Annotated in this window: 53 protein-coding genes and 3 riboswitches (1 of these 56 cut by a window edge); of the genes, 8 read left to right on the top strand and 45 right to left on the bottom strand. The window is 48.0% G+C overall.

Annotated elements, in window-relative coordinates; genetic code table 11:
• A protein-coding gene (locus tag Q0V21_RS29485) for a type 2 lanthipeptide synthetase LanM family protein (RefSeq protein ID WP_301881919.1) crosses the window boundary here: on the top strand, nucleotides 1-1,304 show its 3' end. It extends 1,966 nt beyond the left edge of the window; 1,304 of the gene's 3,270 nt are visible here — the last part of the coding sequence; its start codon lies beyond the left edge, outside the window; its stop codon occupies nucleotides 1,302-1,304.
• 148 nt (nucleotides 1,305-1,452) lie between these two features.
• On the opposite strand, the gene Q0V21_RS29490 is transcribed toward Q0V21_RS29485, so the two are convergent.
• A complete protein-coding gene (locus Q0V21_RS29490) occupies nucleotides 1,453-2,466 on the bottom strand; it encodes an NADP-dependent oxidoreductase (protein ID WP_301881922.1) in 1,014 nt (337 codons plus the stop codon).
• Between the two features lie 174 nt (nucleotides 2,467-2,640).
• Nucleotides 2,641-3,387, bottom strand: a complete 747-nt coding sequence (map, locus tag Q0V21_RS29495; protein ID WP_301881924.1) for a type I methionyl aminopeptidase — start codon at nucleotides 3,385-3,387, stop codon at nucleotides 2,641-2,643.
• Between the two features lie 210 nt (nucleotides 3,388-3,597).
• Here map and Q0V21_RS29500 point away from each other — a divergent pair, with 210 nt between their 5' ends.
• The gene (locus Q0V21_RS29500; RefSeq protein ID WP_301247370.1) at nucleotides 3,598-3,774 is read left to right on the top strand and encodes a hypothetical protein; all 177 of its coding nucleotides are present in this window, start codon (nucleotides 3,598-3,600) and stop codon (nucleotides 3,772-3,774) included.
• 128 nt (nucleotides 3,775-3,902) lie between these two features.
• Here the strand turns inward: Q0V21_RS29500 and Q0V21_RS29505 are convergent, their stop codons facing one another.
• Nucleotides 3,903-4,745 (bottom strand): serine/threonine protein kinase, encoded by an 843-nt coding sequence (locus tag Q0V21_RS29505; RefSeq protein WP_301881930.1) that lies wholly within the window; start codon nucleotides 4,743-4,745, stop codon nucleotides 3,903-3,905.
• Nucleotides 4,746-4,867: 122 nt separating this feature from the next.
• Complete coding sequence (locus Q0V21_RS29510; RefSeq protein WP_301881932.1) at nucleotides 4,868-5,521, bottom strand: MerR family transcriptional regulator; 654 nt, start codon at nucleotides 5,519-5,521, stop codon at nucleotides 4,868-4,870.
• A gap of 501 nt (nucleotides 5,522-6,022) precedes the next feature.
• On the opposite strand from Q0V21_RS29510, the gene Q0V21_RS29515 reads away from it, so the two are divergent.
• Nucleotides 6,023-6,976, top strand: coding sequence for an L-lactate dehydrogenase (locus Q0V21_RS29515; RefSeq protein ID WP_301881934.1), 954 nt, complete (start codon nucleotides 6,023-6,025; stop codon nucleotides 6,974-6,976).
• Nucleotides 6,977-7,106: 130 nt separating this feature from the next.
• Here the strand turns inward: Q0V21_RS29515 and Q0V21_RS29520 are convergent, their stop codons facing one another.
• The 6 genes from Q0V21_RS29520 to Q0V21_RS29545 form a co-directional block, all read right to left on the bottom strand.
• Nucleotides 7,107-9,821, bottom strand: a complete 2,715-nt coding sequence (locus Q0V21_RS29520; RefSeq protein ID WP_301881936.1) for a PAS domain S-box protein — start codon at nucleotides 9,819-9,821, stop codon at nucleotides 7,107-7,109.
• 282 nt (nucleotides 9,822-10,103) lie between these two features.
• Nucleotides 10,104-10,838: an ABC transporter permease gene (locus Q0V21_RS29525; protein WP_079348748.1), complete on the bottom strand. Its 735-nt coding sequence runs from the start codon at nucleotides 10,836-10,838 to the stop codon at nucleotides 10,104-10,106.
• Nucleotide 10,839: 1 nt separating this feature from the next.
• The gene (locus Q0V21_RS29530) at nucleotides 10,840-11,556 is read right to left on the bottom strand and encodes an ABC transporter permease (RefSeq protein WP_079348747.1); all 717 of its coding nucleotides are present in this window, start codon (nucleotides 11,554-11,556) and stop codon (nucleotides 10,840-10,842) included.
• The gene (locus tag Q0V21_RS29535) at nucleotides 11,553-12,467 is read right to left on the bottom strand and encodes an ABC transporter ATP-binding protein (RefSeq protein WP_079348746.1); all 915 of its coding nucleotides are present in this window, start codon (nucleotides 12,465-12,467) and stop codon (nucleotides 11,553-11,555) included. The genes Q0V21_RS29530 and Q0V21_RS29535 overlap by 4 nt, the downstream gene beginning before the upstream one ends.
• Before the next feature lie 82 nt (nucleotides 12,468-12,549).
• Nucleotides 12,550-14,079, bottom strand: a complete 1,530-nt coding sequence (locus Q0V21_RS29540) for a HAMP domain-containing sensor histidine kinase (RefSeq protein ID WP_143805460.1) — start codon at nucleotides 14,077-14,079, stop codon at nucleotides 12,550-12,552.
• Between the two features lie 14 nt (nucleotides 14,080-14,093).
• The gene (locus Q0V21_RS29545) at nucleotides 14,094-14,777 is read right to left on the bottom strand and encodes a response regulator transcription factor (RefSeq protein ID WP_079348744.1); all 684 of its coding nucleotides are present in this window, start codon (nucleotides 14,775-14,777) and stop codon (nucleotides 14,094-14,096) included.
• A 210-nt stretch (nucleotides 14,778-14,987) separates the two neighbouring features.
• Between Q0V21_RS29545 and Q0V21_RS29550 the strand changes: the two genes are divergently transcribed.
• Entirely contained in the window at nucleotides 14,988-16,742 is a 1,755-nt protein-coding gene (locus Q0V21_RS29550) for an alpha-glycosidase (RefSeq protein WP_301881939.1), read from the top strand.
• Between the two features lie 147 nt (nucleotides 16,743-16,889).
• On the opposite strand, the gene Q0V21_RS29555 is transcribed toward Q0V21_RS29550, so the two are convergent.
• The 32 genes from Q0V21_RS29555 to serS form a co-directional block, all read right to left on the bottom strand.
• The gene (locus Q0V21_RS29555; RefSeq protein ID WP_301881941.1) at nucleotides 16,890-17,402 is read right to left on the bottom strand and encodes a PadR family transcriptional regulator; all 513 of its coding nucleotides are present in this window, start codon (nucleotides 17,400-17,402) and stop codon (nucleotides 16,890-16,892) included.
• A 107-nt stretch (nucleotides 17,403-17,509) separates the two neighbouring features.
• On the bottom strand, nucleotides 17,510-18,727 hold the full coding sequence (locus Q0V21_RS29560) for a YhgE/Pip domain-containing protein (protein ID WP_179132760.1): 1,218 nt from the start codon (nucleotides 18,725-18,727) through the stop codon (nucleotides 17,510-17,512).
• 256 nt (nucleotides 18,728-18,983) lie between these two features.
• Nucleotides 18,984-19,934: an L-serine ammonia-lyase, iron-sulfur-dependent, subunit alpha gene (gene sdaAA / locus Q0V21_RS29565; protein ID WP_024632229.1), complete on the bottom strand. Its 951-nt coding sequence runs from the start codon at nucleotides 19,932-19,934 to the stop codon at nucleotides 18,984-18,986.
• Nucleotides 19,924-20,613, bottom strand: coding sequence for an L-serine ammonia-lyase, iron-sulfur-dependent subunit beta (gene sdaAB, locus Q0V21_RS29570; RefSeq protein WP_024632230.1), 690 nt, complete (start codon nucleotides 20,611-20,613; stop codon nucleotides 19,924-19,926). The genes sdaAA and sdaAB overlap by 11 nt, the downstream gene beginning before the upstream one ends.
• Nucleotides 20,614-20,725: 112 nt before the next feature.
• Nucleotides 20,726-20,867, bottom strand: a riboswitch (glycine riboswitch).
• A gap of 4 nt (nucleotides 20,868-20,871) precedes the next feature.
• Nucleotides 20,872-20,995, bottom strand: a riboswitch (glycine riboswitch).
• Between the two features lie 338 nt (nucleotides 20,996-21,333).
• A complete protein-coding gene (locus Q0V21_RS29575) occupies nucleotides 21,334-22,611 on the bottom strand; it encodes an MFS transporter (RefSeq protein ID WP_301881946.1) in 1,278 nt (425 codons plus the stop codon).
• A gap of 29 nt (nucleotides 22,612-22,640) precedes the next feature.
• On the bottom strand, nucleotides 22,641-23,732 hold the full coding sequence (locus tag Q0V21_RS29580) for a phosphotransferase enzyme family protein (RefSeq protein ID WP_301881948.1): 1,092 nt from the start codon (nucleotides 23,730-23,732) through the stop codon (nucleotides 22,641-22,643).
• Nucleotides 23,733-23,966: 234 nt separating this feature from the next.
• Complete coding sequence (pstB, locus tag Q0V21_RS29585) at nucleotides 23,967-24,722, bottom strand: phosphate ABC transporter ATP-binding protein PstB (protein WP_024632233.1); 756 nt, start codon at nucleotides 24,720-24,722, stop codon at nucleotides 23,967-23,969.
• A 12-nt stretch (nucleotides 24,723-24,734) separates the two neighbouring features.
• Nucleotides 24,735-25,622, bottom strand: coding sequence for a phosphate ABC transporter permease PstA (gene pstA / locus Q0V21_RS29590; RefSeq protein ID WP_024632234.1), 888 nt, complete (start codon nucleotides 25,620-25,622; stop codon nucleotides 24,735-24,737).
• 2 nt (nucleotides 25,623-25,624) lie between these two features.
• Nucleotides 25,625-26,533 carry a phosphate ABC transporter permease subunit PstC gene (pstC, locus tag Q0V21_RS29595; RefSeq protein WP_143805458.1) on the bottom strand — a complete coding sequence of 303 codons (909 nt, stop codon included), beginning with the start codon at nucleotides 26,531-26,533 and terminating at the stop codon, nucleotides 25,625-25,627.
• A gap of 142 nt (nucleotides 26,534-26,675) precedes the next feature.
• Complete coding sequence (locus tag Q0V21_RS29600; RefSeq protein ID WP_301881951.1) at nucleotides 26,676-27,602, bottom strand: phosphate ABC transporter substrate-binding protein PstS family protein; 927 nt, start codon at nucleotides 27,600-27,602, stop codon at nucleotides 26,676-26,678.
• 757 nt (nucleotides 27,603-28,359) lie between these two features.
• A complete protein-coding gene (locus Q0V21_RS29605; protein ID WP_301881952.1) occupies nucleotides 28,360-29,652 on the bottom strand; it encodes an arsenic transporter in 1,293 nt (430 codons plus the stop codon).
• A gap of 188 nt (nucleotides 29,653-29,840) precedes the next feature.
• The gene (locus Q0V21_RS29610) at nucleotides 29,841-31,937 is read right to left on the bottom strand and encodes a methyl-accepting chemotaxis protein (protein ID WP_301881953.1); all 2,097 of its coding nucleotides are present in this window, start codon (nucleotides 31,935-31,937) and stop codon (nucleotides 29,841-29,843) included.
• 226 nt (nucleotides 31,938-32,163) lie between these two features.
• Nucleotides 32,164-33,207 carry an EAL domain-containing protein gene (locus Q0V21_RS29615; RefSeq protein WP_079348734.1) on the bottom strand — a complete coding sequence of 348 codons (1,044 nt, stop codon included), beginning with the start codon at nucleotides 33,205-33,207 and terminating at the stop codon, nucleotides 32,164-32,166.
• Nucleotides 33,208-33,416: 209 nt separating this feature from the next.
• Nucleotides 33,417-35,675, bottom strand: coding sequence for a bifunctional 2',3'-cyclic-nucleotide 2'-phosphodiesterase/3'-nucleotidase (locus tag Q0V21_RS29620; RefSeq protein ID WP_443146279.1), 2,259 nt, complete (start codon nucleotides 35,673-35,675; stop codon nucleotides 33,417-33,419).
• A 436-nt stretch (nucleotides 35,676-36,111) separates the two neighbouring features.
• Entirely contained in the window at nucleotides 36,112-36,528 is a 417-nt protein-coding gene (locus Q0V21_RS29625) for a pyridoxamine 5'-phosphate oxidase family protein (RefSeq protein WP_024632241.1), read from the bottom strand.
• Nucleotides 36,529-36,930: 402 nt separating this feature from the next.
• On the bottom strand, nucleotides 36,931-37,389 hold the full coding sequence (locus Q0V21_RS29630) for an NUDIX domain-containing protein (RefSeq protein WP_079348732.1): 459 nt from the start codon (nucleotides 37,387-37,389) through the stop codon (nucleotides 36,931-36,933).
• 67 nt (nucleotides 37,390-37,456) lie between these two features.
• Complete coding sequence (locus Q0V21_RS29635; RefSeq protein ID WP_301881955.1) at nucleotides 37,457-38,227, bottom strand: LamB/YcsF family protein; 771 nt, start codon at nucleotides 38,225-38,227, stop codon at nucleotides 37,457-37,459.
• Complete coding sequence (locus Q0V21_RS29640) at nucleotides 38,224-39,252, bottom strand: 5-oxoprolinase subunit C family protein (protein ID WP_301881956.1); 1,029 nt, start codon at nucleotides 39,250-39,252, stop codon at nucleotides 38,224-38,226. The genes Q0V21_RS29635 and Q0V21_RS29640 overlap by 4 nt, the downstream gene beginning before the upstream one ends.
• Nucleotides 39,249-39,959 carry a 5-oxoprolinase subunit PxpB gene (gene pxpB, locus Q0V21_RS29645; protein ID WP_301881957.1) on the bottom strand — a complete coding sequence of 237 codons (711 nt, stop codon included), beginning with the start codon at nucleotides 39,957-39,959 and terminating at the stop codon, nucleotides 39,249-39,251. The genes Q0V21_RS29640 and pxpB overlap by 4 nt, the downstream gene beginning before the upstream one ends.
• A 39-nt stretch (nucleotides 39,960-39,998) precedes the next feature.
• Complete coding sequence (locus Q0V21_RS29650) at nucleotides 39,999-40,829, bottom strand: DUF2785 domain-containing protein (RefSeq protein ID WP_301881961.1); 831 nt, start codon at nucleotides 40,827-40,829, stop codon at nucleotides 39,999-40,001.
• Nucleotides 40,830-40,832: 3 nt separating this feature from the next.
• Complete coding sequence (locus tag Q0V21_RS29655; protein WP_079348727.1) at nucleotides 40,833-41,423, bottom strand: histidine phosphatase family protein; 591 nt, start codon at nucleotides 41,421-41,423, stop codon at nucleotides 40,833-40,835.
• Nucleotides 41,420-42,010, bottom strand: a complete 591-nt coding sequence (locus tag Q0V21_RS29660) for a DUF1572 family protein (RefSeq protein ID WP_143805471.1) — start codon at nucleotides 42,008-42,010, stop codon at nucleotides 41,420-41,422. The genes Q0V21_RS29655 and Q0V21_RS29660 overlap by 4 nt, the downstream gene beginning before the upstream one ends.
• 22 nt (nucleotides 42,011-42,032) lie before the next feature.
• On the bottom strand, nucleotides 42,033-42,362 hold the full coding sequence (locus tag Q0V21_RS29665) for a DUF952 domain-containing protein (protein ID WP_079348726.1): 330 nt from the start codon (nucleotides 42,360-42,362) through the stop codon (nucleotides 42,033-42,035).
• A gap of 51 nt (nucleotides 42,363-42,413) precedes the next feature.
• Nucleotides 42,414-42,971 carry a GNAT family N-acetyltransferase gene (locus Q0V21_RS29670; protein ID WP_301881965.1) on the bottom strand — a complete coding sequence of 186 codons (558 nt, stop codon included), beginning with the start codon at nucleotides 42,969-42,971 and terminating at the stop codon, nucleotides 42,414-42,416.
• A 20-nt stretch (nucleotides 42,972-42,991) separates the two neighbouring features.
• Nucleotides 42,992-43,390 (bottom strand): ribosomal maturation YjgA family protein, encoded by a 399-nt coding sequence (locus Q0V21_RS29675; RefSeq protein ID WP_301882115.1) that lies wholly within the window; start codon nucleotides 43,388-43,390, stop codon nucleotides 42,992-42,994.
• 6 nt (nucleotides 43,391-43,396) lie between these two features.
• On the bottom strand, nucleotides 43,397-43,948 hold the full coding sequence (locus Q0V21_RS29680) for a GrpB family protein (RefSeq protein ID WP_301881968.1): 552 nt from the start codon (nucleotides 43,946-43,948) through the stop codon (nucleotides 43,397-43,399).
• A gap of 132 nt (nucleotides 43,949-44,080) precedes the next feature.
• Nucleotides 44,081-45,187: an Ig-like domain-containing protein gene (locus tag Q0V21_RS29685; protein ID WP_079348722.1), complete on the bottom strand. Its 1,107-nt coding sequence runs from the start codon at nucleotides 45,185-45,187 to the stop codon at nucleotides 44,081-44,083.
• A 320-nt stretch (nucleotides 45,188-45,507) separates the two neighbouring features.
• The gene (locus Q0V21_RS29690; protein WP_301881971.1) at nucleotides 45,508-46,614 is read right to left on the bottom strand and encodes an undecaprenyldiphospho-muramoylpentapeptide beta-N-acetylglucosaminyltransferase; all 1,107 of its coding nucleotides are present in this window, start codon (nucleotides 46,612-46,614) and stop codon (nucleotides 45,508-45,510) included.
• Nucleotides 46,563-47,588 carry a polysaccharide biosynthesis protein gene (locus Q0V21_RS29695; protein WP_301881973.1) on the bottom strand — a complete coding sequence of 342 codons (1,026 nt, stop codon included), beginning with the start codon at nucleotides 47,586-47,588 and terminating at the stop codon, nucleotides 46,563-46,565. The genes Q0V21_RS29690 and Q0V21_RS29695 overlap by 52 nt, the downstream gene beginning before the upstream one ends.
• 169 nt (nucleotides 47,589-47,757) lie before the next feature.
• Entirely contained in the window at nucleotides 47,758-49,143 is a 1,386-nt protein-coding gene (locus Q0V21_RS29700; protein WP_301881974.1) for a sensor histidine kinase, read from the bottom strand.
• Nucleotides 49,136-49,783 (bottom strand): response regulator transcription factor, encoded by a 648-nt coding sequence (locus Q0V21_RS29705; protein WP_079348718.1) that lies wholly within the window; start codon nucleotides 49,781-49,783, stop codon nucleotides 49,136-49,138. The genes Q0V21_RS29700 and Q0V21_RS29705 overlap by 8 nt, the downstream gene beginning before the upstream one ends.
• A 216-nt stretch (nucleotides 49,784-49,999) precedes the next feature.
• Nucleotides 50,000-51,298 carry a serine--tRNA ligase gene (gene serS, locus Q0V21_RS29710; protein WP_301881976.1) on the bottom strand — a complete coding sequence of 433 codons (1,299 nt, stop codon included), beginning with the start codon at nucleotides 51,296-51,298 and terminating at the stop codon, nucleotides 50,000-50,002.
• Nucleotides 51,299-51,680: 382 nt separating this feature from the next.
• Here serS and Q0V21_RS29715 point away from each other — a divergent pair, with 382 nt between their 5' ends.
• Complete coding sequence (locus tag Q0V21_RS29715) at nucleotides 51,681-52,913, top strand: MFS transporter (RefSeq protein WP_079348715.1); 1,233 nt, start codon at nucleotides 51,681-51,683, stop codon at nucleotides 52,911-52,913.
• Between the two features lie 134 nt (nucleotides 52,914-53,047).
• Here the strand turns inward: Q0V21_RS29715 and Q0V21_RS29720 are convergent, their stop codons facing one another.
• Nucleotides 53,048-53,911: an NAD(P)-dependent oxidoreductase gene (locus Q0V21_RS29720; RefSeq protein ID WP_079348713.1), complete on the bottom strand. Its 864-nt coding sequence runs from the start codon at nucleotides 53,909-53,911 to the stop codon at nucleotides 53,048-53,050.
• Nucleotides 53,908-54,276 (bottom strand): hypothetical protein, encoded by a 369-nt coding sequence (locus tag Q0V21_RS29725; RefSeq protein WP_301881977.1) that lies wholly within the window; start codon nucleotides 54,274-54,276, stop codon nucleotides 53,908-53,910. The genes Q0V21_RS29720 and Q0V21_RS29725 overlap by 4 nt, the downstream gene beginning before the upstream one ends.
• 142 nt (nucleotides 54,277-54,418) lie before the next feature.
• On the opposite strand from Q0V21_RS29725, the gene Q0V21_RS29730 reads away from it, so the two are divergent.
• Entirely contained in the window at nucleotides 54,419-55,369 is a 951-nt protein-coding gene (locus Q0V21_RS29730; RefSeq protein WP_079348710.1) for a helix-turn-helix transcriptional regulator, read from the top strand.
• Between the two features lie 219 nt (nucleotides 55,370-55,588).
• Here Q0V21_RS29730 and Q0V21_RS29735 read toward each other — a convergent pair whose 3' ends face one another.
• The gene (locus Q0V21_RS29735; RefSeq protein ID WP_079348708.1) at nucleotides 55,589-56,083 is read right to left on the bottom strand and encodes a DUF2798 domain-containing protein; all 495 of its coding nucleotides are present in this window, start codon (nucleotides 56,081-56,083) and stop codon (nucleotides 55,589-55,591) included.
• A gap of 218 nt (nucleotides 56,084-56,301) precedes the next feature.
• On the opposite strand from Q0V21_RS29735, the gene Q0V21_RS29740 reads away from it, so the two are divergent.
• Both Q0V21_RS29740 and Q0V21_RS29745 read left to right on the top strand, forming a co-directional pair.
• Nucleotides 56,302-56,688: a VOC family protein gene (locus Q0V21_RS29740; protein ID WP_079348705.1), complete on the top strand. Its 387-nt coding sequence runs from the start codon at nucleotides 56,302-56,304 to the stop codon at nucleotides 56,686-56,688.
• A 17-nt stretch (nucleotides 56,689-56,705) separates the two neighbouring features.
• Complete coding sequence (locus Q0V21_RS29745; protein WP_079348702.1) at nucleotides 56,706-57,482, top strand: NAD-dependent epimerase/dehydratase family protein; 777 nt, start codon at nucleotides 56,706-56,708, stop codon at nucleotides 57,480-57,482.
• Between the two features lie 55 nt (nucleotides 57,483-57,537).
• Nucleotides 57,538-57,650, top strand: a riboswitch (TPP riboswitch).
• Nucleotides 57,651-57,671 lie beyond the last annotated feature (21 nt).

Consider the following 57,671-nt stretch of genomic DNA (forward strand, 5'->3'; position numbering starts at 1 on the left):
AAAAGGAATACTGCAACAAGGATAAAATCTTGGTAAATCTTGAAGAAACGGACGCATCCGACGACCAGCTAGTAGAATCCATTGATCAGAATTATAATTTTCTGGAACAGGCTTCGGAAATAGGCGACTACCTGCTTCGAGAAGCAATCTTTAGCGTTGGAAGACATGACGCCACATGGGTTGGAGTCGGTATGAACTATAGGGGGCAATGGAACGTAGCAGCGATGAAAGGTGGTCTATATGACGGAGCTGCGGGGCCATCTCTTTTTCTAGCGCAGCTAGGACGTCTCACAGGCCAACATAAATACAGTGACCTCGCTCAACGTTCTATGCGAACATCCATTGCATCACTGCCCTATAACACTAGCTTCGGATCGGCGTTCTATGGACAAGCTTCCGTGCTTTACAGCATGCTTCAATTGTCCAATTTAGGTTTAAGTGAAAAAAACTGGAGCGAAAAAACAGCGCTGATCCTGAATCATCTACGTATGGGTGTGCCATTCGACAACTGCTATGACGTGCTGGGTGGGGGTGCAGGTATCATACCGGTGCTATTAGATCTCTACCATGAGCAAGGAGTAGAAGAAGCACTGGACACGGCCATCCTCTATGGTGACCGACTGCTGGAATATGCGATACCTGTAGGAGACGGGCTCGGCTGGCCTTCTCCCTTGAAAAGTAAACAACCCTTGGGAGGCTTCGCACATGGCTCGGCTGGCATAGCTTGGTCGCTTAATCGACTCGCCAGAATTATTGGCGATCCACGTTATCTGGAAGCAGCCGAAGCTGCACTGAGGTATGACCGCTCGCTATACGATTCGGCGAAAAAAAACTGGACGGATCTGCGGAAATTGGAGGCTCCAGAAGCCCACTCGTCTAAGTTCTGGTGCCATGGTTCCACGGGAATCGGGCTGAGTCGTTTACTCCTGCTTCAAGATAGTGAGTCCTTTGGCGGCCGCACTGTGATGCTGGACGAAATCGAAACTGCCATCCACTCATCGCTGAATGGAGGCATCGGAGCAAGCCACTGTCTATGTCACGGTGATATGGGCATTCAGGAGTTTCTACTCCAATCCGGGCTGATCCTAGGACGTCAAGAAGACTTGAAAAAAGCCCGACTACTTGCTCAGCATGTGATCCGCGAGAAAAAATTGACTGGTCATTGGCAGACTGGCGTGCCCCGTGCAATAGCCACGCCGGGATTTTTCCTTGGCTATTCAGGGATAGGATACCAGCTTCTACGGACTGTCGATCCGACAGGCGTGCCTTCGGTCTTATCGCTTGCACGGCCTGCACTCTCTTAACATCACTATCAAATTAAATCCGCCTCAACTAACCGACACTTGTAACTTTTTGTTATAGTTGATAGGATAGCAAACGTTTGCACCGCACACAACTCTGTCGCGGTGCTTCGTTGTGTTACAGGAAGACTTATTGACTACACAGCCCGATTTACTCGGGGTCAGCAACCTTTACAAGCTGTTTGCCCAGGTTATCCCCGGAGAAAAGGCCCATAAAGGCTTCCGGCGTGCGCTCAAAACCATCCACGATGTTCTCTTCGTATTGAATATGGCCTTCCTTTACCCATTTCGCTAATTTGGCCCGGCCTTCCTTAAAGGATTTGGCATAGTCGCCTACCAAAAAGCCTTTCATCAGTGCTGTATTGGTTAACAGCACCGTCTGCGGGCGCATACCGATGTCCGGCTTCTCCAAATTATATGACGAAATCTGTCCACAAATTGGAATACGCGCATTCCGATTAATATGGCGCAATACCGCATCAGAGATTTCACCGCCAACGTTGTCGAAATACACGTCTACGCCAGCCGGGCAAGCCCGTTCAATGGCAGCAGACATATCTTCTTCACGCTTATAATTCAACACCACGTCGAATCCCAGTTTTTCTTTCAGATAAGCACATTTTTCGTCAGAACCCGCAATTCCGATGACTCGTGCACCTACAATCTTGGCGATCTGCCCCGCTATCATACCTACCGCTCCGGCTGCTCCCGATACCACCACCGTTTCGCCGTCCTTTGGCTTGCCGATATCTTCCATGCCAAAATAAGCGGTCAACCCGGTCATGCCAAGCGCACCCAGGTAAGCTGTAAGTGGAGCCTCTCCTGTATCAATCAGGGAAATGTCTCCCGTATTAACGGCTGCATACTGCTGCCAGCCCCACATTCCGGATACCAAATCCCCTTTGCGCAGATTGGGCTCCGAAGACTCCACCACCTGACCAATTGTTCCGCCCTTAATCACTTCATTCAATGCATAGGGGGGAGCATAAGATTTCGTATCTTTCATGCGGCCCCGCATGTACGGGTCTACAGACAAATATAGCGTACGTACCAGGACTTGTCCTGCATCCGGTTCAGGAAGCGGTGCATCAATGAATTTAAAGTCCTCTCTGGATGGGGCACCTTCGGGACGAGACGCAAGTACGATCTGTTTATTTTCAGACACCAAAATGACCTCCTTCTTGCCAGTGGACCAGGGTTAACCCTCAGTCAGCTGATATCATTCACCACTGGCTCTATGTGAATCGCCTCTAAATAGTTTAAACCGAAACAGGCGGATCACAAACGTGGGCCGCCTGGAAATATGCAAATATCATCCCATTGAAGACACCGGGAGCCATTATTGGGCAGTCAGAATCACAGGACCATCTGCTGTAATCGCAATCGTATGCTCATATTGGGCAGACAGACTTCCATCCTGGGTACGCGCTGTCCAGCCATCCGAGTCCAGCTTGCTGCGGTACGTACCAATGTTCAGCATGGGCTCGATCGTAATTACCATACCTTCCTTGAGACGTGGACCACGGTGTGGTGGGCCGTAGTGAGGCACCTGCGGTTCCTCATGCATCTTCTCACCGATGCCGTGACCGATAAATTCACGGACGACAGATAGACCTTCACCTTCCGCATATGTCTGAATCGCATTGGAGATATCCCCGATCCGGTTGCCGACCACGGCCAGTTCAATCCCTTTGTAGAGGGAGGTTTTGGTGACATCCAGCAGGTGCTGTGCTTCCGGAGTCACTTGACCCACCGCGTACGACCACGCGGAATCGGCCAACCAGCCGTTCAGATTCACGACCATATCAATCGTAACGATGTCGCCATCCTTCAGTACATATTTTCCCGGGAACCCGTGACAGATCACATCATTAACTGACGCACATGTCGCATATTGGTACCCGTTGTATCCTTTTTGTTCCGGCGTAGCGCCATTTTTCTTCATAAAAGCTTCTGCAAACTGATCGATTTCCTGTGTTGTGATCCCTGGATGGATCATTCCTGCGATTTCTCTATGGCATGCGGCAAGGATTTCTCCGGCCTTCTTCATATATTCTATTTGTTCTTTAGTCTTCAACGTAATCATTACAGATTCTCCTTGTCCGTTAAAATCTTATCCTGTCTTCTATTGTAACGCGAAATGCTCCAAATAAAAAATTCCGTGTAATCCTCAACATCCTATTATACGCCAAGCTCCTGTCCAATGAATACTATTCCCCTTTAAAAAATTCGAAACCCGCTTCGACGGAGCCCCGTATATGCTTAAAACGGCTGAAGTCGAAAGGAGGGAAACCTCATGCTCAGGAAAATGTTAGGCAAACTTCTGGATTCCAAATCTTCTTCGCACCGTAAGCGATATAGCAGTTCCTCCGGCAAACGCAACTACAGACGATATTCATCTTCAGATGCAAAACACCGGGATAGCCGCCACGGCTCCGGTTATTATAAAAGCAGAAAACATAGCTCCAGCTAAGTGGGTATTCATTTTTTGAACCAGAAGTTCATACCAGCCTAGACTGGCGCTTAATCCGCATATGTATTGAAAGGGGTGATCTGCAACCGTCCTCACGGTTAGCAGATCACCCCTTATTTTTGGATTGATCATCGCAATTTCATCAGCACACGCTCAATATCCGCCTGTAATTCCGGCGCCCCGCCTTCGTATCCTGGACGGAGTCCAAGAAGTCGTTCCAGCATATCGTGAACTTCTGGCGTGAGCCTGAGTTCTTCCTGCCAACTGGCTGGTTTTCGACCTTTCTCCGGCTCATAAGATGAATACAGCATGAACAAAAGAAAATGACCGAGATCCTGCAAATCCTGGTCAGGTGCAGCCAGTTCATCCTCTGGCTCGGGCAATTCACGCATCCGGCGTTTCAGCTCAGGCAACAACGGCTCCCCCATGCGCCGCGCCAGGCCAAAATCAATCAAATGCACCTGCCCGTTACGTAAAATGACGTTCGGAATACGCACATCCCCATGAATAAATCCCTGCTCATGAACATGCACAATGGGAGCCAGCAGTTGTCTTGCCAGCTCCAGGCATTGCCGTTCCGTATATTTGAGACCTTGATCGAATATGCACTGTTCTAGTGTCTCCCCAAGGATATACTCGGTGACGATGTAACTGCGGGCCCGGTATGTGAACACATCCAGCAACTCAGGGATGGCTGGATGATCCATCCGATTCATCACATCCGCCTCCCTGTCCAGCAGGCGTGCAGCGAGTCTGCCCTTGCTGGGTTTGGATTCTTTTAAAGCCACATCCTTACCAGTATGTTCATCTGTACACAAATATGTCAGTCCATAGCTTCCCATGCCGAGCAACCCATTTATCGTATATCGCCCGGCGATCTCCGTACATTCCCGCCGGGGACGATCAGTCCATAGGCCGAGCAGTCTTTGCCAGCTTCGTCGCAGTTCCACAGATCCTCCCACGCCAGCCATCTGATTTCTCCCTGTTCTCCGGTTGTGCAGAGCAGATCAGCAGCCAGTCTTCTTCTTGTTGTTGTATGGGCTCATTATATCAAGCGATCTGCGCAAAATCACGACGAGGTTGGACCTTGTCCTTAAGCTTCTTTATGCTTTTTCGGCAGCAGCCCGAACAACATTCGGAGCGACGTTCCTTTGGGTTTGCGTTTTCTTCCCTGGAAGCTGCGCAGATTGGTGACCAGTTCACGGTCCCGCTCCTCTTCCAGCTTCTCATTCATCCACAGGCGCTGCTTCTCCATCTGCTCCTGGAGAGCAAGATGGGTGTCCGCCAGATGCTGCAGCGTTAACTCCAGTTCGTCTACCCGGTGCTGCAGCAGCTGGACCTGGTCATCCTGCTGTTCTACAGCGCCGAACGTCACTTCACTCACCAGCTGCCCCAAACCTTCATAGGATCTCAGAGTACCTGTTGGTTCAGGTTCCTCAGGAAATATTGCGGGCATCACTGTTGCCGCACACTCCGCCCCCAAAGCCTCCTCCATTGCCATCACAGGCACGTTTGGAGTCAGTACGGTCACCACAGCGTCTGCAAGTGGCAGGTTATGCTCCCTAAGTTCTGTCATCAGGCGTTCAATGCACTCAATATCGTCTGATTTGAACAACCTCGATTTGTTGGCGGAACGTTCGAATCGGTATCCCTGTTCCTCAAGTGCTGCCGCATATTTACGAAGAGTACTGGCACCAATGCCCAGGCTCTTGGCCGTTTCCGTCGTTGCTCCTGCTTCTTCAATCATTATTATTCCCTCCCGGAATGAAGTCTTTTTGAATACAAGGTAGTGGCTTCAGCGTTCCCTTCTGGAACTGTCATCGGATCGGGTCAACCTGTCTCATGGATCAAGTACGCATGTTTCATTTGCTTGTCCGTATGTATTCGTCGGCCTCCTTGCGGATCCCTTTGACGCTTTTCTTCTGTTTCTGCGGATTCATAAGAACTTTTGTCAGATGGCTCATTCGTAAAAATAACCCTTCATCCGACAAGGATCACGAATGTTGTCATGTCGAAATTCGTTGGTGCAAACGCCGTCATTTTTTATGAAATGGAAATATTCATGTCAATTTTGTTAACTCCGTCGCTCCAATACGCTCCCGCGACAGAGGAAATCATTGCTGCGCAGCTTTTCCATGTGTTATCTTATGTAACGTAGAAGCAATAGTTGCCATAAAATAAAGGACTATACTTAACATAAGTACCATGAAGAACGGATAAATCAAATGTAAACGGGGGCTGAACGGCAGTGTTAGGCAAATCAGGTAAAGTAGCGGTGATCGGGGCGGGACTTGTCGGTTCAAGTTGTGCGTATTCCATGATTAATCAATCGATATGCAGAGAAATTATGATGGTTGACCGGACGTATGACCGTGCTGTTGCACAGGCGCTGGATTTTTCCCATTGCATGGACTTCACACATAATCGCACGAAGGTATATGCTGGAACTTATGCAGATTGCGGCAGCATGGACGTCATTGTGCTGACTGCCGGAGCGAATCCGAAGCCAGGACAGACTCGTCTTGACATTCTGGAGGAAGCTGAGTCCATTGCCAAGGATATCGTTGTTCCCATTATGGACAGCGGATTCCGGGGGATTTTTGTCATCGCGGCCAATCCGGTTGACATAGTAACTTATATGGTATGGAAGTTGTCTGGCCTTCCGCGTGAACGAGTGATCGGTACAGGTACATCTATTGATTCATCCCGCCTCAAAACACTGCTGTCAGAGGTCTTCTCCATCGATCCACGCAGCGTGCACGGATATGCTCTCGGAGAGCATGGGGAATCCCAGTTCGTGGCATGGTCGCATGTCACCATTGGAGGCAAACCGATTATGCACATTATGGAACAGCACAAGGAACGCTTTAAACATCTGGATCTGGAGGATATCGCCCGCAAAACGAAAGATGCCGGATGGGAAATTTTCACTCGCAAAGGGTCCACTCAATTCGGAATCGGTAACGCCCTCGCGCATATTACCCGTTCGATCCTCAATGATGAACACAAAATCATTGCAGTCTCGGCGATCCTTGAGGGAGAGTACGGACAGCGCAACGTCTGTGCAGGTGTCCCGGCCATTATTGGCGGGAATGGGATTCAGGAGATTATTGAATTGAATCTGGATGCATCTGAACGTGAGAAATTCGAGCGGTCCTGTGAGGTTTTGTCAGGCAGCATCAATCGCCTTACCCTGGTCTAACCCTTCCCTTCATTCGAAGACGTTTATAACCAGGTGACCATACAATATAAATACGCCAATGACGCTCCTTGATAGGATAGGAGGTTATTGGCGTATTTTGTGTTCGTCGTTGATTGGTTCAGACGACGGCTCAGCTTGGTGCAAGCTGAGGTTCATCTGCCGGCCCCCATTGCTGCAATACCCGCTTTAGTTCGCTCAGCATGATCGGTTTGCTTATAAAGTCACGCATGCCCAACTCCAGGCAAGCTTCCTTGTCTTCCCGTTTGGCATTTCCGGTTACCGCAATAATAGCCGGAATCCGCTCCTGCGGGATTAAGCGGTGTACAAGGTCTGTCGCTTTCAGTCCATCCATAACAGGCATCTGAAGATCCATCAGGACAATATCATAGGCATTTTGCGAAATGGCTTCAATAGCCTCGACTCCATTTGCGCATACATCCGCCTGATAGCCGAGCTTCTCCAGATACTCTGTTAAAATCTTTCGATTTACTGGATGATCCTCGGCAACCAGAATACGTATCGCCACTTTATCTCCCTGGCGTGTGCGGTCATGACTAAATTGACGTGCAGATTGCTCTGCCTCTGCGGTCGCATCTACACTTGTGGCAGGCACAGCGAAGCGGAAGGTTGATCCCTCTCCATCTTTACTCTCCACACTGATACTGCCTCCCATAATCTCCACAAGCCGCTTCGAAATCACCAATCCAAGGCCTGTCCCGCCATATTTGCGGTTAATCACAGGATGCAGTTGAGAGAAGGACTGGAACAGCTGATCCAGCTTATCTTCCGGAATGCCGATTCCCGTATCCTTCACCGCAAAATCCAGTACACTCGCTTCCGGTCTATTGCCGCGAATAATATCCACCGTAACATCGATGCTCCCATGATCCGTAAACTTCAAGGCATTACTCACCAGATTAACGAGTATTTGCTGAATACGCATTGCATCACCGACCATATATTCAGGAATATCGGGATTAAGTCGATATCGGATCTTCAGCTGCTTCTCTTTCGCTCTAGGGGAGAAAAGCTCCGCAACCTGTTCCAGCATGATGCGCAGCGAGAACGGTTCGTAGGCCAGAGCCATTTTCCCGGACTCCAATTTACTGAAATCAAGGATGTCATTCAAAATATTTAATAGGGCATCGCCGCTCTCACGAATGATCTCAGCGTATTCCCGCTGTTCGTCCGATAAATCCGTGCCGATCAGCAATTCAGTCATGCCTACAATTCCATTCATCGGTGTACGAATTTCATGACTGACCATGGACAGGAATTCCGACTTCGCCTGAGCCGCGAGTTCAGCCGTTTCCTTGGCGCGTACAATTTCGCGATCACCAGTCACATCATTGAACACGATAACGGCACCACGAATCTGACCCTCATCGATAATGGGTGTAACCTGGTATTCCACCAAAAAGCTGGTTCCGTCTTTGCGCCAGAACACATCCTCCTTTACTGTACGACACTTCCCGTCCATCACGGTCATATGAATCGGACATTCATTTTTTGGAAAATAGCTACCGTCTGCACGTGAATGATGAATAATGGGATGCGAGCTTTTGCCGACAAACTCTTCTGCTTCGTAGCCGAACATGGAAGCAGCAGCTGGATTCATAAACCTGGTGATGCCATCTGCGTCCAATCCATAGATGCCCTCTGTAACCGAGTTGAGGATCAGGGCATGCTGTTTGCTAAGCTCCTGAATCTGTTCCATATAGTCCTTACGTTCCGTAATATCCGACAGAATCCCGTAAACCCCCACGAGTTCCTGATCCACAATGATGGGGACATTAATGATGGATACATCCACCTTCCTACCACCGGAATTCACGATTCGAGATTCATAGTGTTGGGGTTTGCCCTGCTTCACCAGTTCAAAATAAGCCTGTCCGCTGTGTACCTCACATGGGTCCAAGTTCGAAAGAAAAGACTGCCCGATCAGCTTGCTTCGAGGAATATTCAGCATTTTGACCAAATTGCGATTTACGGCAGTATACTTACCTTCGAGACTCAACGAATACACCGCAGCCGGATTATGCTCGAACAGAGATTTGTAACGCTGACGACTCTCCCGCAGCCGTCTCTCCGCATCTTTATGCTGGGTAATATCCCGACTAATGCTCACAATCTGCGTACTCTCGCCCTCATCTCCAGCCACAGGCTTTGCCAGAGTCTCCATCCAGACATAATGCCCTTTCTTGTGCAACACTCGCATTTTGCAACCATTACCAATCATGGACAGTTCCATCGGGTCAGGATAATCTCCGGGGTAACAGTAATCCTTGAAGGATTTGCCTGTGACTTCCTCCGGTCTATACCCCAGTAACGTATACACGGAGGGCGAAACGTACAACAGCTTGCCATCTATTGAGCAGGTAGTGATCAGGTCCTGGGCATGATCAGCCAGCACCTGATATTTCTCCTGTGTCTCTTGCAGCTTCCGTTCAATTGCCACAACTTCAGTAACATCTTTGGCAATCCCGTATATTCCCACAACTTCTTCTCCCACAGTAATGGGAATATACGTAATCTCCGCATGTTTAACAGAACCATCTTTATGGTAAAAAGCCATTGAATCATTGACGGAACGTCCAGACAACACCTCGCCAATGTATTTATTCCTCAGGCGATCACTTTCCGGAGGACAGATCCGATCACGACTTATTCCGATCAGATCTTCAATTTTATATCCTGATATCCGCTCAAACGAGGGATTGGCGTCAATATGATTTCCATGGATGTCCATCACATATATGGCATCCGGGTGATTAAAAAACAGCGATTGATAATAACTTCCATCAGAAATAACACGCTTTAGGGTTTCCGTTTTATTAATATCCAAGGCTTACCCCTCTTTTCTCAGCCTATATCTTCATCTAACAACCAAAAAATATAATTTTCGGCGAAATGGGCCTACCCTCGAATAACCATGAAAGCCTCCCTAGAAACAGCTTTTTTTTATTTTACCAGATTCCAGTTCAAATTTGCTTACAATCTCATCATTTAAAAATTTGATATTTTAAAATTAAAATGAATAAATCCCCATCGACGCCATACGTTTTTTTCCGCGTACGGTGTTGATGGGGATCTTTATTTAACGACGATCTGCCTTGAAAAAGGTGGATCAAATTTCTTTTTTTCTAAAATACAAAACTCCGATTAAAATGAAGAGAACTGCACTGCCTCCAACGACCGCCAGCAACGTCCCAAGCGGAACATTGTATGCTCCGAAGCCTCCGCCTTCTATCGGTGTCATGAGGATCATGGGCTGCGCCCAAGGATAATACGGGCCGAAGGTCTTCGAGTTGATAATCAGAATATTAGGTACGGTCAACGCAAAATTCAATGCCAGCGGAGCGGCAAAACTGCTCCATACCAAGGAAACGAACATCTGGAGAGCTGCGAGTGGCACACAAGCAAATAGCCCCAGCAGCAGCTTGCCTGTAAGGAATCCCCATGGAACAGGGTCCGTCATACCCTGGATCGTACCTGCCAGCAGAATAGACCCCAGCAACAATAATTGTGTGCCTGCCAGAAGCAAAATCACGATGGTCAGCTTGCCTGCATATACACCTGTTCGGGTAAGTGGCAGCACCAGCATTTGCTTCCATCCTCCCCCCGCATGCTCAAAGCGACAGACGAAAGAGGTAAATACACCGGTCAGGATTGGCAGCAATAACAAACCATGCAGAAAGACCATCGTGCCCATAAGTACACTCCATTGACCGGAAGGAGTGGACAGCAGCCCAATAAGCAAAGCAATTAACGGACTCAGTAGAACTAGAAGCCAGACAGGAGATTTGCCCATTTTGAGGCGTTCAGAGGACAGGATTCGGAAATAGCTCGTCGCAAAACTCATCTTAAGCCACATCCTTCCGGCTAAAGTGCATCATACCCAGCAACATGATCAGGAGACCCGAACCCACACCCATACCTGCATACAGGAAAGGCTTCGAGCTGCTCCAAGCCATCTGTGCCCAAGCGAGCGGAAAGTTCGGTGAGATACTAAGTGCGAACATGCCCATTACAGCGAGTACAATACCAAGCGTGACAGGAAGAGCCTGATTTTTGTTTACCATGGTAAGCCACAGCTCCAGCGATAACACCGGAAGCGCACCAGCCAGTGGCAGCAACCCCAGCTTGATTGCCTGTGACCAGGGAATCGCTCCGGCATCGAATCCAAGCACCAGTCCCAGACCAATGATTCCCGCTGTTAATAACAAACAGGAGATGATAAGAAGCATACAAGCGAGCAGAAATTTGGCCAGGTATACCGCAGGTCTGGTAATCGGTATCGCCAGGAGCTGCTTCCACGAGCCCTGTTCATGTTCAACATTTGCGATCATCGAGCTGAGAATTGTCGCCCCCAGCATCAACGCAAGCGGTACAAACACAACTACATTCTCCAGCAAACTCTCCCACAGATTCCCTGCATACAGTTCTTTCAGGTAGTCCAAACGCAACCCGAAGTTCAGAGCCTGCATGACCGTGAGACCAATAGGCGCCAGAAAAACGAGAAACCAGATGCCTTTGCCACGAATTTTGAGCCAATCGGACGATAACGCACGGCCCGTCATACCTTTGCCCCCTCACCGATGACCCGCATGAACAAGTCCTCTAAGGATTGACGGTGCTCCTCCACACGATAGACCGCATGGTCCTGCTCGACCAATCGACGAACCAGCAGTGCAATCGCGCTATTATCCATATACGGAAACGTGAGCGCCGCGCCTTCACGTTGACCGAATTGTCCCTGCTCTCTTGCCAGCTTCATCGCCTCTTCCGGCTCGGAGACCGTCAGCCGAATAGAGCTGCCCGTCTGGCTGTGCAGATTGGCGATCGTATCCTGAAGGACCATCTTCCCCTCACGGATAATGCCGACCCGGCTCGCCATCTGTTCCACTTCACTCAGCAAATGGCTGGAAACCAGCACGGTGATGCCGTGTTCCAGCGGCATGCGTTTGATTAACTCCCGGATCTCCTGAATGCCTGCCGGATCGAGTCCGTTCGTCGGCTCGTCCAAAATCAGCAGATCCGGCTGGCCCAACAGGGCACTCGCAATACCCAGGCGCTGTTTCATGCCAAGCGAATAACCTTTTACGGAACGTTTGGCATCCCGGGTCAAGTCCACGATGGAGAGCACTTCGGCAATCCTCGATTTGGGTACATCCAATATCCGGCGCAAGGTTTCCAGATTCTCCACCGCGTTCAGATGTCCATAATAAGACGGATATTCAACCAATGACCCTACACGTCGCAGAATGTCCATGCGATCCTTGCGGATATCCTTGTCGAATATACGGATGACACCTTTGGTCGGCTTGATTAAGCCAAGGAGCATGCGAATGGTTGTTGTTTTGCCGGCGCCGTTGGGACCAAGGAAGCCGTAGATGTCTCCCTTTTTAATATGCAGATCAAGTTCACGGACCGCCGCACGGTCCCGGTATGTTTTCCATAAGTTAGCGGTTTGAATAATATTATCACTCACTGTTAATCACCTCGGATATCATCGTAACCTTCCAAGGTTAAAGCTGAAGTCGGCTGAAGTTTAAGTTTAGTTTAAAAAAATGTTATTTCAATTCACTTCCCGTAACCGTTCCATTGTAAATATACACCCGCACACCTGCCTCGGAGCTATCCACCTTCTTGCGCAGCCCCATCTCACGAACGAGCAGATCCACAATCGACAGGCCAAGTCCTGTTCCTTTCGTTTCCGATTCATACTGCATGCCCGGACCCTGATCCCGGATGACCAGAGCGGTTCGTCCCTGAATCTGCTCAGTGAATATACCAATGTATCTTCCTTCCGTCGCATAGCGGATCACGTTCTGGAACAGATTATCGAGAATCCGACGCATTCCCTGCTCATCTACCTGCCAGATCAGAGGTTCATCCGGCAAATCAATATCGATGTCGAATTGTTCTTTCTCCCAAACGGGATACCACGCTGCTGCCGCTTCCCTGACAATACGGAGTATATCCCTTTCTTCCAGTTTCAAGGTGTACTTCCCGCTAGTAAGCAAATTGTACGATAACATGTTGTCGATGAGTCCGCCCAGGTCTTCCATCTTTGCCTCCATGCGTCCCAATGAACTAACGCCCTTGTCACTCAGCGCTTCTTTATGCAGAGCATGCATATGTCCACGAATGACAGTCAGGGGTGTACGCAGATCATGGGAGAGCCCGGCAATGAGACGTTTGCGCAGCTGCTCTTCCTCCTGTTCCCGGTGACGGCTGTCCGTCAGTTGATGCACCATCTGGTTGAATGATTCTTCCAGCTGTCCAATCTCATCAAATCTGCGAATATCAACCGGAAGTGGGATGCCCTCCTTGCCCGGGGTCATCATCGCGGTCTGCAGCCGGATGAGCCGCTTGCGAATCCGCGCGAAGAACAGGATCGACATGACGATGAAGAACAAAAAGATGACCATCATCAATGCACCCAAATAAAGAAGCTCCATAGGCCAGTTATTCTGCGGTTTCTGCAATAGTGTACGGGGCACCTCAATCACCATGAAGCCTTGTCCCTTGTCCTTGCTGTTTCCTCCCACAAAAGCAACTACCGTCAGGGGATCGCGATAGGATGCGTCCTTCATAAATTGCAGCGTCTGGGACACATTCCATTGCGCAGGAATTTGCGTCTTTTCTGTTTTCAGATCGTCCAACGTCCATTTTAACGTCGTTATTGTCGTATTATTAGATGAAGACTCGGATACAACTACCCCTTCGCCAGGCAAAACAAAGACTGTTTTCCCGTTCTGATCCACACGGTACATGGAAGATAGAGGATACTTATGGTGCAGCTGCTCCATGCGTTTATCTATTGCTGCCGGAGTCGCCCCATCCAGCTTCTTCGCAGCCTGTGACCAGAGGTTACTAATATGGGTGGAGTCTCCATAAGGTGCTGCATTTCCTGTATTCGATTGGTTTACCACCACCACATAAATCACGGATACAATCGGAAGAACGACCGGAACAAACAAAACCGCACACAGAATGAGGATAATATAACGGGACATCAGGGACCGACCGAAACGAAGCTTGCGTTTTCCCGCGAAATGCCGTTCCTTTCCTCTTCCTTTCTCCTGTGTTCCTCGCATGCCGGACTTCCTCATCATGGCTTCTTCACGCGGTACCCTACACCACGAACGGTCTGGATGATCGTAGGGTTCGCCGGATCACGCTCCAGCTTCTCGCGCAGATGACGAATATGGACCATTAATGTCTTGTCCCCGTCCAGGTAAGGCTCGTTCCAAACAGCTTCGTAGATCTGCTCTTTGGTCCGAATCATGCCCATATGCCTGAGCAGATAAGCGAAGATATGAAACTGTTTCCCCGATAAAATAATTTCTTCTCCCGTCTCCTCATTCACGATTCGGTTATCCTTCTCGTAGATGGACAGGTGATCCAGCTTCACCACGGTATCGGCTGAGATCGCAGTCCCTGCCTTCCGAAGCTGGACTTCAATCCGCGCGGCGAGTTCATCCGGATGAAACGGCTTGGTTACATAATCATCAGCAAAATCAAGCCCATGCAGCTTGTCATCAATGGACGTTCTGGCTGAGAGCATCACAACGGGGACGGTAGGATGTTCCTTTTTGAGTCGCTGACCCACCGTAAATCCGTCCAATCCCGGCAGCATGACATCCAGAATAATCAACGAGCAGCCCCCGGCTGCTTCAGCCGCGCCTTCGCCACTTGCGAGCCATACCACTTCATAACCTCGCTCCTCCAGGTCATCCCTGACCCATGTGGCAATCTCGGTATCGTCTTCAATATATAACAACTTCGTTTTCATGCGCGTATTCGTTTCCTTTCTGCACCCTTTGGGTTAATAATATTTGAAACATAATCAAGTATATTGTTTGTATAAAATGTACGAGCTGATTAGCATACAACTTTGGATGTCCTTTATTTTAAATTATACCTTAATCAACCGCTTCGCATAATTCTGCATCGAATGCTGCGACTTGCTGACATACTACATATGTAACAGGAGGAGATTCAAATGCTGCTGGAAGCCATCTATCATCAACCGAAACGGAATTGGGCCTACGCCTACGATAAGGATACCATTCGTCTGCGTCTGCGTGCCAAAAAGAATGATCTCACCGAGGTGCATGCCCTGACCGGGGACAAATACGCTTGGGAACGTACCAAAGCGTTGATTCCTTTAACCAAATTCACATCCGATTCCATGTTCGATTACTATGAGGGGGAAGTAAAGCCTCCGTATCATCGGCTGAAGTATTCTTTTTTGCTGAAAAATGGTTCCGAACAGATTTGGATGACCGAAACGGATTTCCAGGAGCATGAACCCGACGATCCCAGTCACATGTTCCAGTTTCCGTACCTCCATCCCGGAGCTGTATTCACACCGCCTGCATGGGTAAAGGATGCGATTTTCTATCAGATCTTCCCTGAACGCTTTGCCAATGGCAACCCGGATCTCGATCCTGAACATGTGGAACCCTGGGGTGGCGAGCCAACCCCGTTTAACTTTTTTGGCGGTGATCTTCAGGGCGTTATCGACCATCTCGATTACCTTGAAGAGTTGGGCATTAACGCCATTTATTTCACACCCATCTTCGAGGCAACGACCAATCATAAGTACGATACCGAAGATTACCTGCGAGTAGATCGGCATTTTGGCGATGCAGATACGGTCAAACGGCTGGTTGAACTATGCCATAAACGCGGAATCCGGGTGTTGCTGGATGCGGTGTTCAATCATTCCGGGAAGATGTTTGCGCCGTTTGTCGATGTGCAAAAGTACGGGGAAAAGTCCAAATATAAGGACTGGTTCCATGTGCACGAATTCCCGCTGGATGTGAAGGATGGCATTCCTACCTATGAAACATTTGGCTTCGAGGCTCATATGCCGAAGCTGAATACGGAAAATCCTGAAGTGAAGGCATATCTGCTGGAGGTCGCCGAGTACTGGATCAAGGAAGTAGGCACGGATGGCTGGCGGCTGGATGTCGCGGATGAAGTGGATAATGCATTCTGGCAAGATTTCCGCAAGGTGGTTAAGGCTGCGAATCCGGATGCCTATATCTTGGGTGAGGTATGGAATGAGTCCTCCTCCTGGCTGCAAGGCGACCAGTTCGATGCCTCGATGAACTATCCGTTTACGGAAGCGGTAAATCGTTTTTTCGTAAAAGATGCCATGCACGCTGACGAATTCGCGAACTCCATCGGTCGACAGCTGTCCCGCTATCCGCTGCAGGCCAGTGAAGTGGCGTTCAATCTGCTGGACAGTCATGATACACCACGACTGCTCACCTTATGTGAGGGCGACCGGCGGAAGATGAAACTGGCTGCGCTGTTCCAATTCAGTTATATGGGTGCCCCGTGCATCTATTATGGGGACGAGATTGGACTGGACGGCGATCATGATCCCGGTTGTCGGAAATGCATGGAGTGGGATGAGGCAAAGCAGGATCGTGAGCTGTTCACCTTTTATCAGAAGCTGATTGCACTTCGCCATGCCCATCCTGCCCTGCGTGCGGAAGGCAGCATACGTTTCCTGCAAGCCCGTGAAGGTGGAAGCCAGCTTGTAATGGAACGACAGGATGATAAGGAACGAATTCTGATCCTGTTCAATCGTTCGGAAGAAACAGCTATCGTCGAGCTGGAGGCGGACACCGGGGATTGGACGGAGTTATTTGGGGAGAATTATCGTACAGCCAAGGAAAAGGGAATCCTGGCCGTTGAGCTGCCCGCATATGGATATGCTGTACTCAGCACAGATATCGTGTAGCAGCTTGATGTTGTTATGGCCTTGGAATTTGCTACATTGAAAGCAACGCAAATAAGCGCTCGCAGACCTGTGATGGTTCTGTAGAGCGCTTGTTCTGCGTTATGGATGGATGATCCGATCGATTCATTTCACGATTACGACTGAAATTTACTGTGGCGTGGATAACTGCTGCTTGAGCAATTGAATCGTGGCCTCATATTGCACAAGCCCTACTTGCATACATAAACGCTGTGAAGGCGATATTTGTTCGCCAAGTTGCTTCATCTGGCGCTGCAGCTCGGCATACAGCAATTCTTTACGATTCAGCTCCGCCCGGACCCACCCTGTGACGGTATCTTCATCTGCCAGCTCTCCGAAATACAGACGCATCAGAAAATCAGAACGGAACACTTCGGCTTCCAGGGGACTCATCAAATAGGTACTGAACTCCGCAGAACCTTCCGGTGTTAATGTATACACATTTTTGTCAGGTTTTCCTTTTTGTCTAACGGATTCCTTGGTCAATAACCCTGACTTTTCCATCTTGGCGAGTGTTGGATAAATGGTGCCGAAGCTCGCATCAAAGAAAAACGAAAAATATTGTTCAAAGTACTGCTTGATCTCATATCCGGAACATGGCTGATTGTGCAGTATTCCGAGGATGACATGCTGTGTGTTCATCGGTGTACCGCTCCTTTCCAATTCCTCTTAACGTATCACATCCTCCCTTATACGTTCAACATCAGCAGGCATCTGCGATTGAGTTCCCAAGGGATGAAAAATGTTTGTCATCCATGGTCAGGCGAAGTCAGGTTCCCAGCCAGAGCGGCAGGAGCAGCAGCAGCTTTGGATTCTAAAGGAATGCCGGATTGTGCAGGACTCGAGCGTTTGATCCACGTGCACACCACACCCAGAACCAACGTCGCCGCTCCAATCACCACCAGAAGCAGAACATCATGACTAATCCCGCTGCCGCCAAGCACCAGATTCATCATGCCCTCCACTGCATAGGTTGCCGGTAGATAATGACCGATCTGTTGATAGAAATCAGACATGACATCACGCGGAATGGTTGCGCCCGATGACAACATCAGCAGAGGCAGCAAAGCACTGTTTAACCAAGCCCCGGCATTTCCAAGCAGCAACAAGCTCAATTGCGCGACGAATAGAAAAGATAAGGTAATCAACAACTGAAATAGCCATAACATCCACCATCCATCCGCTGATGATACACCCATAACATGCATCATCCCGGCTCCAACGAGCGATACGATAAATGCAGCACCCAGGTTGATGATATTGCGTGCCCAGAAACGCTCCCATTTCCCCGCCTTGCTACTTAGTTCTCCAGACACTTTTTGCAGATTCATACCAAGCAGCATCGCACCTGTAAACGTAGCCGTCACAATCAGCATCGGCACCATCGAAAAGGCAAAGTTTTGAACTGGATTCAGCCGTTCCACTTCTGCCTCCACCCGGGAAGATAACCCCAGCGCCAGCGCATTTGCCTGATCGGAAGCCATACCCGATTGATCCAGCACTCCACGAATGCCATTTTGCTGTACTTCACGGTTCAACGTCGCTGTAACTTGTGCGGATACGTTCTGCATCACACTTTTCACGGTAGCTACGTTGGATTCATTCATCACATACTTCACCTTCACCGGTTGCGATAAATCTCCCGCCTGCTGCATGAAACCCGATGGAATCTCAATAATCATGTATACATCCCTGTCGGTTAACAGCTGTCTGGCTTCTTCCATCGATGCGGATGGTTTGATCACAAAGCCAAGTCCCGCTGCAAGAGACTTCGCTACAGGCTCAGCCGCGGCCCCATCTTCATTCACAATGGTCACCGCAAGCTGAGTCATCCGTGCATTAACCTGATCATACCCACTAAGCCAAATGGTATTAAAAAAAACCTGGAATAATACGGCCGTAATCAACCCGACAATCGTAGCTCCATTTTTCATAAACAGAAGACTCGTTTGAAAAACACGTTTCATCTTATTCATCTCCTTAGGTTGTATTACGTTATTTAGCTTTTCTATATATCATATTGATATATGTCAGTTAATAATATATCTAATCGATATATAAACGTCAATACCTATTTATTTTTTTCTTTGTTGGAACAGCAAAAAAGCCGATACGCCTCTTCATCAGGAAGAATTCGTATCGGCTTTCATATCAAGATGGGAGCAGCATCGACGTTTATGATCCAGACTCCGAGTTAATTCAGTTCATGTTCGTTCATGGTTGTCATGCCTTAGGTTCAGGTTTGTTTTCAGCAGGGGACTCAGACTCTGCTTCAACTTCAGGCTCTGCACGCTTCGCCTTCGGTTTGGCGAGCTTCTCCATCATTTTCCGTCCCGTTGGTGTTTGAGCCAGCCCACCTTGGGCCGTTTCACGGTGCCTGCTTGGCATGGCACTGCCTACTTCCAGCATGACATCAATGACTTCGTCAGACGGAATGGCACTTCGTACCCCGGCCAGCGCCATGTCGGCCGCAGCCAACGCGGTTACGGCACCCAGTCCGTTACGGATGATGCACGGAATTTCCACGAGGCCTGCGACGGGATCGCAGATAAGGCCCAATGTGTTTTTTAACGCAAGACCTACTGCATGAACCACTTGCTCCGGCGTCCCTCCACGCAGCTCCACCATCGCTCCAGCGGCCATGCCGATGGCAGAACCCACTTCAGCCTGACAGCCGCCCTCGGCACCGGAAATAAATGAATTGTTGGCAATGACATAACCGATCGCTCCCGCACAGAACAGACCGTTCACCAGATGCTCGTCACTCCAGCCAAAACGCTCCTGGGAGCTGATAAATACACCTGGAATGATACCACAGGAACCGGCTGTCGGTGTCGCTACGATTCGGCCCATGGATGCGTTCACTTCCGATACACAAAGGGCATACGCCATGGCTAGTGCAGATGCATCTCCAGAGCAAGTCTCGCCTTTACGAATGTACTCGGCCATTTTTTTGCCGTCTCCGCCAGTCAAGCCGCTGCGTGATGTCGTATCTTCTGTCAGCCCTTTGTGAACAGCTTCCTTCATCACCTGATAGTAATCCGACATCTGCCGCACAACATCCGCTTTCGGGATATTCGTCTCCTGAACCTGCTCTTCGATCATCAGCTCGGCAATGGTTTTGGACTCTGCTGTACAGATGGTATTCAGTTCATGTAGATGTTTAAACCGCATCCGGTTCGACCCCTCTCTTCAAATCAATCACGCGAATGTCCAGCATATGATCCAGCGACCGCAGACGGTTTAACATCTCAGGATTCGGCACACCATCCATCTCCATCGCCGTCAGTGCTTCACCATCCCGCGCTTTCCGATCCACTTGCATGTACCCGATGTTCACACCTGACGAACTGATTGTGGAGGTTACGGAGGCGAGCACCCCTGCTTTGTCCGAATGGCGCAGCACAAGTGTCGGAAACTCTCCGCTGATCTGTACACGAAAATCATTCAATGCATGTACCGATACACTACCACCACCAATGGAAGCACCGATTAGTGAACATTCGCGGTCTCCGTGCCATAACTCAATTTTGACCGTATTAGGATGAGGAGCAGGCAGACCACTTGTAAAAAACTCTACCTCCATACCCGCTTCCTCTGCATATTGCTCTGCATCCGGAATCCGTGGATCATCCGTCACATAATCAAGCAGGCCACCGATCAATGCGAGATCCGTACCATGCCCCTGATACGTATCGGCGAAGGAGCCGTACAGCGTTAATCGGGCACGTTCAGGCGTGCACCCCAACCACTGACGGGCAATTCGACCCAATCTTGCTGCTCCAGCCGTATGTGAACTTGATGGACCTGTCATGGACGGACCAATAATTGAAAAAACGTCTTTAAAACGCATCGCAAACCCTCCATTTATAATCGTCATTTTCATCCAGACCTACACCCATAATGTTCCTTTATTACTGAATGATGACATAAGAAAAGGACAGAAGAAGGCCTTAAGGCCCTCTCTCTGTCCTCGATACCTGAGAGTTTCATGATAAGAAGCGCGGCGGATTGATGCATGCCCTGTATTCACAGGTAATGTCCCCTGCACACCGTGCTGCTTGACCATATACCCCTTGGGTGGCGCATATCGCGCACTCTCCAGAGTTGCGTCCAACGATGGTACATTTACCTGAGAGATTAACCACTGCGCCGGGTGCGTAGCAGCTTGCTCCTTCGGTGCCCGACAGCTGCCTTTTTACTCGGCATGCCCAGGACTCTCCCGCTCGCTATCATTCGCTTGTATGGAACCATTCTGATCGTGTACCAGAACGATAATTGAAGTTTTTATTACTTTCTCATTAAGATTAATCGACCGGAAGATCAGTGTCAACAAACTTAACGATTTCTTTGTGAATATTTACTTTTTTCCATTTTATAAACAGGATGAACCAACGATTTGTAAACTTTTATCACATGAATGTGTTAATGCGTTTCATTTAGAAAGCGTATACATTTGTTTGTTTTCTATGAGCAATATCTGTGGTTAGTACTATCTATGTTAAGATCCACAGAACGGTTCGGGTATTCAGGCAACCATTATTCTGTACTAGAATTGCCGGATTTCTGCCTGTCACCCCACCATCGAGTTGGGCTTCGCCGGTTCATCATAAAACCTGCTTCGGGAAGGAAACATGCTCGTCACCCACAATCCCAACGCTGCCAGCACCATCACTCCAGATACAACCGTATATACCATACGAAGCGACAACTGCTCTGCCACCACGCCTGCAACCAAAATGGAAACCACCTGCAGCACGCTTAACCCCAATCCAAGTATACTGCTCACTCGGCCCATCAGACCGACAGGGATATTATTTTGATAAAAGGTAACCAGGCCCGTATTCGCCAGTGCCGAGCACAGACCGAGCAGAATAAAAGCAAACGCCGCCAGTTCAAACGAGAACGAACGGGCGAACAGGAAATAACCCAGTGCGACCAGAAGCACACCGCCACCCATCATGTGACGGATCGGCACATGTTTGGCGAACAGCCAAACCAGCATGGAGCCTGCCAAATAACCAATCCCGGTGATACTCATCAAAGCTCCGTACTGCGATTCAGGCAGGTTCATCACCTGACGGATAAACACCACTTCCTGGGCATCGAGCGACATGCCGACCACCAGAATGATCTGAAACAGGGCATATATACCGACCACGTAGCTCGACTTCCGGCTAAAGCTCAGTACAGCCCTCCAATCCTGGGCAATCAACCGAGGTGTCAGCCTGTTTCCCGTCCCTTGATTCTGTTCTCCAATGCCCAATTTGGGAAGAAACAATAGAATCACAGCAGAAGCAGCAAAGGAAACCGCATTGGCATAAATGGCTGCAGCCGGAGATAAATAAATCAGCATCACTCCCGCGACTGCCGGGCCGGTAATAAATGCACCTGAGCTGATTAAGGCTTGCAAAGAGTTGAAGCGCTTGCGCCGTTCAGCAGGTACCAGCCGGGTAATGTACACCTGAGAGGAAGGGACAAATATGGAGGAAGACATACTGATCAGAAACATCACTGTATACATCATCCATAGGCTGGAAATCAGGGGGAGCATCGCCACCAACAATGCCCGCAGCATATCGGCACCAATCATCAGCTGCCGCTGATCATAACGATCAATCAGACTGCCTGACCATAACTTCGTGCACACCGAAGCAATTGGCGAGATAATCCATAACCCTGCGACTGCCGCTGGGGACTGTGTCATATTCAGCACCATCAGGTTAATCGCCACAATATATATGAAGTCACCTAGATTGGATATGCCCACTCCGCCAAGTAGCAATCCGGCATGCTTCCAGCCACCAGACGGAATCTTCGAAGCAACTCTTTTTTCATGAATGTTATTCATAGCGCTTCCCACCCAACAGAAATCACAAATTATAACTCATAGAAGATGCTCTCATTGTGTACATAGGGTCTGCAAAATTTGCTGCAAATAAGAGGCATTCGCTCTTTCATCCATTCGTACCTTGACTCATTCTCCATCTGAAATGCGAAATAGCCAAACGTAAAGATTAGCATGAATCCTTCCATTAACCGAATATCACGCTTCGTCAGTGGTTCTGCCTGCTCCGTATAACCCGATAGGAAGATATCCCGTTCCTCCCGATTGAAAATCGTAGCTGCCCCTCCGGCATCAAAGAGATAGTAGCCATAACCGTATAAACAAAAATCAATCATGGATATGCCCTGATCCGTCACCAGCAGATTGCCGCGGGTAATATCCGCGTGAATCACTCCCCAAGTCTCGGCAGTGTGAGGATACGTTTCGAGTTGCCGGTTAATGTTCTCAAACGTCTCACGGATCAGATCGAAATCTTCAGGAGTAAAGATGCCACGTCTAACGCCTTCCTCCAGTTGCTCCAACATGACCAGATTCTCTTTGATCGAGCCGTAGGCAGGTCGTACTCCCGTTTGATCCAAGGCGGGGCTATCGGTATATATCTCTGGGATGATCGCCTTGTCAGCGTGCTGTTCACGGTCATTCACCTGCTGTCTGCTTTCAGACTTCTGTGAACCCACCTGCGGCTTGGGAGTTTCCTTTGGTCTTCGTCCATATTGATGTAGCGTCTGCAACTGTACGCCCAAATCATGAATCTGTGCTGTCGTCAGACGTTCTCCCTGTTTGATATCCCTGCCCTCAATCCATTCCAGAACAGTACAACAGATCTCTTCTCCCGCTTCGTCCAACCAGACGGTGATCCACTCTCCCGAGGTATTGCGTACAGGTGTCTGCACTCGCAATGGGCTGGTAGCCCGTAATTCATGAAGGAGATTCATCTCCGCTTCAAGTGCAGGTCGTGTATGCTGGATGCCCGTCATGCTTGCAAAAGCGGCTTTATGTATACGCAATAAATACTTCTGTCCGGTTACATCATCCACCACTTGGTACGTTAGATTTTCATTATGTCGGATAAAGGAAACGGATGGCTTTTCTATAGAATAATGCGAAATAATTTCAATTGCCATGATGTCTTGGAATATCTTATGGGTAGTTATGATCCACATCTCCTTCTCTTATCAAATTAAAGGTGGCGCTTACAAATATCGTAGCATGATTGTTTTTATTTTGGCAAACTATTCCATATGTAGAATTACATAAAAAAAGCATAACCCCCGAACTGTCTCGCCCGGGTGTTATGCTTCCTTCTATCTCTATAGATCTATCTCTATCTCTATTTCTTACTCCATCCAATATAACAATTAACCGAAACGTCCCATAATATATTCCTGCGTCAGACGGTTGTCCGGGTTGGTGAAAATATGCTCCGTATCCCCGTGTTCAATCATGCTTCCCAGATAAAAATAAGCCGTATAATCCGAGATGCGTGCCGCCTGCTGCATGTTATGGGTAACGATCACGATCCGCAGCTCTTTCTTGAGCTCCGAGATCAATTCCTCCACCTTGCCCGTAGATACCGGGTCAAGTGCAGATGCCGGCTCATCAAGCAGCAAAATCTGCGGATCCACCGACAACGCGCGAGCGATACAAAGACGCTGTTGTTGTCCACCTGAAAGGGCCAGAGCAGACTCGTTCAGTCTGTCCTTCACTTCGTCCCAGAGCGCAGCGCGACGCAGGCTTTTTTCCACAATTTCATCCAGTGCCTTCTTACTCTTGATACCTCGGTAGCGGGGGCCAAACGCGATATTGTTGTAGATGGATTTGTGGAACGGGTTGGGCTTCTGCCACACCATGCCGATCTTTTGGCGAAGCTTGATCACATCCGTACCCGGCTCATTCAGATCATTGCCGTCCATCCAGATATGTCCCTCCGTACGTGAACCGGCAATCTCGTCGTTCATCCGGTTCAACGACCGCAGGAACGTGGATTTACCACAGCCGGATGGGCCAATGAGGGCTGTTACACTGGCTTCAGGGAAAGTCAGGCTGATCTGCTTCACAGCCTGAAAATGCCCATAATATATGCTTAACTGTTCCGTACCGAAAGGTATGGCCATGTTGGTTCCTCCTTATTTCGAAGCTGTCATTCGGCGGTAGACTACCCGACCGATCCAGCGTGCACTCAGATTGAACGCCAGCACGAGAAGTACAAGCACGGCTGAAGCGCCAGCTGCTACTTCTTTGGAGTCTGGGCCAATGCCTTCACTGTTTACTTTCCAGATGTGCACCGCCAGCGTCTCTGCCGGACGCAATGGATTGATCGGCGATCTTGGACTTGTTGGATTCCAGTCCGTGAAGTCCAGCGGCGGACTACTCATACCCGCTGTGAACATCAGAGCTGCTGCTTCACCGAAGATCCGGCCCGATGCCAGGATCGTACCCGTGATTAAGCTGGGCAATGCAACAGGCAGCAGAATGGAAGTGATAATCTTCCATTTGGACAATCCGAGTGCAAGACCCGCTTCCTTCTGCTCTTTCGGAACGGCTCGGAACGCTTGCTCCGTTGTCCGCACCATAAGTGGAAGATTAAATATAGCCAAGGCCATGGCACCCGATAACAGGGAGAATCCGAGACCAAATGTATTAACAATTAGCAAGAGTCCGAACAAACCAATGACGATAGACGGGAATGAGGATAACACTTCGACAACCAGTCGAATAAAGCTTGTAATCCGGCCCGGCTTGGCGTACTCGGCCATATAAATACCGCCGCCCCAGCCAAGGGGAATGGTAATAATCAAGGTCAGAACAAGCAGGAAGATCGAGTTGAATAATTGCGGTCCAATCCCGCCTCCACCTTTGAGCAGCTGTGGTGCACTGGTCAGGAAGTGCCAGTTAATCTGGCCAATCCCACGTACCAGAATGAAGCCAAGCAAACCGAGCAAGAGAACAACAATGAACAAAGCCAGAACAACGATAATGGAAGTGGCAACTTTATCTACCGTTTTAGCCTTCATTTTCATACCCGGTTCCTCCTTTCAAGCAGGCGAACCAGAATGACGAAGACAAAGGTCATCACCAGCAGGACAAGCGCCATACTCCACAGTGCATTATTATGAACGGATCCCATTGTGGTGTTACCCATACTTAGGGTGATTACACTCGTTAACGTTGAAGCCGATTCGAGCAGGGATGTCGGCACATGCGGTGCATTACCGATAACCATCTGTACGGCAAGAGCTTCACCAAATGCGCGAGCCATACCAAGTACAATACCTGTCAGCAAAGCTGGAAGAACCGTAGGGATAATGACACGATAGATTGTTTGCCAGCGAGTTGCACCCAATGCATAGGACGATTCACGCAGACCTTTCGGCAGTGAAGACAGTGCATCTGCCATAATACTTGTTACAGTAGGCAAAATCATAACGGACAGAACCAAACATCCGGCTGCAATTCCGACGCCGGCTCCGCCAAACATGCTGCGCAACAAAGGAACGATAACACTGAGACCGATAAATCCGTATACAACGGAAGGAATACCGGACAGCAGCTCAATCGCAGGTTGCAATATTTTTTTACCTTTACCCGGTACAATCTCGGTCATGAAGAGCGCTGCGCACAAGCTAAGTGGACTTGCGATCAGAGCAGCAAGAAATGTTGTTATGAATGACCCTGTAATGAACGGTAAAGCTCCATAGGCAGCGGGTTCCCCCGTTGGATTCCACGTTTTGCCGGATAAAAATTCGCGTAAACTTACGCCATCCTGGAAAAAGGTCGATAAGCCTTTGGACGCTACAAAATAAACGATGGAAAACATGACAACGATCAGGAAAACGACACAAATCGACGTATAGATCCGTCCCGTCCACTCTTCCCAATAATGCTTTTCTCTCAAGGGCCGGCGCGGTTTCAACTTGTTGTTCATTACCGTTCCCCCTTCGGTCTGTTCCATAACAACCATCCTTCTATAGTAGAATTCATGCAAAATATGGGATAATTCCAGAGCAAACCGCGCAAAGAGGCAGGACCTGGGTCCGCCTCTCTCGCTGTATGCGCAAGTTCAAAGATTATTGAGTTACAGTACCTGCTGCGTCACGTTTTACTTTCATGCCGGATACTGGGATGTAACCAAGCTCCGTCACGTCGTTTTGTTGAATTTCGTCACTCAGGATGTAGTCGAGGAATGCTTGTGTTGCTGCATCCGGGTCACCTTTTGTGTACATGTGCTCGTAAGCCCATACCGGATAAGTTCCTGCTTCAACGTTCTCAACTGTTGCTTCTACACCTTCGTATTTCAAAACTTGCAGGCTGTCATCCAGGTAGGACAGAGCCAGATAACCAATTGCGCCTGGCGTTTCAGCTACGAGCTTTTTAACTGTACCGGAGGAATCTTCCTGAATCGAACCTTGGATATCTTCAACTTTTGTTCCCAGTGCAAAGTTCTCGAATGTTGCACGAGTACCGGAGCTGCTAGGACGGTTTACGATAACGATGGCTTGATCTTTACCGCCAACATCTTTCCAGTTTGTGATTTTACCAGAGAAAATGTCGATCAGTTGTTGCTTCGTCAAATCTTGTACACCTGCATCTTTGTTGCTTACTGGTGCAATTGCTACAACAGCTACTTGGTGATCTTTCAGTTCGCTTACTTTTGCTGCGTCATCAATCTTCTCTTCTGCGAATACGTCAGAGTTACCGATTGTAGCTTGTCCGTCAGATACTTGTGTCAAACCAGTACCACTACCGCCGCCTTGCACTTGTACCGTTACGTTCTTATATTCATCAACTGCCATAAATTTTTGTCCAGCTTGCTCTACCAGAGGTTGCAGTGCTGTTGAACCAACAGCCAGAATGTTCCCGCTAAGTTCAGTAGCAGTTTCTCCTGATCCATTGTCTGTGGCACCCTCTGTACCAGCGTCATTTTTCGATCCGCATGCTGCGAGAACCAGTACGATCGTTAAGGTCATCAAAATGAACGGCAACTTTTTAAACATGTTTTCTTTTCCTCCCCCAATTTAGTGACGGTGATTTGCTTTTATTTTTGTTCACCATCAACTCTTTATTCATTGTAGTTTCGTTATGTCATCTCAAAATCAATGTTTTGTAAACGCAGTGTTAAAAATGTTGGGCTGTGGATCGAAATGCATTTGAGACAAATTGCTTGCTGAAGTGGGTACTTCGGGAACGGATGTTGTTTCAATCCATATTGTGTCCAGATTTTTATCACTTAATGAATAAATCGCTAATATTTTCGGGTGGCCGTTCCGGTTACGGATCGTTCTTCCGATCGCTGTTGTCTCCAATTTTTTTTGATCTGATATTTATAATGTTAAAATTCGGAGACAAAGGCGAACGCTGCCGCTTCTTCAGAATCGATTCCGTCCCCTCCACTACGTTCGGTGTTTTATCTACCCATCAAGAACAAAAGATAATTTTGATCTTTTCTTACAAGGAAAATCCTTACACAGAATAAGCTTCGCTTTTACACAATCGTTTCGTTCCCTGCGCTGAATCAGCGCTGGTTGTGTCACAGGCATTTTAATCCTCAGCCTCCTGGGGATGGCAAAAAGAGAAGGCCAGCTATATAGATGCTGGCCTTTGTTTACATCCTTTAATGTAGAGAGAGAATTATTTCTTCTATAGAAGAAATAAAAAACTGCTTCATAGCCAGTGTGGAGCACCAGCGCATGAGAGCAGCTTTATACAATAAGTTGGATCATATGAGAATTGCTAATGTAAAATACGATTGTACTAACCCAAAATCCATAACCATAAAGCCAATCCGGCCAAAGTAATTAAGAGTGTGGGAATGGTTAAGATGATGCCTGCCTTAAAATAATATCCCCATGTGATCTTCACATCTTTGCGGGATAACACATGGAGCCACAGTAATGTGGCGAGTGAGCCGATTGGTGTCATTTTGGGGCCTAGATCAGATCCAATAACATTGGCATAGATTAGCGCCTCACGCACAATGCCTTCGGTATGTGCACCCTGAATCGCTAATAGGTTAATTAACACGGTGGGCAGATTGTTCATTACGGATGACAACACCGCTGCAATCATGCCCATGCCAATTGAAGCAGCCAGCAGACCATGGTCTGCTATCGCGTCAAGCCAGCGGCTCAGGTAATCGGTTAATCCGGCATTGCGCAGTCCGTACACCACGATATACATGCCCACCGAGAACACCACAATGGACCATGGAGCCTCCTTGATTACGCGTTTCATGTTCACAGCTTCGCTCTTTCTGGCTAATATGGCGAACAAAAGAGCCACTGCACCGACGATAACCGATACCGGAATCGGCAAAAACTCACTGGATGCATAGGCAACTAGTAACAGCACCAGCATGAACCAGGCGATGCGGAACATCCGCGGATCACGAATGGCTTCCTGTGGATCACGTGCTGATGTGATATCGTAGCGAAGCGGGATGCTTTTGCGATAAAACAAGAACAGCATCCCTGTACTCGCCACGATGGAAAATAGATTCGGCACAATCATCCGCACCGCATATTCCACAAATGTAATACCAAAATAATCGGCAGAAACGATATTGACCAGATTGCTGACAACCAGCGGCAACGAAGTTGTATCCGCGATAAATCCACTAGCCATAACAAAGGCGAGCACCATACGCTCATCGAATTTCAATGCCCGTACCATCGCCAGCACAATCGGGGTAAGAATTAGCGCTGCACCATCATTGGCGAAGAGAGCGGACACCGCCGCCCCGAGCAAAATAGAATAGATGAACAGCCTGCGGCCATTTCCTCCTGCCAGCCTTGCCATATGAAGAGCAGCCCATTCGAAGAAACCTGTCTCATCGAGTATTAGCGAGATCATGATGATACCAACAAAAGCCAGTGTTGCATTCCATACAATGGAAGCTACATCAGATGCATCGTTCAGACTGACAACACCACATATTAAGGCTAGCAAAGCCCCGCCCATGGCGGACCATCCGATGCCCAATCCACGAGGCTGCCAGATAACCAGCGTGATGGTCAGGACAAAAATCAGAATTGCAACATATGTCATAAAGCCTCCTGCGCCCGCTATATTCATCATGTTTGGAGCATGATATGTGACTGGTCTGCCAGATATGATTACACCGCAATTCATACGCGTAAACCACGAAATAGTTATACAGGGCTGCAGGAGAAAAGTCTATCTTTATTTCCTTCTAATCTCTGTAGAAACTGCGGTGAAATATTATCGTCTAATGGTTAGGACTTGTCCCCATCTTTCGCTGTGTCCTCCACCATTTTGAACATACCCAGCAACCCTTGTAATTGCTCCGCCATACTGTTCAGATGTGCTGAAGATGAAGCGATCTCCTCTACGGATGCCAGCTGTTCCTGAGAAGATGCCGAGACCGATTCCGTATTTGCAGCAGATTCTTGGGTCACGATGGAGATATCGTTCATTGCTTTGGCAACGTTGGAAGCGCCGCTCTCCAGTTGCTTTGTCGTTTCGGACAAATCATCCAGCGTATGAGCAGCATCCTCCACAGCCTCCCGAATCTGAGCAAAGGATTGTCCGGACGTGTTCACAGCTTGAAGTCCGTCTCCAACCCGTGCCTGAGCTGCTTCCATAGCGCTCAGAGCAGCATCCATATCCTGACGAATATTATGAACCAATTCTCCAATTTGTGCTGCCGAGCTTCCCGATTCTTCCGCAAGCTTGCGTACCTCTCCCGCTACGACAGCGAAGCCACGACCCGCGTCACCCGCTCTAGCCGCTTCAATGGAAGCGTTCAACGCTAGCAGGTTGGTCTGCTTCGAGATTGTGGCAATCACATCTACCATGCTGCCAATCTCAACGGAGCGTACATTCAGTGATTGGATCACCGTCGCCAGTTGTTCCACCGTTTCCTGAATGCTATTCATCTGCTCCACCGCCTCACCTGCAGCTTCATTACCTGAATAGGCAGCTCCGGATGTATGCCGCATGTTCGTTGTAATGGATTGCACACGCTCGGACATCATCCGAACATCTTCCGCCATTTGGCTCATTTGTCCTGATCCATCTGTTACACTCTTCACTTGCTGCTCTGCACCCTCGGCAAGTTCCTGAATGGCCATCGTTGAGTGCTCAATAGCTTTGGTCGTTTGATCTGCACTAGCGGACAATTCCTGTGAGGAGGCAGAGACCTGCTCTGCCGTCTCCTGTACACCCAGAATCATCATGCGCAGATTGTCGACCATCCGTTCAAAATACTTCGCCAGCTCGCCAACTTCATCTTTGCGTCTGGTCTCCAATTTCACCGTCAAGTCGCCTTTACTTACGGCTCTCGCGGATTCCTGCAGACGCTTGATCGGACGCAACATGGAACGCGTTAGCCAGATAATGAAGACCAGCGTAAGTATTGTGGCAGACAGGATAACGATTATAGTAGCCACCCGAATATCCTTACTTGCATTGGATACTTCACTTTGGAACATTGTGCCGCCAATCTTCCACCCGGTTACTTCATTAGTAGAGAAAATCATCGTTTTGGGATCATCATTATAGATATAGCTGAACTCACCTTCCTCGCTCCCATACATTGGATCCAGAACGGTTGTCGGTTCTTGTGTACCGGCTTCCATGACTGGAGACACGATATAATTTTTGTCCGCATCCATGATGATGATATACCCTTCTTTGCCAACCTTAATGGATGCCTGTTCTCGCAGCTCTGTCAGATCCATGGACAAACCAACGACACCCGATTGATCATCAAGCGTTTTGGAGACAAAAACAACAGCAATGCCGTCCGTATTTTTGGATACAGGTGAAACTACTGTAGTACCTGGCTTCTCCATTGCTAGCTTGTACCATTCGCGTTCCCGGGGATCATAAGCGGACCCTTGTGAGCTTCCCGCAGATTCCTTACCACGGACCATGATTCCCTCTTTGGTTCCCACAAAAATATTTAAAGCATCTGGATGTAAACCCAGATACTGCTTCAACTTCATTTCAAGCTCAGGACTTTCATTTTGTCCTTTAATCATGTCTTTCTCAATCAAACCGGCAAAATAGTTGATATCATGAGTCTTCGCATCCACATGTGTGCCAATGATTGAATTCGTTGTGTCTACACTTTGTTTGGCACTGTCCATCAATTGGTCTTCCACCGTATGGTCCGCGATAAGGAGCGTAACCATTCCAATGGTTAGACTCGGCAAGAGCAGCACCGCCAGAAAGGATACCAATAATTTGTTCCTTATGCTCCAGACGAAGCCTTTTTTCTTTTTGTTTTTCTTTTTCGGTTTATTATCTTTTGGCTTGGCTAACTTGCTTGCTGCCTTTTCTTGCTCATTCCCCCGAATGTTATTCATCTTGCTTCTCCCCCTCCAAATATAAATCTGCCCTTTTTCTTTTTATGTAGGACCTCTCCAACCTGATTAAATACGGTGTCCTATAGAGACCGCTGCAGTCTGAAGGCCTATCCTATATATCGGCTGAATGAGCATATTTATTTGATTGTAGAATGTTCATGGCATGTCAAACAAGCCACTCCAATTATGCGAAGTGACTTTCTGGTACATCCATAATTTATTTCATTCAGGCAGAGGTTTTACCGTAGGGACCTTGTGGCGGGTATGCTGTTGGCTTACCAAAGTAATACCCTTGGGCCAAGTCGATACCCACGGATCGACAAAATTCAAATTCCTCGAATCGTTCGATCCCTTCCGCGAGTACCCGCCCGCCAAAACGGCGTGACATTTCAACTATGTCGATAATTTGCTGCTGTTTCGTCAAATCCTCATCACAACGATCAATGAGACTCCGATCTATTTTGACAAAATCCGGCTCCAGCCGATTCATTACTTCGATCGTCGAGAATCCGGCCCCCACGTCATCCAAGGCAACCGACATTCCATGAGCACGATATACCTCAAAAATACGCTGCAAGATGGACATATGCTGAATCTGTTCCGTTTCCACCACTTCAAACACAAAATCCTTAGGGTCTAGCGAAAGGCGTTCAATCGTCTCAAACGTGTGCGTCAGGCAATATTCGGGGTTATAGATGGAGGAAGGCAGGAAATTCACGAAACGTTTGACACCATGGGGTAAAAGAACAGCACTCGTCTCAATAGCAGCAATACGTGCTGTCCGATCCAGAAAAGAATGCAGTCCGGTATCCCGTGCAACTTCGAATAATTCATATACACTGAAGGACCTGCCCCGTTCAGCAGGACGAAGTAAAAATTCAAATCCGATAATCTGCTCCGACGCATCTACGATCGGCTGCATATGACTGCTAAATTGATGTTCCAGGATAATGGAAACCAGATCAGCATGCTTGAGGCGAGCTTCCTGCATGGAAAGACTAATCCAGCTATCGTCATTTGCCTGGCCATACAGTGGAGTGACCTGAACCATTAACGTATCCGGCAGGGTCGCTTCAATCTTCAGGATATCCTCAATACAACGCTCTACAGATTCAAGGTTCAAAAAATGCATCCAGATGAATTCTTCTGAATATTCAACATGTCTTTCCTGCATTTGCAGTGCTTCCAGCAAAGCGGGGGAAATGGGACGCATATACAGGGTACCTTGATTCTCGATAGGATGAATTGGACTGCAGCCACTGCAATTCATGTAGAACCCCCTTGCCAGTTTGTGATTCTATCTCATTAATGATTAATAGTATATACCCAAAGTTTGTAAATATTATAGCACGGGTCTACAAATTTATCTCTACTGTTTTGATGACTCCAACTATGATGGTTACTGGTGCATCAACGGTTCATAGCATGAAGAAGACCGACAGTCTAAGACTGTCGGTCTTCTTTTACCGCTAACTACTCTTAAGAAGCGGGAATTACGATTTTCTGTCCAACTTTCAGGTTGTGCACATTTGTAATTTTGTTAGCAGAGACAAGCTTGCGCCAGTCCACGCCATATTTCAAACCGATGCGATAGAGATTATCTCCTTTTTTCACTACATATACCACTTTGCCGTCTGCTGGTTTCTCAGGTTGTGGCTTGGTTGTAGGTTTAGTTGGAGTTGGATCTGGCTTCGTAGGCGTTGGAGCAGGCTCCGTGCCTGTTTCTGGAGTCGTTGCTGCTTCTCCTGTCAATTTCAAGCCATACTCAGCAAAACCGTCTTTGTTCGTCCCGATAAAGGACATCGCCGGGTTCGCTTCCACCAATGCTTTGGCATCTGGGGAAGATGCAAATACCACTTCAAGGTCGTTAAGAGCTGCTGCCGTTACCCCTGCGGAAGGCTTAATTGGTGCAAGCGACCAGTTGCCGTCAGCCGTTGGGTTAATCGTTTTGTTCTCACGGATGTAATCAATGATAACCTGACGGTTCTCATCCGGTGCAGCCAAGACGATACGTTTACCGTCCGGGTTAGCCAGTTTGGATGAAGAAGCACGATAGTTATTCGTTGCTACGATGAATTTTTGAGCTGGATCAACCGGTTTACCATTGAAGCTCAGGTCTTTAATACGGTTAGCCGATGCATTGATAATTGTAGCTTTGCCATCGTATTTGGCTGGTTGAGTCACATCAATTTGGTACGTGACACCATCGATAACGTCGAAGTTATACGTCGGGAAGTCCATATTGACCAGCTGTTGCTGTCCGCCTTTAGCCGGATCGATCTGATTGAATTGACCAGCAGACCATTCCAACCATTCTTTCAGCTCTGCACCATTAACCATAACGGCATGTACCGTATTTGGATACACGTACAGGTCAGCTACGTTTTTGATAGCAATTGTGCCTTTAGGGATATTCGTGTAATACGAAGCACCTGAACGTCCGCCTGCTTTGAACGGAGCTCCTGCAGACAATACAGGGATATCTTCATATTCTGTTCCTTGCAAATGTTTTTCGACATACCATTTCTGTGCATTCGTTACAATCTGAATGGATGGATCATCCTGAACCAGTGCAAAGAAGCTGTTGATTGGAGCTGTGGTTTCGCCAACTGGGCCACGAACATACTCAAGCGTACCTTCATGTTCGTCATGAACAGCATCAACGATCTCTTGATCCGCATCTACCAGAGCTTTTTTGTTAGCTGTGTCATAGATAGGGCGTGCTTCCACCGCGGAGTCTACCACTTTCCATTTGCCGTCTACCTGTTCGAGGTCCAGATCGATAATCCCGAGGTGGTCGCCCCAGAAGCCTGGTTCAACGGAAGGAACACCATTGATTGTACCTTTTTCAAGGTCTACACCTTTTTTACCGGCAAAATCAGCGCTCGGGAATACTTTGTGGGCATGTCCGAACAGAATGGCATTAATGCCTTCAACCTGGCTCAAATACAATACCGAGTTTTCCATCAGATCCGTTTGCGGAATATCTTCAAAACCGGAGTGAGGAATAGCCACAATAATGTCGGCACCTTCAGCCTTCATTTTAGGAATGAATTTTTTTGCAGTTGCGATAATGTCTTTGGCAATGACTTTGCCTTCCAGATTAGCGCTGTCCCACTGCATGACTTGTGGCGGTACAAATCCGATGACACCCACTTTGATGGTGTGCTCTTTGCCACTCTCGTCGGTCACTTTTTTGTCTAAAATTTTATACGGGGTAAAATAGTTCTTGTCGTTCTTCTCATCGTCGTCACCGTCATCTACATATACGTTGGCATTGATGTAAGGGAAGTTCGCACCTTCCAGCGTCATGTCAAGGAAGTCCAAACCATAGTTAAATTCATGGTTACCGATGTTTCCTGCATCATAATCGAGCAGGTTCATCGCTTTATATACAGGGTGAGTCTCACCCTTTTTGAGTGGATCAATCTTCGCTACATAATCCCCAAGCGGGTTACCCTGAATCAGGTCACCGTTGTCGAACAACAAGCTGTTCTTTGCTTCATCACGGGCTTTTTTGATCAGTGTAGCCGTCTTCGCCAGTCCATACTGGTCTGTCTCTTTGTCGGAATAGTAGTCATAGTTAACTAAGTTGTCGTGAATGTCTGTTGTTTCCATGATCCGCAATTTAACCTTAGTAGCGTCCGCAGCCGATACAGGTACCGGAAATACCGCAAGCACGTTTAATGCAACCAAAGCGGCAGTCAGGCTCGATAATACTTTTTTACTCTTTCTCAAAATAACCCCTCCCGGTTATGTACATTGAATCATGCATTAGTGAGCAAACGAATAAGCGCAGAAATGCGAAAGATCTCATGGGTTGTGCGTACTGATTTTCTGATCGTATGCATCAGAATTTCAGGTTAGTTTATCTCACATGAACATCTATTCATATCTTTGCGTATCGTTTACATTCCAAATCATAACGCAATGTTTAGCCATTGAAAAGCATTATTTTTTACGTTATCCGCACATACCTGACCCAGTTTACATTATCATGCGTGATTTCGACATCTTTTGCATGTTTTTGGATGAAAACAGTTTACACACTCTGTTAAAAACGTATATTACATGTGGCTTACATCTATATCCATATTAGCTGAATCCGTTCATACCAAAAAACCGTGAAGCCTTCTGGCGTTCACGGTTGGCTATTTCTTTTCCAACATTGAAATTACTTCTCCCATACCTGATGCTCATGATCTTTGCCAGTGTATTCAATCCGATTGGGGGTAATGTCCAGAATGACATAATTGGGATCGTTCGGGCCGTCAAACCATGCTTTTAATTCATCATTCCATACCTGTTCACGCAAACCTTCATTTTTCGTCACTTCACAAGTTCCTTCGATCTCGACCACTTCCTTGGAGCCACCCGCTTCATAACCTAGCAAAAGGCTGACGTTCGGATTATTCTCCAGCTCTTCTACCTTGTGCGTACGACGGTTTGTCGCCAGATGAATGTTCATTCCATCGTTAAAAAGCGCCATATAGCGGGATTTCGGTTTACCGTTCTCCACCGTGGAGAAACTGCAAAAAGGGTTGTTTTCCAATGCTTTTACAATGTTTTGTTCTAATTCAGTCTGGTTCATGGGGATTGCTCCTTTCGGTTTTGGGGGATATTTGAAGAACTCCTGTAGGCGGCCGTTACGGGTACGGATCGTTCTTTGGATCGCTGTTGTCTCTGGATTATCTTGATTGAATCTCTATATGGTTATAATTCAGAGACAAAGGCGAACGCTTCGCTTCTTCAGAATCGATTCCGTCCCCTCCACTACGTCTACAGTTCTTCCAAATGGAGGAGTGGCTAAGCTAAAGTTCAAACAGAAACCTGTCAACGCCTCAACTTTACAGGTTTCGCTTCTTTAGGCTTTTATCCACTCCGTTGCTGTGTATAAGTACAGTCAGCTTACGTTAAGTGTAATAAGCCTGTACTTATAGTGTACCCACCTCACCTATGGTGAATCCATGAACCCGTTCATAAACGTGAGAGTTTAATTCAAATCTCCCAGGTAAATGCGTGATGAATTCTTATTTTGCAACAACTCACCAATTGTTTTCGGATATAAACGAACCTGAGACAGCTCTTCAAGGGCAATCCATTCTACAGCTACCTGATGGTCGTCTGGACTGGTGCCCTCAAAGATCGTAGCTTTCGGATCTATTAACTTGCATTCAAAATAAAATTCAACCTGGTGCACATCGGCATCCCACTCGGCAAATTCGTGATTTTTCCCAATGTACTCCCGGATATGCAGCAGTTCTCCCACGGTCACCGCCTGTCCAATCTCCTCCAGACATTCACGGGCAACCGCATCCTTGAGCTCCTCGCCCTTCTCCTGTCCTCCGCCGGGGAAAACATAAGCTGCACCATATTGATCCTCCAACCGGATCACCAGCAGACGTCCATCCTGTACGATAACGGCCTTCGCCGAATTACGTATCGGTTTCATGTTATAGTTTCACTCCTTACAAATTCGTATAGTTCGCCCCCTACCTAACCCTCGGTTACTGTAGCAATTATCTAGCAACTTCAGGCGCAGACAGCGTAACTCCCTCAGATTCAAGCAACGTACGAATCTCTTGAGCAAATGTAAGAGCATGCGCACCGTCACCGTGAATGCAAATCGTCTCTGCTTCAATGGGGACAAGTGTGCCCTCCGTTGACAGCACGATTCCCTCTTTCACCATGCGCAACACTTGAGCAAGGGCTTTTTCCGTCTGCTCGATGATTGCCCCGGGATGACTGCGCGGTGTTAGTGTCCCATCAGGTGTGTAGGTCCGATCCGCAAAAACTTCACTCACACTGCGCAGTCCAATGCGATCCGCTGCCTGTATCATTGCACTTCCGGCTAAGCCATATAGATACAGATCCGGTTGTACTTTATAAATGGCCTCGGCTATACCCTCAGCGAGCCGATCATCTTCAGCAGCCATGTTATACAAAGCCCCATGAGGTTTCACATGATGCATGCGTCCTCCGGTTGAGCGGACAAAAGCATCCAGCGCGCCAATTTGGTATACAACCATGTCATAGGCTTCCCGTGGTGTAATGTCCATACGTCTCCTACCAAAGCCTTGCAAATCCGGCAGACCGGGATGGGCACCGATCGCAACCTGATGCTCCAATGCTTGCTGTACCGTTTGCCGCATCGTTGCTGGGTCACCCGCATGAAATCCACAAGCGATATTGGCTGAAGTAATCAGCCGCAGAATCGCCACATCCGACTCCATTCGGTACACCCCGAAACCTTCACCCAGGTCACAATTGATATCCACCACCATGTTCATTGAAGGCCCCCCATTTCTGCCAATCTCCTGCGAACCAGCTGATCGGTCAGCTTCCAATTCAGCTCCTGTTCCAGGAATAGTTGCTGCGCTTCTTCATATGTAATCTCCTTAAAAGCAACTTTTGCCCCGGGCCGTGCCTGTGCCAATATGGGCAAATCCACGCGGGCCACCTGTGCGATTACAGGATAGCCTCCAATGGTCTGATGATCGGCCATCAATATAATAGGCTGACCGTCTGCTGGCACCTGTACCGTGCCATAGATTACGGCTTCAGACAACCGATCCATTGGCTGACCGAGTTCCAGCTTTGCACCTTCCAATCGATAACCCATCCGATCTGATTGGGGAGAGATCACATATCGTTCTTGATGGAATCGTTCAAGGCTATTTTTATTAAACGCTGCACTGTCCTTGCCCGGCATGACACAAATGACAGGATCAGCTTGGTAGGCGGGCCATTCCCTGCTAGACAAATACCAGGCAGGTGCATGCATCCGTCGGTTGTTCTTTTCAGCGCGCAGGCTCAGATTATGCAACGTCGCTTGCGCTTCGCGAGAAGCTTCCCCCATTGGCAACCTGTCGCCCACCTGTAAGGCACGCCCTTTCAGCCCACCAATACCTGTTTTGAGATCCGTGCTTCGGCTGCCCATGACCTCAGGTACTGCGATTCCACCAGCAACCGCCATATAGGCCCGCAAGCCAGAGCGGCATCGACCAAATCTCAGCACGCTTCCAGCAAGAATCACGGTCGGACGCCATAGGGGAACAGGCAGGCCATCCACCGCTGCCGTCAGATCCGACCCACATAAAGAGATCAGCTGATTTTCATAGAAATGAAGCTCTGGTCCGGTCATTGTCATCTCCAGCACAGCTGCACCACGTGAATTTCCAACCAATACATTCGCTGCTCTGGCTGCAAAGGTATCCATAACCCCACCTGGATGTATCCCATACCGGCGAAATCCCGTTCTTCCTTCATCCTGCACGGTGGATAACAGACCTGAGCGAATGACCTCAATACTCATCGTTCGCCCTCCTTCTGTTCCAGATATTCCTGAAGTGATATTGACACAAAACGAACCCGATCACCCGCTGCAAGCAGGCTCGGGGGATCTTCCGTAGGACGAAACAGCGCCAGCGGCGTTCGACCAATACATTGCCATCCGCCGGGAGTCGATACCGGATAAACTCCGGTTTGTTTGCCACCAATACCCACCGTTCCTGCTTCAACCCGAAGTCGAGGTGTGGGTCGTCTCGGCGTAGCAATCTTCTCCGATAATCCTCCCAGATAAGGAAAACCCGGTGCAAATCCAATCATGTGAACCAGGTAATCGCCAGATGTGTGAATAGCTATGACCTCATCTGGCGTAAGCCCATGTTCAGTAGCGACGTATTCCAGGTCGGGACCGAGTTCACCACCATAACATACCGGAATAATAACAGTTCTGTGGTGATCCTCCGCTGCTTCATCCATTGTATTCAAATGACGAATCAGTACCTTGCATACCTCGTGGTACGGAATGATCAACGGATCATAAAACAGCGTGACTGAGGCAAACGAAGGTAACCATTCGAAGACACCCGGTATAAGGCTCTTTTCCAGTAAAGCACATACCGACATCACCCTCCGGTGCACCGCTTCAGATATGGCATCCCCACAACGGATGATAACCCCTGTTTCGCCCAGAGGAGACAGCAAATCCTCAGTCCATGAATACGGCATTTCGGTCATGCCATCTCCCTCCTTGTACACAAGTTTATTATCCGTTGATCATTGTTTCTCCAAAGCCTGCAAAATAAGTGAACGGACAGCAGGAAAAGGCTCTGCGTCTTCCGTCCGTATCGCAAGATAGAGCGTCTGCAAAAAGACGCGCACATTCAGGCTCATTTGGCTGATTTCCAGAAGAGATTTCCCCTCCGTCATATCGTTTGGATTTAGTGAATCGATCCAAGACGAAATATCGTTTTGCTCCAGCAAATTGCGCCGAAGGATGGTGACCACTGCACGGGTAATCCGCTGATCCTCATCATGGATGTAAACTACACTTGATTCGGTGATTTTCACTGCGAGCGCATGCAAAAGTTCCCGCAAAGCGGCCTGCTCCATATAAGGCGACTGCGCAAGGTCTTCAACCGCATCTGCCGCGTGTGCCGGAGCGTGCGCCCAGCCCTTATCATCGGCATAGCCACGAACATCTTTTTCACGCTCCAGATACGAAGTCAACCGCTGATGAATAAACTCTATATCTTCCTTTTTCAGAAAAGACCGCAGACGATCTACACTCAGAATTGGAGGCAGGAGCAGCACAGAGAAGGTTCGGGTAAACACACTGTCCGTGCCTTGTTCTCCGATTCCATGAAAAAGGTGCTGATCATCCAGCGCCATTTGTAACAGCTTCCCGAGCTGTTCTTCCGAAAATACACCCTGTCCAATCCAGGTCGCAAATGTAACATAGATCAGTTCATCCCGCAGGACCGGGTCCGGACTGCCAATATGTTGCATCATATGCAACGCCAATTCGTAAGGCTGTTCCACTTCATGGATGGATAGATTAGCCGACTGAATATGCTGCAATTTTTGTTTTAATGCCAGAGCATCCATCTATCACAACTCCTTGGAGGAATCCAAATGCACGCTGCAATTGTATAGCCCACACTGCCAAGATTCCGCTTCCCAAGAAATCCGGGTGATCGACGTGTTGGACAGCTTTGCGCTCACATCAAGCTCAGGCACCAGACCTCGCAGAGTATTACGAAGAATGGCGCCATGACTGACAACGATCACTTTACCATTGGGATGCTGACGTACAATATCTTCTAACGCGGCACTACCTCGCACTGTGCCTGCATCCGCAAGCTCCCGGCCCAAATCGAGATTACTCCAATCGGCTCCCCAACGCGCTAGACGCTCAGCTTCGGTTGTACCTTCCACCTGTCCACCGCCCATCTCACGCAGCCTCGGGTCCAACTGAATCTCCTGAATTCCCAAGCGATCTCCGATGATGCGAGCCGTCTCACTTGCACGCTCCAGGTCACTTGCATAGATGGCATCCCATTTTTCCTCACTCAGTCTTGCGGCAAGCAATACTGCCTGTTCTCTTCCTTCCTGATCCAGCGGATTATCCGTTTGTCCCTGGGAACGTTTCTCTTTATTCCACGCCGTGCTTCCATGGCGAATCAATGCGATCTGTGTCATTGCTGTTCCTCACCTTTTTCTATACGTAATTCATCATCTGTAAAATGTTTTCGTGCCTTCGGTTTGGCAAATTTGCCACCATTATATTGACTAGAACCGTTTCTCGGAATGGAAAGACTGTTCCATGAGGTTTCTTTGAGCATTTTGGCTGCATAGATAATCTGTCCCACATGATAAGGATAGTGCGCCAATTGCCGGATGATTGCCTCCATAACGGTATGTCCTTCATTGCGAATATATATAATATGCGACAGTTGCTCCGGTGTAAAAGAACGAATGGCTCCAAGCAGACAGTTCCAGCCTTCCTCCCATTTGGCAAGCAGCTCTTCTCGGGTCGAGATATCATTCACGAATTCGGCATCTCGCTCACGCCACGGCTTCTCTCCATCAGTTGTCAGTACATCCGTCCAACGGGACAGCATATTGCCCCAGAGATGCTTCACAATAACCGCAATGCTGTTGGCATCTTCATTCCAGGATTGAAACAGCTGCTCAGACTCCAATTGCCCCATAGCCTTCTCCCCAAGCTGCTTGTAATACAGAAATTGCTTCTCGGCTGTATCCAGAAATACCTGATTCATGTCCACGCGTTCACAACCCTTCGCAACTTTATTCAGGAAAAGAAAACGTCCCGTCTTCATTCGGTTCAAAGGAAATAACTTTTCGTACAGCGTCCAAATTAAGTTCACCATAAATATGTGGAAATAGTTCATTCAACTCATACAGGTCCTCATACACCAGTTCCGGCTTCAAGTCCCTCTCATCAATACCAAGCAATAACAAATCCGTACGCCCTTGATAATATTGAGCCGCTACCCATGGAATCTGTTCTTTGGTGGAACAATGAATAAAACCGTCCGTCTCCAGGCTATCCGGTGCATACACGCTCTGCTTGGATACCTGCTCCCATACCGCTTGGGAAATAATACTGTAGATCATCGTTCCGCCTCCTTCAATTTCTTCTATGTATCCTGCACGTCATTGGATGTATTATAGATCATCCCGGATACGTGAGTACAATTTTTGATCTGTAAATATACCTTTGATCTTCAATTGTTTGCGCAGTAAACCTTCAACTGACATGCCCAGCTTCTCCATCACTCGTGCAGATCCGATATTGCCTGCATTACATTTCCCCTCCAGCCGATTGCAGTCCAATTCCTGAAAACAGTATTCAACAACTGGCTGCATCGCTTCTGCCGCGAGGCCCTTGCCCCAATAACTGCTGGCTATCGCGTATCCCAGTTCGGCACTCTGCATGGGTTCATTAAGGTGGAAAATACCGCCTCGACCGATCAGCTTCCCCGTTTCCTTCAGAATAAAGGCCCATATATAGACCGTTTTCTTCTCATAATTGTCCAACACTCTTTGAATATATTGAACGGAGTCATCCAACGTCTCATGGCAGTTCCACAAACTTTGCTGACTCACCCTCGGATCGGAGGCAAACATAAAATAATCATCGAGGTCGTTAAGCGTAAGACGTCTCAGTACCAACCGCTCTGTCTCAAACTCAGGTGATTCTGCAAAAAGCTTCTCAATATTCACGTAAGCCCCACTCCCCATTATCAAGCCTTCTTATTTCTCAGGAAATAACGATCAATCCCATATACACACAGAATGCCGACAGCATACCTCAGCAGATCCATTGCCAGAAATCCATGTCCCAAAATAAGCGCACCCAGCAACGTTGAACGCACTTCGTTCAGCCAAGGGGTCTGAATTATTTGTGAACATTCGATGGCCCAGCTGAACATCAGGCTAACTATCATCGCCCACTCTCTGCTGCGATTAATCCATAACATGCGTATCCCAAAATAGATCATCCCTGCCCACAAGGCGTCACCGAAATGCTCACGCACAAAACACGGCAAAAGTGCACCAAAATGCCTGGACGCCAACCCTGCCGCCATAGTTATGATCACTGCGGTCAAATAAATGAGCCTATCTTTGCTAAATACGGTCATCACGAATTAAATGCCCTCATCAAGAACTTTTAGAATAAATTCCGTTTTGGCAGTGGTATAAGCTTCTCTATCATCCTTATTCTCATCAGCAAGCTTCGCCTTCAGGGCTGCATATACCTCAACCAGATCCGGGCGTTGTCTCAGCACGTCCCGAAACTGGATTTGGCGATCCCAACGTAACTCTTCTGGGCGCATCATATGAAGATGTACAGCTCTCTTGCCATCTTTCACCCTGACCCAGAATCGTCTGTATTCCCGACCATCCAGTTCAGGGGGAACATAGTTCCAGCCGGCCGGTTTCAGCTGATTGGCAATCAAGTCCATATCATCCCATGACTGCACCTCTGCCATCAAATCAATAATGGGCTTGGCGGGCAAGCCCGGAATGGACGTGCTTCCGATATGTTCGAATCTATGAATATTGAATTGCTGTAACAGGTCTCTCAGCTGCTGGATTTCTTCCTGAGCCAGTAGGTCCCACATGGGATTCGCCTCAACAATCTCTATCGATTCTGTCGCCCACACAGGCCAATTTTCAGGTTGCAAGTGATTTGTCATTCAGATGCTCCCTCCTTTACAGGACTGAATTTAGATTTTTTTATACCTAAAAGGGGCGTATGTCTACGCCCCATCTGTTTCTATTCATGATGATGAAATGACCTCAATTGATTTGCTTGATTCGATGAAACTTTATTTTACCGTTACCGGTATCGTCACTTTTTTATTGCCCCATTTGGCTGTGATTGAAGTTTTGCCTTTACCTACAGCCACAATCTTGCCACCCGTTACTGTAGCTACACTTGGTTTGGTGCTGCTCCACACAGCACTGCTCGTTACAATCGTGGTTTTGCCTGTATCATACTGCGCCATCACACTCAGTGTTGTGCTTGCCTGCGGCGATAACACGAGTGTTTTCTGGCCTGTAATCAGCTTTTTGAGCAAAGGAACGACGGTAACCTCTGCCTTTATTGTCTGATTTTGATAAGTTCCTGTCAAGGTGGCTTGTCCTTCCGTCAGTGTTTTCACTGTACCATTTTTGACGGTTGCTACAGAATTGTTGGAAGAAGTCCACGTCACCTGTTTCGAAAGATTAATCGTTTTCCCATTGGCATATGTACCGATGACCTTCAACGCTTTGGATTTCTTAATATTCAGCTGCATGACAGCAGGTGTCACTTCAACTTTGGTGATCTCATCCGTGATGGCTACGGGAACTTTCACCGTCTCTGAGCCATATTTGCCTTGTAGCAGCACTCTGCCAGGCGTAATTCCTTTAATTTTCCCACTTTCCAGCACAGCGGAAGCACTGGATACCGTCCATACGATCTCGGACGTGACGTCTTCTTCCTTGCCATTTGCACGCACAATGCTTACCTTGGGAAGCGTACTTTCACTCCCTTTAACAAAATTATAGGAACTCGGGGAAGCTTTGATGCTTTTAATTTTATCCTGAACCTTAACCAGCAATTGTGCTTTGGCACCATTTACCTGTGCGTATACCGTTGCTTCTCCTGCTGCTACAGCCTTTACCTTGCCTTTTGTTATGGTAACAACCGCATCGTTACTCGTGGACCATGTGACTCCGCCTGTAACATCCTGTTTGTTATCAAATCCTTCAACAACCGCCATGACTTGAAGCGTAGTTGTCTGGGACACACTCATCTGCTGCGGACTGCTGTTGGTAATTTCAATGGACGTCACATCACCCGTGGCTGCCAGGGCAAGCGAAGGGGCCAGTACTGCCAATACTAAAATAAGGGCCAAGGTGCCTCGTATTGCTTTTTTGATTCCATTCATTGCAATCTTCATCTCCTGTAATCCAATATTTTACTTCTATTATATTATATCGGAAACACATTACATAAAAGTGAATAATTTTGGAGCAAAATCTCGGATATGAGGAACATTCGACATCTGTTCTCCGATGCAGCCCTCCTTATATTCCGAAATAAGCAGAGGCATTCTGCAAGTCATATGGAAGTGACTGAAGAATGCCTCACGGAGAGGACAGAAAAAACATGGAAAAGCGAAGCGTTCGCCTTTATAAACGTTTTGAGATAATCAGGATAGATACGATGAGCAAAAAGAACATTACCAGCAACAGTTCGGGAAATATTTTATTCATTTTCAGCCTTTTCCACCGAGGAAACTGTTGTATGAATAAGCTCCAGAACCTTGTCAACGGCGTTCTCCGTGCCGCTCGCCTTCATATGGTCTATCATACGCTCCCTCTCCTTATATACGAGGTCAATATCTCGCAGGAATGTCTGAGCAGTCAGCTCCTCCTCATGGAGAACCCTTGCATAACCCCGCTCCTGGAAATACTTCGCGTTCAGCGTCTGTCCAACACGAGATCCGCCATGGGCATGGGGAATGAGAAGCATCGGCTTCCGAAGTAATAGCCACTCATGGATCGCATTGGAGCCTGCACGTGACACAACCATATCTGCCATAGCCATTAAATCCGCAAGTTCTTCATGCACGTATTCGAATGACTTGTAGCCTGCAACCTGTGGGAAGCATGAGTTCAATTTACCTGTACCACATATATGAATGATTTGATAACGCTTGAGCAGCTCCGGCAGTGTTTCAAGTACCATACGATTGAGCCTTTCCGATCCCTGACTGCCACCCATAATCAACAGAATGGGTCGATCGGAGACAAATCTGCAAAAATGAATCCCCCGCGCACGGCTGCCAAGCTTTAACTCCTCCCTGATTACAGGGCCTACGTACACCGTCTTTCCCGAAGCTTCCGCGGAGGCAAACGTTGTTGTATCCATAAACGTGGTACACATGATTTGAGCGTACCGCCGTGACAGCCTGTTGGCCAGACCTGGATGAAGATCCGGCTCCAGAATCAGAACAGGAACCCGGTTTAAGCTGGCACCTATTACAGCAGGAACAGCCACAAAGCCTCCTAACGAAAAGCAAACATGAGGTTTAATTCGCAAAATAAGTAGATAAGCCTGCAACAATCCGAGCATAATCTTGAACACATCGGAAACATTCGCCCACGCCCAATATCTTCTCAACTTGCCTGTCGCAACCGCATGATAATGAACAGCCGGAATTTTGCCGATTAATTGGCGCTCGATCCCATGCTTGGAACCGATATAATGAATCTCCCATCCCTCCTGGAGCAGTCTGGAGATTAGAATGAGATTGGCTGTCACATGACCGGCGGAGCCGCCTCCTGTAAATATGATCCTCCGCTTGAACACAGAAATCCCCCTCTCCACAGCATATCGCGTACCTCTGCCTTGGTCAGGATGACATCCTCCGAATGATATCCTCTGCCAGCAGAAGCAGATGCCCGACATCCCTCTTTTTCCACTAATTTGGATGAAGGGGAGGCAGTGACAACAAAGTAGGACTTGTCCTCTTCCACTTCACAAACGTTTTCCCAATCTGAAATTAGTGTCTCATACAGCCGTTCTCCCGGCCGGGCACCGATGAAATGGATCGGAGCATCCTTGTGCCCAGCATCCTCTGCCAAAACCTGTGCGATATCCGTTATTTTGCAGGATGGCATTTGAGGTACAATAATCTCGCCGCCCTCACATTGCTCCATCGCCGATAGGAGAATCTCCACGCCCTCTCCAAGGGGAAGAAAAAAACGTGTCATTCTGGAATCGGTAACGCTGAGAGGCTGCTCTAACTCAAGCTGGCGTTTGAATAACGGGACTACGCTGCCCGTTGAGCCAAGAACGTTCCCACTTCGTACACATGCAAAGCTTGTAGCAGAGCGGGTGTCCGCTAATAATATCAACTTTTCCCCGATGGCCTTGGTCATGCCGTACATGCTTGAAGGATTCGCTGCCTTGTCTGTAGAGACATATACTACCTTCTGCACGCCATTCTCGATTGCAGCATCAATAACGTTCTGCGTTCCGATAATATTGGTTTTGACCGCACAATCCGGTTGGTCCTCGCAGACCGGAACATGTTTAAGTGCCGCCAGATGAAAGACATAATTTATATCCTTGCAGGCACCCGCCAGCTCCCATCGATCTCTGATATCCCCCAGTACAAACTTTACTCTCGGGTCAGAGATGGCTTGCCTCATTTGAGCCTGAAGCGATTCATTTCGTGAAAAAATACGTATTTCTTTTGGCTCCTTAACGAGCAATTGTTTGACCAACTCTTCCCCCCATGAGCCTGTGCCTCCCGTTATTAAAAAGGTTTTATTGAACATTGGATATCCCTCCATGAATTAAGTTCTGCTTTGGTGATAAGCCTATCCTAAGGCCATTGTGTTACATCAGTATGACGACAGGGAAACTAGTGGCTTCCCCCAAGTTATCTGTGCACATTCAGGCCAGATCACACGAAAAAAACCACCATCTGCATGGCGGCATCCACAGTTAACGCTGTATTAAAGGTAAAGAAAAATAAAACATAACCTTTCCATCGGCTACTCCAAGACCATATTCAGCGTGGTGGTTCTCCAGAATCGTTTTGGCTATAGACAAGCCCAGTCCCGTTCCACTAAACTTTTTGCTGCGCGAGCTATCCATTACATAGAAGGGCTCCCAAACCTGATCCCACTGCTCGTGTTCTTTTTTATCCGTTTCATTGGCTATGCCAAAATGTGCCGCTTCCCCTTTTAGCTCAAGTGTAATGGTTATTCGGTCGCCACTTGTATATTTCACCGCGTTGGTCATCCAATTATGCAGAACAGACTCCAGCTTCCGTCGATCAGCCAGCACCCAGGTCTCGTCAGCCCAACGATCCTCCACTTCCACATGCAAATCATGCTGCTGAAATACGGTTTCATAGGTATGAAGGGTCTCCGTGAGCAGTTGGCGAAGATCAACAGGTTCAAAATCGTATACTTCGGCCTGCAGACGGGATAACTCCAACAGACGGTCAATTAATCCAGCCAGCTCCTCGCTCTGTTGCTGAATTACCCCAGCGTAGGTTCCATCATCCAGGCCATCCTGAATACCAGAGGCATAGACTCGAATCAGGGAGAGCGGTGTTTTCAATTCATGCGAGATATCCGAGATGAACGTTCGCAGATTGGCATTTTTTATTTCCAGTGAATGCTGCGCCTGCTGCAATTTGTCGCTCATCACATTGATACTGCGCCCTAAAGACTCAATCTCATCACCTGTCTTTATATCAACCTTCGTAAACGATAAATTGGAAATGGCCTCAGCCGTTTCACTTAGCTTCGCGAGCGGTTTAACGATCCGGGCGGTGTACAGCACGGACAGCAGAATGAGCAGCAGCAGCATACCGAGCCATATATACGCATTGAACTGATTAATAATTCGAATCGTCTCCGTTGAATGCGAGATGGATTCCCCAACTGCAAACACGGAATCCCCCACCTTCACAAAGTTGACGAGGAAGCTTGATTTCAGCTTGGTCTGATCATAGAATTTATTAACCCGTGCACCCTCACGCAGCGCAGTGATACTCTCCTCTGTCAGCCAAAATTTACTAAGGGCAATCCCCTTACGGTTATATTGCCATAACAATTGATCGTTAATATCATTCACACTATCTTTCAACGAAGTATAAGCGATAGCGACCTCGTATTGCGTTTCAAGGCTCTCCATCCGTTGTATTGGAACGTCATGTCCTGAGGCAGAGATTTCAGTTGTTAAATTGGCCAGCTTCTGCTTTTTTTGGTACAAAAAATAGGTAGGCAGGAAAAAGGTATTGACGATAAAGGATAGGAAGAAGACCACACACAATGCACTGATAATACGCACGAGCAGCTTACGGGTCAGTTTACTCATCTTTATCCTCTAGGCAATAACCCATTCCCCGGTACGTTTTGATCGAATCTTCTCCAATTTTCTCACGCAGCCTGCGGATATGTGTGTCTACAGTACGCTCCTCGCCGAAGTAATCGAAACCCCACACCTGATCCAGCAAAATTTTACGAGTTACGATCTGACCTTTATTCATTCCCAGAACCTTCATTAATTCGAATTCCTTATGAGTGGCCCCTACATCCACTCCACGACGGTAGATCTTCTGGCCATCCAGATCGATGGTCAATTCTCCCACAATAATCTTGGAGGAAAGTTGCAGCAGCCTCTTAACACGCAGAAGCAGGATACGCGAATCAAAAGGCTTGCGCAGATAATCATCCGCCCCGGCTTTCAAGGCAACAAATTCATCATCCGATTCCCCTTTGGCTGTCAGCAGCAGTACCTTCGCCCGGCTCGTACGCTTGATTTCCCGACACACCTCGATACCGCTGCGACCTGGCATCATCCAATCCAAAACCGCCAAATCGACCTGGTTATTATAAAAGAGATCCAAGGCTGTTTCCCCATCCTCGGCCAAAAACACCTGAAATCCCTCTTTAACGAAATAGGCTTTCAAGATTTGCAGCATCAGCGGCTCATCATCCGCAAGTAGCAGATTCATATCTGCGCCTCCTTTCCAAACTGGATTCTACTATACAATCTGTACGTTACAGCTGTGTGACATACCCGGCTTGTTTGCCATTTCCAACGATTCTGTACTGCAGAACCCCATAACATAAAAGTGCAGCCTACTCTACTAGTCCTAAAACCACAGGCAAACAAAAAGGAACCCCGGAATAGAGTTCCTTTTTGTTTCTCAACACAGCCTGTAATCCGTTTAATTCTCTTTCTCCTGATGTGGCAAAATCAAATATTCGGCACCGCCCATATAGGGCTGAAGAGCGGCTGGGATGCGAATGCTTCCATCCGCCTGCTGATGATTTTCCAACAATGGAATCAGGATGCGTGGCGAAGCGACAGCTGTATTGTTCAACGTATGGCAGTATGCAAGCTTGCCTTCGGCATCACGACAGCGAATATTCGAGCGCCGAGCCTGGAAGTCATGCAGATTCGAAGACGAATGTGTCTCTCCGAATGCATTGCGGCTTGGCATCCAAGTTTCAATATCGTACTGTTTGTACGTTTTCTGCGACATATCGCCTGTACACACAGCCACCACACGATAAGGCAGTTCCAGCAATTGCAGTAATTCCTCGGCGTGTCCCGTAATTTCCTGCAGCATTCGCTCCGATTCTTCTGCATCCGGTGCACAGAGAATGACCTGTTCCACTTTGGCAAATTGGTGCACTCGGTACAGCCCTTTTACATCCCGGCCACCCGAGCCGACCTCACTGCGGAAACACGTCGATACGGCAGCCAGCTTGATTGGCTTCTCCACATCTACAATCTCATCTGCATAATACGAGACCAGCGGCACTTCCGATGTTCCCACCAGCCACTTGTTCTCGCCTTGCAATTCATATACCTGATCCCGTCCTGTGGGGAAGAACCCTGTGTTCAAGAGCGTGTTCTCCCTCACCATCAACGGGACCTCCATTGGCGTAAATCCATGCTTCAGCAGCAGATCAAGCGCAAGTTGCTGTACAGCCCGGTGCAGGAGCAATCCTGCTCCTTTCAGTACATAGCTTCGTGTTCCACCGATTTTCACTCCACGTGGGATGTCGATTAGATCATGCCGTTCACCCAGTTCCACATGATCTTTAGCCTCATAATCGAACACCGGCAGCTCACCCACACGTCTTAGCTCCACATTATCCTCGTCCGATGCGCCCATTGGTGTATCCGGCGATACGACGTTGGGAACCAACCACTGAAGCCTTGTCACTTCCTCCTGCACAACAGTAAGCTTGGCCTCAACCTGCTCCAACTGATCATTCAGCTGTCGCACCCGAGCCTTTAAATCCTCGGCTTGTTCACGTTCACCGGCTTGCATCAGTCTGCCGATATCCGCAGATAACGAATTACGTAATCTACGGCTCTCTTCCGTTTCCTGTAAAAGTGCTCTGCGCTCTTCGTCCCGTTTCAACAATTCACGAATACTGATATTGATTCTCTTGCCGTCTGCCGCAGCTTGCACCTCTTCTGCATGCTCCCGAATCCACTTCATTTCCAACATGGTCACCGTCTCCTTTGGCTGTAAAAATACAAAGAGCGCCCTCATCCCTTGGGACGAGGAGCGCTCTGCTCGCGGTGCCACCCAACTTGCCAAATCAGAATATGCTGATTCAGCCTCTTGGTCCGCGATAACGGGCGGTTCCGGTTAACTTGGGGATTGGTTCGCTCCCCTGGCGAAAACGCCTCCGAGTTGGATGCTCTTCAACGGCATGGTCCGATCTGTAATTGTTGTTTTTCAGTATATACGAACTTTAGCCTCCATTGCAAGTTATCCGTGCACACCCTTACATGTCCTGTTATGATAGAGATTGTTTGTTTTTAGGAAATGCTCCTGAATGGCAGACTTACTACATAAACATAATCTTTAGAAGGAGTTTTTCTTCATGAAAAAATTACTTTGGATTGGATGCTTGTCCTATTTCCTTATCGGCCTCGCCCATGTGGTTCTTGGCTCCATCCTGCCCGTTGCACTCGAACATTATGGGAAGGATTACAGTCAGGGAGGCACACTGATATTTGCCCAATTTGCTGGGTTCCTGGGTGGTGTACTGTTATCTCCGTGGTTGAATAATCGCTTTGGCAAACGAGGCGGTCTATTAATTGCCGCGGCGCTGCTCTGCATTGCAGAGTTATCCTATATGCTGCTGCCTCCTTGGGGCTGGATGTTCGTCATTGCCCCAGCAGCCGGATTCGGATTCGGCATGATCGAAGCTGTTATCGGCACAATCATCATTGCTGCAATTAAAGACAATACAGCGGTTGCCATGAGCCGACTCGAAGTGTTATTTGGTATCGGGGCCATGGTAATGCCGCTCATTGCCAGCGGACTGATCTCTGCCGGATACTGGCGTATGTCATTTCTGGTGGTTGCCGTCTGTGCAGCGATGACCTTTATCTTCTGGGCCAAAAGTTCATTCGGTGAGCTGGACAGCGAGTTGAGTCGACGTAGCTCGGGCCAGACTTCTGGACACGCTCCAGCAGCTGAATCGCCAGATGGAACGAACCCTCCAGACATGAAGCCAACCCATTCAACCTATCAAGGCCGTAATTTGGCTCTTCTGTCTTTATTTGTTCTATTTTTCTTTCTTTATGTCGGCACCGAGATGAGCCTGGCCAACTTCATGCCAGCCATTCTGATTGAGAAAATGAACATGAAGGAAGCAGGTGCCGCGCTGAGTGTTACCTGCTTCTGGATTGCCATGTCTGTTGGACGACTGTTTGCCGGATATATTGCGGAGAGATTCCAATATCGCGTCTACGTGCTGTACAGTTGTCTGGCAGCAGTTGTACTGCTGATGATCTTTCCGTTCACCAACCAGATCTGGTCTGCATTTCTGATCATTCTGTTACTCGGCCTTGCACTGTCGGGTGTGTTCTCCATTGCCCTTGTCTTCGCGAGCAAGATGCTGCCTGGAACAGAGGAGTCGACGCCCAGCATCTTGATTGCATCAGGTGGGGTAGGCGGTGCCATTCTGCCTTTGGTTACAGGCTGGAGTCTGGATCATCTGGAGGTGAACCAGTCCGCATGGATGCTTGCCATATTTGCAGTCGGCCTGCTCATGATCAGCGTAATCGCCTATCAATGGCAGCGGCGATATGCTGCAATCTCATCCTAGATCACCGATTACAACAATTCTGATTCAAGCAATATTCAGTTCATCACACGTCTAAAATATAACCGAAGCCGCTGCGCCGTATCCTGTACTCCTGCTTGAATATGGGAGTCCATGATACGGCTTCCTATTGCCTTTTATCGTAAAGTCTTCACTAGTGCTGCCACTTCCTCGTTCCCATATCCATCCTTTATCGCCCTGCTGAACATACGCTCGGCAAATACAGGGAAATCGTTGTTCATTCCAGCTTCACTGGCCTGTTGGAGCAATAATTCAATGGTGACCATGCACGTATGAAGAGAGGTTTGCGGTTGATCGAACTGTGCACGATGGATGACTTCGCCCTCATACTTCATCACATCTCCGATCATGGGTGATATGCTTGCTATCAGTTGGCCCAGGTGATCGACATCCAAACCATCGGACTCCATAATTCGTGCTGCATGGAAGAAACCGATATAGGCTGCAAACAGATAAGCGAGAAACGCCAGATCTGTTGTAGAAGCAGCACTGACCTTTTCACCGAGAAAAGGGGCATATCCTGCCAAACGCTCAATCATATCTTCATTCTCATCATAAGCAGCCTTCGAACCGGAGAAAAATATCGCCGCTTCCGGATTCCCGATCTGTGAAGGTGATGCAGCTATGGCTCCATCCAGATAGTTGGCTCCCAAACCAAGCATCCAAGCTCCAAAATCCCTTGCCTGCTGCGGACTTCCTGTACTTAACTGCAGCACAGTCCGTCCTGAAAGGGCCGCCCGAGCGTCCTCATGGTCCAGTACTTCCCGAGATGCTGCATAGTCCGATACACAGACGATGGACGTCTTGCTGGCACGAATAGCTTCACCCACCGTTGGCACGTAACGCGCCCCTTTTGCAACCAGAGTCTCTGCTTTGTGAGGGGAACGATTCCATGTATGAACCTGATACCCCTTTTCCAGCAAAACCGTTGCCATTGCGCTCCCCATGGATCCCAGTCCAATGATCGTCACTTCTTTCATGCTGTTTTTTCTCCTTTCTGTACTGGCATCAGATGACGCATCACCATATCATTGGGATCCACCATGGAGGTAAATTCTCTGAATTCCATTGTAGAAGGCAACAGCTTCAGTGCCGCTGCGGCGGACTGCATATCCTGCCAATAGATCAAGTCGGTCCAGCTAACCCCATCTTCCGTGCATAACAAACTCCGACGTACAAAACCGGGAATCTGACGCACCAAGCACTGCTCCAGTTCTTCTGCAGCTGTGATAAATTGTACGGGATCTGTTCCTTCCTTCAATCTGAACATAACCAGTTCAAGCACCTCATCCGGGTGATTTACCAGTTCTACCATCTGTTCTGTCCCCTGTTTCATCTTCTCCATCTCTTATCCATCCCTCTCGTTGTTCAGTTCGGCGCAAACTCCAATAAGCTTGACTACATGGCTTAGTATACGAAATAATAGTGCCAACTCATGGCACTAATTATCGGGATCATTAAAATATATTCAGGAGTTGTAACTACCTATGAACAAAGCACAACGACTTGTCCAGCTCATCATGCTGGTAAACGAACGCCAAACCTTTACCATTCAGGAGCTCGCAGATGAATGTGGTGTATCCCGCCGGACGATGATTCGCGATCTGATGGAGTTAAGCGAACTTGGTGTGCCGCTGTATTCGCAGCCTGGGCCTGGTGGAGGTTATCGTGTACTGCGCGACAAGGTTCTTCCGCCCATCCAGTTTACCCAACATGAAGCGACCGCATTATTCCTTGCAGGCCAATCATTAAAGAACTATCGCCATCTGCCGTTTGAAAATGAGGTAAATAGTGCACTGCACAAATTCTATCATTATTTGCCGAATGAGCTTAAACGGAAGATCGATCATATGCAGCAAAAGCTCGTCTTCTGGATTCCACCACATCAACTGGAGCTGCCCCATTTGAGAGGATTACTGGATGCCGCGCTGGAGCAGCGACCCGTACAGATTACATACGAGGCCGCACAGCGCAAGGAGAGGACGATTCATCCGATTGGAATTTATACTATGAACGGATTATGGTACTGTCAGGCTTATTGTGAATTGGCTCAGGGTGATCGCGTGTTCCGGGTAGACCGGGTTCAGGAACTCGATGTTCTCCCGCAACAGCATGTGGATCATAGTAAATTAATCAAGGTAGAGAATATCAGACCCTGGATCATGAGGATGGATGAGACAGATACGCTTGAGCTTAAAGTGACATTAACCCCTGAAGGTGTCAGGCGCTGTCAATCCGAATTATGGCTGTCTTCTTCGATTGATACCCACGAGGATGGTTCAGGGGTTATTCGGCGCTCTATCAGCTCTTCTTACATGTCGTGGGCTGTCCACTTCTTCTTGGGGCTTGGTGCTGAAGCCAACGTCTACGAACCTGCGGAATTAAGAAGCCTCATTCAGCAGAAACTCCAGCAATTGATTGAACTTTACAGGAAGTAATAATTGCACATCGTTGAAACAGTACAAACAACATGAATCCAACCAGTATAAAAAAACAGCCCCTTCATTGTGAACTGCACCTTCCACGCTTGGATGTTGTCTAACCATATAGAGTTCAAATCACTGCAGGGCTGTTTTACATTTAATTGAAGCTGGAGGTAATTACCCAGGAAATACTTATTTACGTGCTAAAAATCGGAGCTAACCTTACTTTCTACTTCATTTACCTACATTAGAAGGAACCACATTTCCTTTACCCTTGATGAATCTAAATACATATCGCACGAGTGGTCCCAGAATAATAAGTTGGTAAGGGAGCGCCAGACTAAAATTTCGAGCGATCGTATGAAGATACGTACTCCATATCGAAGCCCCGCTTAGCTGATTTTCAAGAGATGCCGAGATCATTCCGTATATGGACATCATCAGTACCATCCCAATAACCATGAAAAATGACATAGCGAGAATGCCCAAGATCTTGTTGGACTTGTCAAAGGGTAAAGAAAATGCAATTTTCCTCGCCACTGGTCCGACAATGAAGGACTCCACCAGGAATGCAATGATGAAGCACAATACGAATTGGAACAGTATTTCAAGCGGGGACATCTTGCCGAGTAACCCACTGTGCCATAGATTGAAGAACATCATGACCACGACCATCCCTGTACACATCATCAATCCGAAAATAATATGTTCTTTCTTTGTTGTTGGCAATTCTCTCATCCTCTCTGTTTACTTTGACAATTATAAAGATCCGGGATACACCCACATAAGTGAACATTCTGTGAACTCTACAACCATTGGAAAGCATCTCTTTAGAATCTTTATCATACAGGGAATGTATCTTTCCTATTTGACAACCCCGTAGTCCAGCCCTATGATATTCCTTAAAATGGCAGAATGATTCATCTACTACAAGGAGGATTTTGGATATGAGTTTTCAAAAGCGCATTGACCACGTCGGCATCGCCGTTCGTGATCTGGAGACCACACTCCGCTTCTATACGGAGATTGTTGGTCTTGAATTGAAAGACCGGGTAACCCATACCAACGGCGTCATTCAGCTCGCCTTTCTCGGCTTCAACGGAAGCAACGAGACCGAGATTGAGTTGATTCAGGGATACAGTGACAAGCTGCCTGCCGAAGGAACGGTGCACCATTTTGCCATCCATGTCGATGATCTTGAATCCGAATACAAGCGCATTAAGGCAACCGAGGCCGAATTTATTGATGGAGAGATCATTACACTGCCCAACGGTTACCGTTATTTCTTCATCTATGGACCGGAAAAGGAATGGATTGAGTTCTTCCAGCGCTAAGAATTGGAGCTGATTTGATGAACATTTTAATTACCGGAGCAGCCGGAAAAATTGGACGCGACTTATCTCAACATTTATCAGAGGCATTTCACCTGCGACTTACGGATCTGAATATCGACAGACTGCATACGTATTCTGGGACAGGCCATGAGATCATGGCACTGGATGTGACGGATGCCAAAGCTTGTCAGCAAGCTTGTGAAGGTATGGAAGTGGTTGTACATCTGGCGGGAGCCCCCTCCCCGTATGCCGGCTTCTATGAATCCTTATTGGACATCAATATCAAAGGTACATTTAATGTATTCCGTGCGGCCAAGGATCAAGGCGTACGAAGAGTCATCCTGGCAAGCAGTGCACAGACGATCGAAGGGTATCCCATTGATGCCCAGATCTATCCGGACATGCCAACACGCCCACGGAATTTGTACGGGGTTAGTAAATGTTTTGGTGAATCGCTCGCCTCCTATTTTGCTTATACCGAGGGGTTACAAAGTGTTGCAATACGTATTGGGGCATATGATGATTTCCAACCGGATGGGCCGCCGCTGGAGGCTCGTGATATGAGCGCGTATATTAGTCCGGCTGACTTGTGTGATCTGGTGTTCAAATCGATTATAGCTACAGATCTGGAGCCCTTTACCATACTGCATGGGATCTCGAATAATCGGTTTAAACGCTTGAATCTGGAAACCACGCAGAAACAGGTGGGGTATGACCCGAAATCCGATGCTTTTGCACTCAGCCAGATTTCCTTATATGATTCGCCACGATTCGTCCCTCCATCCAGTTCCTGACTGGACATGCAACGGCCTCTGGCCTATAATTACACCTAGTAATGCCCGTAACTTCATAGTTTCCCAGGGGAGTCGGAATAGGCCGGCTGAGAGTGTATCCCACCAAGATACTGACCCTTAGACCTGATCTGGATCATGCCAGCGTAGGAATCGGAGTATATCGAATTGGCCCAGCCCAGCCTCTTTGCT

Origin of the sequence: Paenibacillus sp. 11B, assembly GCF_030487755.1 — a bacterium.
GTDB lineage: Bacteria > Bacillota > Bacilli > Paenibacillales > Paenibacillaceae > Paenibacillus > Paenibacillus vandeheii.

What these genes read in the sequence shown, in the direction of transcription:
- map (WP_301881924.1), bottom strand. Translation starts at nt 3,387, where the DNA reads ATGATTACGTTGAAGACTAAAGAACAAATAGAATATATGAAGAAGGCC.
- Q0V21_RS29500 (WP_301247370.1), top strand. Translation starts at nt 3,598, where the DNA reads ATGCTCAGGAAAATGTTAGGCAAACTTCTGGATTCCAAATCTTCTTCG.
- Q0V21_RS29505 (WP_301881930.1), bottom strand. Translation starts at nt 4,745, where the DNA reads ATGGCTGGCGTGGGAGGATCTGTGGAACTGCGACGAAGCTGGCAAAGA.
- Q0V21_RS29510 (WP_301881932.1), bottom strand. Translation starts at nt 5,521, where the DNA reads ATGATTGAAGAAGCAGGAGCAACGACGGAAACGGCCAAGAGCCTGGGC.
- Q0V21_RS29525 (WP_079348748.1), bottom strand. Translation starts at nt 10,838, where the DNA reads ATGAGTTTTGCGACGAGCTATTTCCGAATCCTGTCCTCTGAACGCCTC.
- Q0V21_RS29530 (WP_079348747.1), bottom strand. Translation starts at nt 11,556, where the DNA reads ATGACGGGCCGTGCGTTATCGTCCGATTGGCTCAAAATTCGTGGCAAA.
- Q0V21_RS29540 (WP_143805460.1), bottom strand. Translation starts at nt 14,079, where the DNA reads ATGCGAGGAACACAGGAGAAAGGAAGAGGAAAGGAACGGCATTTCGCG.
- Q0V21_RS29545 (WP_079348744.1), bottom strand. Translation starts at nt 14,777, where the DNA reads ATGAAAACGAAGTTGTTATATATTGAAGACGATACCGAGATTGCCACA.
- Q0V21_RS29550 (WP_301881939.1), top strand. Translation starts at nt 14,988, where the DNA reads ATGCTGCTGGAAGCCATCTATCATCAACCGAAACGGAATTGGGCCTAC.
- Q0V21_RS29555 (WP_301881941.1), bottom strand. Translation starts at nt 17,402, where the DNA reads ATGAACACACAGCATGTCATCCTCGGAATACTGCACAATCAGCCATGT.
- Q0V21_RS29560 (WP_179132760.1), bottom strand. Translation starts at nt 18,727, where the DNA reads ATGAAACGTGTTTTTCAAACGAGTCTTCTGTTTATGAAAAATGGAGCT.
- sdaAA (WP_024632229.1), bottom strand. Translation starts at nt 19,934, where the DNA reads ATGCGGTTTAAACATCTACATGAACTGAATACCATCTGTACAGCAGAG.
- sdaAB (WP_024632230.1), bottom strand. Translation starts at nt 20,613, where the DNA reads ATGCGTTTTAAAGACGTTTTTTCAATTATTGGTCCGTCCATGACAGGT.
- Q0V21_RS29575 (WP_301881946.1), bottom strand. Translation starts at nt 22,611, where the DNA reads ATGAATAACATTCATGAAAAAAGAGTTGCTTCGAAGATTCCGTCTGGT.
- Q0V21_RS29580 (WP_301881948.1), bottom strand. Translation starts at nt 23,732, where the DNA reads ATGGCAATTGAAATTATTTCGCATTATTCTATAGAAAAGCCATCCGTT.
- pstB (WP_024632233.1), bottom strand. Translation starts at nt 24,722, where the DNA reads ATGGCCATACCTTTCGGTACGGAACAGTTAAGCATATATTATGGGCAT.
- pstA (WP_024632234.1), bottom strand. Translation starts at nt 25,622, where the DNA reads ATGAAGGCTAAAACGGTAGATAAAGTTGCCACTTCCATTATCGTTGTT.
- pstC (WP_143805458.1), bottom strand. Translation starts at nt 26,533, where the DNA reads ATGAACAACAAGTTGAAACCGCGCCGGCCCTTGAGAGAAAAGCATTAT.
- Q0V21_RS29600 (WP_301881951.1), bottom strand. Translation starts at nt 27,602, where the DNA reads ATGTTTAAAAAGTTGCCGTTCATTTTGATGACCTTAACGATCGTACTG.
- Q0V21_RS29605 (WP_301881952.1), bottom strand. Translation starts at nt 29,652, where the DNA reads ATGACATATGTTGCAATTCTGATTTTTGTCCTGACCATCACGCTGGTT.
- Q0V21_RS29610 (WP_301881953.1), bottom strand. Translation starts at nt 31,937, where the DNA reads ATGAATAACATTCGGGGGAATGAGCAAGAAAAGGCAGCAAGCAAGTTA.
- Q0V21_RS29615 (WP_079348734.1), bottom strand. Translation starts at nt 33,207, where the DNA reads ATGAATTGCAGTGGCTGCAGTCCAATTCATCCTATCGAGAATCAAGGT.
- Q0V21_RS29625 (WP_024632241.1), bottom strand. Translation starts at nt 36,528, where the DNA reads ATGAACCAGACTGAATTAGAACAAAACATTGTAAAAGCATTGGAAAAC.
- Q0V21_RS29630 (WP_079348732.1), bottom strand. Translation starts at nt 37,389, where the DNA reads ATGAAACCGATACGTAATTCGGCGAAGGCCGTTATCGTACAGGATGGA.
- Q0V21_RS29635 (WP_301881955.1), bottom strand. Translation starts at nt 38,227, where the DNA reads ATGAACATGGTGGTGGATATCAATTGTGACCTGGGTGAAGGTTTCGGG.
- Q0V21_RS29640 (WP_301881956.1), bottom strand. Translation starts at nt 39,252, where the DNA reads ATGAGTATTGAGGTCATTCGCTCAGGTCTGTTATCCACCGTGCAGGAT.
- pxpB (WP_301881957.1), bottom strand. Translation starts at nt 39,959, where the DNA reads ATGACCGAAATGCCGTATTCATGGACTGAGGATTTGCTGTCTCCTCTG.
- Q0V21_RS29650 (WP_301881961.1), bottom strand. Translation starts at nt 40,829, where the DNA reads ATGGATGCTCTGGCATTAAAACAAAAATTGCAGCATATTCAGTCGGCT.
- Q0V21_RS29655 (WP_079348727.1), bottom strand. Translation starts at nt 41,423, where the DNA reads ATGACACAGATCGCATTGATTCGCCATGGAAGCACGGCGTGGAATAAA.
- Q0V21_RS29665 (WP_079348726.1), bottom strand. Translation starts at nt 42,362, where the DNA reads ATGATCTACAGTATTATTTCCCAAGCGGTATGGGAGCAGGTATCCAAG.
- Q0V21_RS29675 (WP_301882115.1), bottom strand. Translation starts at nt 43,390, where the DNA reads ATGACCGTATTTAGCAAAGATAGGCTCATTTATTTGACCGCAGTGATC.
- Q0V21_RS29680 (WP_301881968.1), bottom strand. Translation starts at nt 43,948, where the DNA reads ATGACAAATCACTTGCAACCTGAAAATTGGCCTGTGTGGGCGACAGAA.
- Q0V21_RS29685 (WP_079348722.1), bottom strand. Translation starts at nt 45,187, where the DNA reads ATGAATGGAATCAAAAAAGCAATACGAGGCACCTTGGCCCTTATTTTA.
- Q0V21_RS29695 (WP_301881973.1), bottom strand. Translation starts at nt 47,588, where the DNA reads ATGTTCAATAAAACCTTTTTAATAACGGGAGGCACAGGCTCATGGGGG.
- Q0V21_RS29700 (WP_301881974.1), bottom strand. Translation starts at nt 49,143, where the DNA reads ATGAGTAAACTGACCCGTAAGCTGCTCGTGCGTATTATCAGTGCATTG.
- Q0V21_RS29705 (WP_079348718.1), bottom strand. Translation starts at nt 49,783, where the DNA reads ATGAATCTGCTACTTGCGGATGATGAGCCGCTGATGCTGCAAATCTTG.
- serS (WP_301881976.1), bottom strand. Translation starts at nt 51,298, where the DNA reads ATGTTGGAAATGAAGTGGATTCGGGAGCATGCAGAAGAGGTGCAAGCT.
- Q0V21_RS29715 (WP_079348715.1), top strand. Translation starts at nt 51,681, where the DNA reads ATGAAAAAATTACTTTGGATTGGATGCTTGTCCTATTTCCTTATCGGC.
- Q0V21_RS29720 (WP_079348713.1), bottom strand. Translation starts at nt 53,911, where the DNA reads ATGAAAGAAGTGACGATCATTGGACTGGGATCCATGGGGAGCGCAATG.
- Q0V21_RS29725 (WP_301881977.1), bottom strand. Translation starts at nt 54,276, where the DNA reads ATGGAGAAGATGAAACAGGGGACAGAACAGATGGTAGAACTGGTAAAT.
- Q0V21_RS29730 (WP_079348710.1), top strand. Translation starts at nt 54,419, where the DNA reads ATGAACAAAGCACAACGACTTGTCCAGCTCATCATGCTGGTAAACGAA.
- Q0V21_RS29740 (WP_079348705.1), top strand. Translation starts at nt 56,302, where the DNA reads ATGAGTTTTCAAAAGCGCATTGACCACGTCGGCATCGCCGTTCGTGAT.
- Q0V21_RS29745 (WP_079348702.1), top strand. Translation starts at nt 56,706, where the DNA reads ATGAACATTTTAATTACCGGAGCAGCCGGAAAAATTGGACGCGACTTA.